The 57,671-nt window shown below is 40.5% G+C and carries 56 protein-coding genes, 1 other RNA gene and 1 riboswitch (2 of these 58 cut by a window edge); of the genes, 9 read left to right on the top strand and 48 right to left on the bottom strand.

The features are described from left to right. From AC1DVK_RS09595 to AC1DVK_RS09515, 17 genes are all read right to left on the bottom strand, one after another. Positions 1-3,021, bottom strand: the 5' portion of a protein-coding gene (locus tag AC1DVK_RS09595; protein WP_477626359.1) for a dynamin family protein. It extends 693 nt beyond the left edge of the window; the window shows 3,021 of its 3,714 coding nt (coding positions 1-3,021); its start codon is at positions 3,019-3,021; the stop codon falls past the left edge of the window. Between the two features lie 331 nt (positions 3,022-3,352). Continuing rightward, positions 3,353-3,511 (bottom strand): hypothetical protein, encoded by a 159-nt coding sequence (locus tag AC1DVK_RS09590; RefSeq protein WP_176431939.1) that lies wholly within the window; start codon positions 3,509-3,511, stop codon positions 3,353-3,355. A 141-nt stretch (positions 3,512-3,652) separates the two neighbouring features. After that, on the bottom strand, positions 3,653-4,183 hold the full coding sequence (locus tag AC1DVK_RS09585; protein ID WP_410860488.1) for an isoprenylcysteine carboxyl methyltransferase family protein: 531 nt from the start codon (positions 4,181-4,183) through the stop codon (positions 3,653-3,655). After that, entirely contained in the window at positions 4,183-5,271 is a 1,089-nt protein-coding gene (locus AC1DVK_RS09580) for a type III polyketide synthase (protein ID WP_410860486.1), read from the bottom strand. The genes AC1DVK_RS09585 and AC1DVK_RS09580 overlap by 1 nt, the downstream gene beginning before the upstream one ends. A gap of 683 nt (positions 5,272-5,954) precedes the next feature. Next, on the bottom strand, positions 5,955-7,268 hold the full coding sequence (locus AC1DVK_RS09575; RefSeq protein WP_477626358.1) for a nucleobase:cation symporter-2 family protein: 1,314 nt from the start codon (positions 7,266-7,268) through the stop codon (positions 5,955-5,957). Further along, positions 7,261-7,860, bottom strand: a complete 600-nt coding sequence (locus tag AC1DVK_RS09570; RefSeq protein ID WP_089363198.1) for a xanthine phosphoribosyltransferase — start codon at positions 7,858-7,860, stop codon at positions 7,261-7,263. The genes AC1DVK_RS09575 and AC1DVK_RS09570 overlap by 8 nt, the downstream gene beginning before the upstream one ends. 161 nt (positions 7,861-8,021) lie before the next feature. Further along, positions 8,022-8,123: riboswitch (purine riboswitch) on the bottom strand. Between the two features lie 328 nt (positions 8,124-8,451). After that, entirely contained in the window at positions 8,452-9,963 is a 1,512-nt protein-coding gene (locus AC1DVK_RS09565) for a carboxypeptidase M32 (RefSeq protein ID WP_477626357.1), read from the bottom strand. A gap of 124 nt (positions 9,964-10,087) precedes the next feature. After that, positions 10,088-12,001, bottom strand: coding sequence for an ATP-dependent DNA helicase (locus AC1DVK_RS09560; RefSeq protein WP_089363196.1), 1,914 nt, complete (start codon positions 11,999-12,001; stop codon positions 10,088-10,090). Between the two features lie 228 nt (positions 12,002-12,229). Next, positions 12,230-12,430, bottom strand: a complete 201-nt coding sequence (locus AC1DVK_RS09555) for a cold-shock protein (RefSeq protein ID WP_034307871.1) — start codon at positions 12,428-12,430, stop codon at positions 12,230-12,232. A gap of 193 nt (positions 12,431-12,623) precedes the next feature. Beyond that, positions 12,624-13,772 (bottom strand): THUMP domain-containing class I SAM-dependent RNA methyltransferase, encoded by a 1,149-nt coding sequence (locus AC1DVK_RS09550; RefSeq protein ID WP_284470353.1) that lies wholly within the window; start codon positions 13,770-13,772, stop codon positions 12,624-12,626. Positions 13,773-14,453: 681 nt separating this feature from the next. Further along, positions 14,454-14,842: RNase P RNA component class B (rnpB, locus tag AC1DVK_RS09545), an RNA gene on the bottom strand. 80 nt (positions 14,843-14,922) lie between these two features. Beyond that, complete coding sequence (gene gpsB, locus AC1DVK_RS09540; RefSeq protein ID WP_061463822.1) at positions 14,923-15,234, bottom strand: cell division regulator GpsB; 312 nt, start codon at positions 15,232-15,234, stop codon at positions 14,923-14,925. Between the two features lie 205 nt (positions 15,235-15,439). Further along, positions 15,440-15,991, bottom strand: coding sequence for an SLOG family protein (locus AC1DVK_RS09535; RefSeq protein ID WP_284470352.1), 552 nt, complete (start codon positions 15,989-15,991; stop codon positions 15,440-15,442). Between the two features lie 68 nt (positions 15,992-16,059). Then, positions 16,060-16,551, bottom strand: a complete 492-nt coding sequence (locus AC1DVK_RS09530) for a CotD family spore coat protein (RefSeq protein WP_377384202.1) — start codon at positions 16,549-16,551, stop codon at positions 16,060-16,062. Positions 16,552-17,007: 456 nt separating this feature from the next. Further along, complete coding sequence (locus AC1DVK_RS09525) at positions 17,008-18,270, bottom strand: ribonuclease H-like domain-containing protein (protein ID WP_089363193.1); 1,263 nt, start codon at positions 18,268-18,270, stop codon at positions 17,008-17,010. Between the two features lie 31 nt (positions 18,271-18,301). Beyond that, complete coding sequence (locus AC1DVK_RS09520; protein WP_089363192.1) at positions 18,302-20,581, bottom strand: DEAD/DEAH box helicase; 2,280 nt, start codon at positions 20,579-20,581, stop codon at positions 18,302-18,304. A gap of 118 nt (positions 20,582-20,699) precedes the next feature. Then, complete coding sequence (locus AC1DVK_RS09515; protein WP_410860481.1) at positions 20,700-21,464, bottom strand: alpha/beta fold hydrolase; 765 nt, start codon at positions 21,462-21,464, stop codon at positions 20,700-20,702. A gap of 141 nt (positions 21,465-21,605) precedes the next feature. Here AC1DVK_RS09515 and AC1DVK_RS09510 point away from each other — a divergent pair, with 141 nt between their 5' ends. Beyond that, positions 21,606-22,058, top strand: coding sequence for an Hsp20/alpha crystallin family protein (locus AC1DVK_RS09510; RefSeq protein ID WP_089363190.1), 453 nt, complete (start codon positions 21,606-21,608; stop codon positions 22,056-22,058). 69 nt (positions 22,059-22,127) lie between these two features. Here AC1DVK_RS09510 and AC1DVK_RS09505 read toward each other — a convergent pair whose 3' ends face one another. Beyond that, positions 22,128-22,616, bottom strand: coding sequence for a YppG family protein (locus AC1DVK_RS09505; protein WP_477626356.1), 489 nt, complete (start codon positions 22,614-22,616; stop codon positions 22,128-22,130). A gap of 26 nt (positions 22,617-22,642) precedes the next feature. On the opposite strand from AC1DVK_RS09505, the gene AC1DVK_RS09500 reads away from it, so the two are divergent. Further along, entirely contained in the window at positions 22,643-22,771 is a 129-nt protein-coding gene (locus AC1DVK_RS09500; protein ID WP_477626355.1) for a hypothetical protein, read from the top strand. A gap of 94 nt (positions 22,772-22,865) precedes the next feature. Here the strand turns inward: AC1DVK_RS09500 and AC1DVK_RS09495 are convergent, their stop codons facing one another. The 3 genes from AC1DVK_RS09495 to AC1DVK_RS09485 all read right to left on the bottom strand — a co-directional run bounded on the left by AC1DVK_RS09495 (position 22,866) and on the right by AC1DVK_RS09485 (position 24,883). Further along, a complete protein-coding gene (locus tag AC1DVK_RS09495) occupies positions 22,866-23,234 on the bottom strand; it encodes a YppE family protein (protein ID WP_176431938.1) in 369 nt (122 codons plus the stop codon). A gap of 70 nt (positions 23,235-23,304) precedes the next feature. Next, entirely contained in the window at positions 23,305-23,580 is a 276-nt protein-coding gene (locus AC1DVK_RS09490; RefSeq protein ID WP_089363188.1) for a hypothetical protein, read from the bottom strand. A 355-nt stretch (positions 23,581-23,935) separates the two neighbouring features. After that, positions 23,936-24,883: a DUF2515 family protein gene (locus AC1DVK_RS09485; protein WP_477626354.1), complete on the bottom strand. Its 948-nt coding sequence runs from the start codon at positions 24,881-24,883 to the stop codon at positions 23,936-23,938. A gap of 143 nt (positions 24,884-25,026) precedes the next feature. Here AC1DVK_RS09485 and recU point away from each other — a divergent pair, with 143 nt between their 5' ends. Continuing rightward, on the top strand, positions 25,027-25,638 hold the full coding sequence (gene recU / locus AC1DVK_RS09480; protein ID WP_061463832.1) for a Holliday junction resolvase RecU: 612 nt from the start codon (positions 25,027-25,029) through the stop codon (positions 25,636-25,638). A 27-nt stretch (positions 25,639-25,665) separates the two neighbouring features. Continuing rightward, a complete protein-coding gene (locus AC1DVK_RS09475) occupies positions 25,666-28,383 on the top strand; it encodes a PBP1A family penicillin-binding protein (protein ID WP_477626353.1) in 2,718 nt (905 codons plus the stop codon). A 513-nt stretch (positions 28,384-28,896) separates the two neighbouring features. Here AC1DVK_RS09475 and AC1DVK_RS09470 read toward each other — a convergent pair. The 4 genes from AC1DVK_RS09470 to asnS form a co-directional block, all read right to left on the bottom strand. Continuing rightward, positions 28,897-29,433 carry a YpoC family protein gene (locus tag AC1DVK_RS09470; protein ID WP_477626352.1) on the bottom strand — a complete coding sequence of 179 codons (537 nt, stop codon included), beginning with the start codon at positions 29,431-29,433 and terminating at the stop codon, positions 28,897-28,899. Then, positions 29,430-30,086, bottom strand: a complete 657-nt coding sequence (gene nth, locus AC1DVK_RS09465; protein WP_089363183.1) for an endonuclease III — start codon at positions 30,084-30,086, stop codon at positions 29,430-29,432. The genes AC1DVK_RS09470 and nth overlap by 4 nt, the downstream gene beginning before the upstream one ends. A 22-nt stretch (positions 30,087-30,108) precedes the next feature. Then, positions 30,109-30,804, bottom strand: a complete 696-nt coding sequence (locus AC1DVK_RS09460; protein ID WP_089363182.1) for a DnaD domain-containing protein — start codon at positions 30,802-30,804, stop codon at positions 30,109-30,111. 116 nt (positions 30,805-30,920) lie between these two features. After that, positions 30,921-32,213 carry an asparagine--tRNA ligase gene (gene asnS, locus AC1DVK_RS09455; protein WP_061463836.1) on the bottom strand — a complete coding sequence of 431 codons (1,293 nt, stop codon included), beginning with the start codon at positions 32,211-32,213 and terminating at the stop codon, positions 30,921-30,923. A 343-nt stretch (positions 32,214-32,556) separates the two neighbouring features. Here asnS and AC1DVK_RS09450 point away from each other — a divergent pair, with 343 nt between their 5' ends. Genes AC1DVK_RS09450 through AC1DVK_RS09440 form a run of 3 tightly spaced genes read left to right on the top strand, consistent with a single transcriptional unit; the run spans position 32,557 to position 34,531 of the window. After that, positions 32,557-33,345 (top strand): fumarylacetoacetate hydrolase family protein, encoded by a 789-nt coding sequence (locus AC1DVK_RS09450; protein WP_410860473.1) that lies wholly within the window; start codon positions 32,557-32,559, stop codon positions 33,343-33,345. Beyond that, positions 33,342-34,130, top strand: coding sequence for a fumarylacetoacetate hydrolase family protein (locus tag AC1DVK_RS09445; RefSeq protein ID WP_477626351.1), 789 nt, complete (start codon positions 33,342-33,344; stop codon positions 34,128-34,130). Before AC1DVK_RS09450 ends, AC1DVK_RS09445 begins: the two co-directional genes overlap by 4 nt. A gap of 17 nt (positions 34,131-34,147) precedes the next feature. After that, positions 34,148-34,531 (top strand): 5-carboxymethyl-2-hydroxymuconate Delta-isomerase, encoded by a 384-nt coding sequence (locus AC1DVK_RS09440; RefSeq protein WP_089363179.1) that lies wholly within the window; start codon positions 34,148-34,150, stop codon positions 34,529-34,531. Positions 34,532-34,599: 68 nt separating this feature from the next. On the opposite strand, the gene hpaB is transcribed toward AC1DVK_RS09440, so the two are convergent. After that, positions 34,600-36,072, bottom strand: coding sequence for a 4-hydroxyphenylacetate 3-monooxygenase, oxygenase component (hpaB, locus tag AC1DVK_RS09435; RefSeq protein ID WP_477626350.1), 1,473 nt, complete (start codon positions 36,070-36,072; stop codon positions 34,600-34,602). A gap of 158 nt (positions 36,073-36,230) precedes the next feature. Between hpaB and AC1DVK_RS09430 the strand changes: the two genes are divergently transcribed. Beyond that, positions 36,231-37,100, top strand: coding sequence for a LysR family transcriptional regulator (locus AC1DVK_RS09430; protein ID WP_477626349.1), 870 nt, complete (start codon positions 36,231-36,233; stop codon positions 37,098-37,100). A 158-nt stretch (positions 37,101-37,258) separates the two neighbouring features. On the opposite strand, the gene AC1DVK_RS09425 is transcribed toward AC1DVK_RS09430, so the two are convergent. The 22 genes from AC1DVK_RS09425 to AC1DVK_RS09320 all read right to left on the bottom strand — a co-directional run bounded on the left by AC1DVK_RS09425 (position 37,259) and on the right by AC1DVK_RS09320 (position 57,411). Continuing rightward, positions 37,259-38,824, bottom strand: a complete 1,566-nt coding sequence (locus AC1DVK_RS09425) for a solute symporter family protein (RefSeq protein ID WP_477626348.1) — start codon at positions 38,822-38,824, stop codon at positions 37,259-37,261. 1 nt (position 38,825) lies between these two features. After that, complete coding sequence (locus AC1DVK_RS09420) at positions 38,826-39,167, bottom strand: DUF485 domain-containing protein (RefSeq protein ID WP_477626347.1); 342 nt, start codon at positions 39,165-39,167, stop codon at positions 38,826-38,828. Positions 39,168-39,379: 212 nt separating this feature from the next. After that, positions 39,380-39,589 carry a hypothetical protein gene (locus AC1DVK_RS09415; protein ID WP_477626346.1) on the bottom strand — a complete coding sequence of 70 codons (210 nt, stop codon included), beginning with the start codon at positions 39,587-39,589 and terminating at the stop codon, positions 39,380-39,382. A gap of 142 nt (positions 39,590-39,731) precedes the next feature. Next, positions 39,732-40,715, bottom strand: a complete 984-nt coding sequence (gene hpaD, locus AC1DVK_RS09410; protein WP_089363227.1) for a 3,4-dihydroxyphenylacetate 2,3-dioxygenase — start codon at positions 40,713-40,715, stop codon at positions 39,732-39,734. Between the two features lie 31 nt (positions 40,716-40,746). After that, on the bottom strand, positions 40,747-42,261 hold the full coding sequence (gene hpaE, locus AC1DVK_RS09405; protein ID WP_318683189.1) for a 5-carboxymethyl-2-hydroxymuconate semialdehyde dehydrogenase: 1,515 nt from the start codon (positions 42,259-42,261) through the stop codon (positions 40,747-40,749). A gap of 78 nt (positions 42,262-42,339) precedes the next feature. Next, positions 42,340-43,257, bottom strand: coding sequence for a 2,4-dihydroxyhept-2-ene-1,7-dioic acid aldolase (gene hpaI / locus AC1DVK_RS09400; protein ID WP_061463846.1), 918 nt, complete (start codon positions 43,255-43,257; stop codon positions 42,340-42,342). 109 nt (positions 43,258-43,366) lie between these two features. Next, positions 43,367-44,044, bottom strand: a complete 678-nt coding sequence (locus AC1DVK_RS09395) for a GntR family transcriptional regulator (protein WP_125162236.1) — start codon at positions 44,042-44,044, stop codon at positions 43,367-43,369. Between the two features lie 313 nt (positions 44,045-44,357). Further along, entirely contained in the window at positions 44,358-45,542 is a 1,185-nt protein-coding gene (locus AC1DVK_RS09390) for a pyridoxal phosphate-dependent aminotransferase (protein ID WP_477626345.1), read from the bottom strand. Positions 45,543-45,562: 20 nt separating this feature from the next. Further along, entirely contained in the window at positions 45,563-46,039 is a 477-nt protein-coding gene (locus AC1DVK_RS09385) for a cell wall elongation regulator TseB-like domain-containing protein (protein ID WP_089363171.1), read from the bottom strand. An 18-nt stretch (positions 46,040-46,057) separates the two neighbouring features. After that, complete coding sequence (locus AC1DVK_RS09380) at positions 46,058-46,228, bottom strand: YpmA family protein (protein ID WP_064505144.1); 171 nt, start codon at positions 46,226-46,228, stop codon at positions 46,058-46,060. Positions 46,229-46,382: 154 nt separating this feature from the next. Further along, positions 46,383-49,163: an ATP-dependent DNA helicase DinG gene (dinG, locus tag AC1DVK_RS09375; RefSeq protein WP_410860461.1), complete on the bottom strand. Its 2,781-nt coding sequence runs from the start codon at positions 49,161-49,163 to the stop codon at positions 46,383-46,385. Positions 49,164-49,175: 12 nt separating this feature from the next. After that, a complete protein-coding gene (locus AC1DVK_RS09370) occupies positions 49,176-49,307 on the bottom strand; it encodes a hypothetical protein (protein WP_477626344.1) in 132 nt (43 codons plus the stop codon). A gap of 61 nt (positions 49,308-49,368) precedes the next feature. Next, complete coding sequence (gene panD / locus AC1DVK_RS09365) at positions 49,369-49,752, bottom strand: aspartate 1-decarboxylase (protein WP_089363169.1); 384 nt, start codon at positions 49,750-49,752, stop codon at positions 49,369-49,371. Positions 49,753-49,775: 23 nt separating this feature from the next. Then, positions 49,776-50,624: a pantoate--beta-alanine ligase gene (panC, locus tag AC1DVK_RS09360; protein WP_089363168.1), complete on the bottom strand. Its 849-nt coding sequence runs from the start codon at positions 50,622-50,624 to the stop codon at positions 49,776-49,778. Further along, on the bottom strand, positions 50,621-51,457 hold the full coding sequence (gene panB, locus AC1DVK_RS09355) for a 3-methyl-2-oxobutanoate hydroxymethyltransferase (RefSeq protein ID WP_089363167.1): 837 nt from the start codon (positions 51,455-51,457) through the stop codon (positions 50,621-50,623). Before panB ends, panC begins: the two co-directional genes overlap by 4 nt. 346 nt (positions 51,458-51,803) lie before the next feature. Then, on the bottom strand, positions 51,804-52,784 hold the full coding sequence (locus AC1DVK_RS09350; protein ID WP_477626343.1) for a biotin--[acetyl-CoA-carboxylase] ligase: 981 nt from the start codon (positions 52,782-52,784) through the stop codon (positions 51,804-51,806). Next, positions 52,769-53,962 (bottom strand): CCA tRNA nucleotidyltransferase, encoded by a 1,194-nt coding sequence (locus tag AC1DVK_RS09345; protein WP_089363164.1) that lies wholly within the window; start codon positions 53,960-53,962, stop codon positions 52,769-52,771. Before AC1DVK_RS09345 ends, AC1DVK_RS09350 begins: the two co-directional genes overlap by 16 nt. Before the next feature lie 13 nt (positions 53,963-53,975). Continuing rightward, on the bottom strand, positions 53,976-55,115 hold the full coding sequence (gene bshA, locus AC1DVK_RS09340) for an N-acetyl-alpha-D-glucosaminyl L-malate synthase BshA (RefSeq protein ID WP_089363163.1): 1,140 nt from the start codon (positions 55,113-55,115) through the stop codon (positions 53,976-53,978). Between the two features lie 4 nt (positions 55,116-55,119). Beyond that, positions 55,120-55,833 (bottom strand): bacillithiol biosynthesis deacetylase BshB1, encoded by a 714-nt coding sequence (gene bshB1 / locus AC1DVK_RS09335; protein WP_061463857.1) that lies wholly within the window; start codon positions 55,831-55,833, stop codon positions 55,120-55,122. Further along, positions 55,817-56,242, bottom strand: a complete 426-nt coding sequence (locus tag AC1DVK_RS09330) for a methylglyoxal synthase (RefSeq protein ID WP_061463858.1) — start codon at positions 56,240-56,242, stop codon at positions 55,817-55,819. The genes bshB1 and AC1DVK_RS09330 overlap by 17 nt, the downstream gene beginning before the upstream one ends. Positions 56,243-56,258: 16 nt before the next feature. Next, positions 56,259-57,059, bottom strand: a complete 801-nt coding sequence (gene dapB, locus AC1DVK_RS09325) for a 4-hydroxy-tetrahydrodipicolinate reductase (RefSeq protein ID WP_477626342.1) — start codon at positions 57,057-57,059, stop codon at positions 56,259-56,261. Next, positions 57,052-57,411, bottom strand: a complete 360-nt coding sequence (locus tag AC1DVK_RS09320) for a nucleotide pyrophosphohydrolase (RefSeq protein ID WP_061466131.1) — start codon at positions 57,409-57,411, stop codon at positions 57,052-57,054. The genes dapB and AC1DVK_RS09320 overlap by 8 nt, the downstream gene beginning before the upstream one ends. A 166-nt stretch (positions 57,412-57,577) precedes the next feature. Here AC1DVK_RS09320 and AC1DVK_RS09315 point away from each other — a divergent pair, with 166 nt between their 5' ends. Further along, a protein-coding gene (locus AC1DVK_RS09315) for a YitT family protein (RefSeq protein ID WP_410860454.1) crosses the window boundary here: on the top strand, positions 57,578-57,671 show its 5' end (the start). 779 nt of this gene lie beyond the right edge of the window; only the first 94 of its 873 coding nucleotides appear in the window; its start codon is at positions 57,578-57,580; the stop codon falls past the right edge of the window.

Here is a 57,671-nt window from a genome sequence, read left to right as displayed (position 1 = left end):
CCCTTTAATGACAGAGAGCAGTTCCGAAATGGACTGTGCCTCATGTGAAAGGGAGTCCAGAGCTTTTCGTTTTGCCTTTTCATCCTGCATGGAAGCTGCAATTACATCACGGAGCAGTTCTTCCGTTCTTTTTACGGCCGCTTTAGCCGATTCGATTGCAAGTCCAGTTAAATCGTTTTCGATGAAAGCATCGAATTGGTCTTGGAATTCCGAAATACCGCTATTTTGAAGGAATGAATGCTTAAATGAACCAGGCGTCTGTTTTTCCATCAATGCTCCCTTACTCGTAAGCGGGAACAGTTTTGGAAAACGGATTCCGAATCCATTCAATTGATCTGTGACATAATCCATCACTTCGTCCAATTCGTCAGTGGTTTGTGCAAGATCGACTGCATTGACAATGAAGAACATCTTATCCATCGCGAAAGAATCTTTTACACGTCCAAGTTGTATCAAGAACTCCCTATCTGCCCGTGAAAATGGGTGATTATAATAGGTCACAAAAAGGATGGCATCCGAATTCTTAATATATTCGAAAGCTGCTCCTGTATGTCTGGCATTTATCGAATCCGCCCCAGGTGTGTCAACAAGCACCATCCCCTGCTTTGTCATTTCACAGTCGTAACGCAATTCAATCAAATCAACAAGGCACGACTTGGACTCTTCTGCAGCAAAACGTTTAAACCCTTCAAGATCTACCGTAATCACATTCCCTAAATCATCTTGGTGCTGGGGCATCCCTTGATGGAAAGCCCTTAAGAAGGATAAATGCGTTTTCCCTTTGTCAACTTCCCCTGCCTTCGCAATGATTTGCCCTGCTATGTGAAGTGCTTCATCCAGTGTCTTTGCCGATTTATCAAAAGCTGCCAAAGCCAGGCTCACATCTTCTAACAGCATCGCTTCCGTCTTTAATTTGACGGTTGCCGTTCCATGTGGATGCTCAGCATCTGAAGACATGATTTTGTTGATTGCCGCAGTTGTCGGATTAGGTGAAACAGGAAGGACACTTTCTCCCATCAGTGCATTGGCAAAGGAAGATTTACCCGCACTGAATGCACCAAAGAGGGCAACCGTGAAAGTCTGCTGTTCCAGGCGATTTGCCTTATCTGTCAATTCTTTATAAAGTGATTGAAATCCTCTCAAAGGCTGTATAAGCTTGGCTGCCTGATGTAAACTCGTTGCAGTCTCCATCAGCTTTTCTTTTCCGCGTAAATCAGCAGCATCAGATGAAGAAACAGCTATAGAAGGAACAGCTTCCTTACTTTCTATATCATGATCCGTTTCAGGTTGTTCGTCGACGTGCATTGAATTACTTCCTTTATCGATTCTCATGATTTTTACTGTAATATTTTTTTCTTCTTCATTCCATTGAGTTAAAAGCGTATCGATATCACGCTCATTAACTGATGTTTCAGTTTGATTGGCAATGGCCTCTAATCGTTCCGTTTGGTACTTGATTTCCGCGTTCATCGCCGCTGTAACTTTAAGGGCTTCCGCAAATTCGGAAAAACCTTCAAGTTCCTTATCTATGGATATAGACTGCTGTTCCACTATTCCTTCCATAACGGCGACCATTCCATTCAAAAATCCTTCAGATATTTCACGTGCTTTCTTCTTGATAGCTGAGGCTAAATCATTCGTATAGTTTAAAACGTATTCACCTGTAATATCGACTTGGGGCTTTAAAGAGTTTTTTATGTAGGCTTCCGTTACCTCGATATGAAGTCCCTGCGCCTTACTTTCAAATGTTGAATCATGGATTTCCGCTTGATTAAGCGTTTTAACCGCCAATTCTTTAAGATGCCATTCAAGCTGGGTTTTCACCTTTTCTTGTAAATCGGCCAAGAATGCTTTAATACGTTCCTCACGCTCGGCCTCAGTTTTTTTCTTGGCAAATAATAGACCCATTTTAAAATCCGGCTGAGCCGATTCCAAGAAAGATTTACCTAGGTCCCGTGTAGCCGCGGGCATGATGTATGCACTTTTCAAAATTGTTTCTAATGCATCAGCATATTGGACCTTGATGTCCTCTATTCGTCCAGTTAATGATTTTTTTTCTTTTAATAGGCTGTCCACTTGATTCGTCAACTGAATTCGCTCTTCATGAGGAAGGTCTGATAATACTTCTAAATCCTCGGCATGTTCCTCTTCATATTGTTCCTTCAGCCAAATAAGGTGCCTTTCGACAAGCGCTTTAGCCGATTGCATGATGGCATCTTTCCCATCATTCTGACCTTTGTCTGCCATTTCATATATAAATTGCCGAACGACTTCAATTTCATTTTCGCTATTGTTCAAATCTCTTACAGATGTATAAAAAATCCCATCAGGATATACATTCCAGTTCGCAAATGCTTCAGTAACGGAAAGCTTGAAGTCTTGGAAGCTAAGCTCATTCTCATCATGCTTATCGATCATATTGATAATTAAGTATGTCGGCTTTTCAGCCTCCAACAATTCTTTGGTGAATAGGAAGTTGACTTCTGATTGGACGTGATTATAATCCATAACATAGAAGACGACATCAGCTAAATGCAAGGCGGATTCCGTAGAAACTCGATGTGCATCATCCGTCGAATCAATTCCTGGCGTATCCATGATTGCACATGATTCCGGCATTGAAAAGTGATTGGAACTTATCGTTATTGCCGATACTGAATCACCATCCTTGGCAAATTTCTTGACCTCTTTAAAATCATAAGGTGCAGGAAATAAGACTGGAGGCTGATGATGGTAAAAGACTTTGGCATAGTCTTCCCCTTTTTGGACCTTTACCGTATTTGCACTCGTTGGAATCGGACTTGAAGGCAATACTTGATCACCAAGGAGAAAGTTGATCATACTTGATTTACCCGCTGAAAAATGCCCGCAAAAAGCAATGATGAACTCCTCATCATTCACTTTCATGATTAATTGTTTCAGTTTATCTGCATTGCCTGTATCGCCTGCCGATTGAAATTTATCATACATGGCAGTCAAAATCCCCAATTTGGACCGTTGTTTTACTGTTTCTTGAATCATGAATCCATACCCCTTAATCTATCGTCATTTTAATACTCTTATTGTAAACGATTTCGTTTGTTATTCATACAGTCAGCTTTAGTTTTACTTTATGATTTATTATAGGCCATGTTCAAAAAAAAACCACCTATTGGCGGATTCATGCAGTTTGATTCATATCTTGTTAATTCATTTGAATAAAACAGGCTCTTTTCGTAAAGATTGTTGTTTTTAAAACGAAACTATTTAAGGTTGATTGGAGCGAGCATCTGGAGGGGAAATCAACCACAACTCACTACCTGGTAAATAGCAACAAAGTATGTGAAAACAGCCATAAAAAAAACCAGGATGATTACCTGGTTGTAGGAGTGGGGTTAAATGCAGCTCGGTTTTCCATTGTTGACCCGGTAAAGGGTTTAACTGCCTTTGCCGGTTTTTGAATATTATTTAATACATGTTTCATCACAAAACCATATGTAGCGATTGTCAATAAAATGAATAACCAGACCATTACCAACACCATCCTCTTATATATTGAGTAGCTTTAGTTTTATTATAAAATTTATCGATATTTGATTGAGAATAATTTTCATCTTCATTTAGAATCTTATCATGAACGATAATCATTTTCAATAAGAAAATAAAGTTTTTATTATTTTCCCTTAAAAACCGTAGAATATTCCGTATGTTCCTTTAATGCCTTTTCTTCGAGGGGGATTCGAACCGCCATCATCCATGCGTTCAAAAAACTAAAGATTATAGCTGTATAATATGCATTGAATAATAAAGAAATAACTATAATCTCCGTTGCCACTATTATATAGTTCGGATGTTTGAAATATTTATAAGGACCTTTAATGACTACTTCGGCATTAGGAACCACTATGATTTTTGTATTCCAATGTTTTCCCAATGAACTGATCACCCAAATCCTTCCCGACTGCGCAATCAGAAAAAGGATCAGCCAAATCGGCCAAAGTCCAGCCACATCCCTTTCATAAGCGAGCACTTCAATAATGAGAACAATAAAAAAACTAAGGTGCATAAGAACCATCCATCTGTAATGGGACTCACCGTATTCTACAGCTCCTGCACCTTTCAACTGCTTTTCATTTTGTTTGGCAATATATAATTCAACCAGGCGCTGAATGGCAATCAAGACGATGAAAATGGCAAAGAGCATCATTCCCACCTCATTAACACAAGTTCAGATGAAAAACCAGGCCCCAATGCTGCAGCCAATCCCACCTCACCTTTATTCCCGCCACGCTGCATGAATCTCTCAAGGACGTACAAAATAGTTGCTGAGGACATATTTCCAAATTCTCTTAATATTCTCATTGATACTGCAGTCATGCTTTCATCGAATCCTAGGGATTCGTGATAAGCATCAATTACTTTTTTCCCTCCAGGATGGGCAATGAAATCTTTTATATCCCCGAGATCCATTCCATTTCCCGCTAAGAACTCTTGGACATTCGGTTTAAGCCAATCCTTGATGATTGTAGGGATATCTTTCGAAAATATCACATATAAGCCTTGGTCTTTAACATCCCACCCCATTACATCCAATGAATTTGGCATTAGCGTGGATTGCGAATCCAAAAATTTCAAATGTAGTCCTTTTCTTGAATACTGTTCATCCGGCACATCATCACCGCAAACCAAAACACAGCTTACTCCATCAGAGAATAAGGAGGTTCCAATTAAATTACTTTTGGAGATATCATTCCTTTGAAAAGTCAGACTGCATAACTCCACACTTAAAACAATGACCTTAGCCGTCGGGTACGCTCGGCAATATTCAAAAGCACGTGATAGGCCGCTCGCTCCCCCTGCACATCCAAGCCCCCATATCGGAATTCTTTTTGCATGCGGGTTAAATGGAAGTTCATTCATTATCCTGGCATCAATGGTCGGGGTAGCAACCCCTGTGCTTGATATAAAAAAGAAAGCATCTAGTTCGAATGCCTGCAGCTCTTCTTGTAAAAATTCTGGGTTGGTTAAACATTTTTCTATAGCCTCTTTCCCAAACTTTACAGCCTGCTTTATGTATAAATCATTCCGATCAGCAAAAGAATGATCCTTTTTAAACCAATCAAGATCATTTGAAAAATATCGATTTTCCACTTGTCCATTCGTAAAGGCCTTTAATAACCGATCTATACTCTTAAATGAGGATCCAAAGATTTCTCTTGAAAATTCCATGATTTTTTCCTGTGAAAGTAAATATGGTAGCTTTATATGTGATGCAGATAATAAATATGGCATGATCCCACCCCTTATTATTCATGATATGGTTAATATACCCACCAAGATATCATTTATGCTCTATAGCTTAATGGTCATCTAAGGTGAAACTCTTGAATTTTTCGCAGCAGAACTAAGACAACATGCTAAGCCGGCAATATCGCCACCTCCTTAGCATTTGCGAGAATACAATCATGGATTTTACACCTCCCGTCATTGAGGGCCAAACAAAAATGTATAGGTTTACATGAAGCAAGCAATTTACCCATTTCATTGGATGGCGTAGGCACCCTACATATCATCTCAATGATCAAAATGTAATTGGAAACAATAAAACCCCCTTACCTAGATAATCGGTAAGGGGGCTGCTTTCATTCTTCCTTCTTTACTGAAGATTGATTTTGTACTTGTATAATGATATTTTGAAACTCCTCTTTACCGCACACACTGCACCTATACTCCTGACTTAAAATGGTCCGACAATGAATACAATATTTTTTCTCCATCTCTATCACTACTTTCCTGAACATATACTATCAATATATTCAAAAAGTGACGAGAGTTTCCTTTTATCTGACAAAACTCCATTTCATTAAAAAACTTCATTTAACAATGATGAGTTTTCGGACTAATAAAAAATGCCCTCTAATCCTCATCATCTGTGGATTAGGGGGCATTTAATAGTTTACAGAATCTATTTTTAATCAGGCAACATTCTGTCTTTCAACACGGGCTTCCTTTACTTTCCCTTTTGTAGGGACGATGTTAAAGACGATATTCAAGAAAATGGCTGTCAAACTTCCAGCCACGATTCCATTATCCGTTAATATTTGAATGCTTTCCGGAATTTGAGCAAATAGCTCAGGAACGACCGTTACCCCAAGTCCCATACCTACGGAACAAGCGATGATCAATAAGTTTTCTTGAGAGGCAAAATCCACCTTACTTAACATCTTAATTCCAGCGGCAATAACCATGCCAAACATGGCAACCATTGCCCCGCCTAACACGGACGAAGGGATAATGGTCGTGAATGCACCAATTTTCGGGACAAAACCAATGAAAATGAGCATCCCTGCCGTTGTATAAATGACATTTCTTGTTTTAATACCCGACAATTGAATTAAACCGACATTTTGTGAAAAAGCTGTATAAGGAAAAGCATTAAACAAACCGCCAAGCATGATGGCAAGCCCTTCAGAACGGTATCCACGTGCCAGATCATCTTCCGAAATCTCTTTGTCCGTGATTTCTCCTAAGGCATAATAGACGCCAGTCGATTCCACTAAGCTGACTATCGCCACCAAAGTCATGGTAATGATCGCCGTGATGTTGAAAGTCGGAGTGCCAAAGTAGAAAAAATGTGGAAGATGCAACCAACTTGCACTTGCAACTGAGCTAAAATCAACTTTCCCAAGGAAGAAAGCTGCAAGAGTTCCGACTAACAGTCCTAATAATATAGAGATGGAGCGCACGAATCCCGTTGAGAATTTATACATGAAAATGATGAAAAGCAAAGTTCCAAAACCAAGGGCTACGTTATCCAAGGCTCCAAAGTCAGCAGCACCTTGTCCGCCCCCAAGATTGTTGATGGCGACAGGAATGAGTGTGATCCCGATGATCATAACGACTGAACCAGTAACGACCGGCGGGAAAAACCTAGCCAGTTTCCCGAAGAACTTACTAATTAAAACGACGATTAATCCCGACACTAAGATGGCCCCATAAATGGTGGTGACTCCATATTGGGTACCTACCGCAATCATTGGGCTGACTGCCGTGAATGTACAGCCTAGAACGACGGGTAGGCCGATTCCGAAGAATTTATTTTTCCAGACTTGCAATAAGGTCGCTATTCCACACATTAAGATGTCAATCGAAACTAAATAGGTTAACTGCGCAGCAGTTAAACCTAACGCTCCCCCAACAATCAATGGAACGACGATCGCACCAGCATACATTGCAAGAACATGTTGTAATCCTAAGGAAGCAACTTTTAATGGTGATTGATTAGACATTGACAGTTGCCCCTTCCATTTCCTCAACGAAAGTGATCTCACCGAATTTCAACTTCGCAATTCGTGCCAGGGATTCCACTTGAAACCCTTGTTCCCGAAGGTCCTTACCACCACTTTGGAATGCTTTTTCAATAACGATTCCGATTCCGGCCACTTCTGCTCCAACCTGCTCACAGATATCCACCAAGCCCCGGGCAGCTTGTCCGACCGCAAGGAAGTCATCGATGATCAGAACCTTATCACCAGCTTCTATATATTTATTGGAAACTGTAATTGTATTGGTTTCTTTTTTTGTAAAGGAATGAACGGACGCCGTCACTAAATCATTTGTCAAAGTAAGTGATTTACGTTTACGGGCAAAAATTAGCGGAACTTCCAATTCCAAGGCAGCCATCAAACCAGGTCCAATGCCTGAAGATTCAATGGTCAGCACTTTCGTTATTTCCTTTTGTTCGAAACGTTTAACGAATTCTTTACCTATTTCTTTCATCAGCATAGGATCCATTTGATGATTCAAGAATGAATCTACTTTTAAAATATCTTCTGATAAAGCTTGACCCTCGGACAAGATTTTTTCCTTTAAAAGTTGCATGAAGGTTCCTCCCAATCTTGGATGTTTATTGACCTATAAACCATGCAAATGTTTCCCAGATATAAAAAAGCCCAAGAAACATTGCAACACTTTTTTTGAGTGAAGCAATATTTCTTGGGCATGAATGAAAAATGAAATAGCAAAATCCTTCCATTATGCAACAAGATCAATTACTCACCCATAGTCGAATTATTTACGGTAATCCGGTAGAAACTTGCAGGCCATATTCCTGCTATTATACGAGTGAAACTTTATATTTTATTAATATATAAATTATAACAATGCTGTCTTATTTTGAAAAGTCATTTTTAACAAAAACCGAACTTTCAATTAAAATTATAAAACATTATTCGTAATTTTAGAAAATTGCGAAATCCCCAAGACTAATTAACCTGGATTTACCATCAACAAAAAGCCATCACTTGAAATTACGGGTATTTTTCAAAGAATTAGAAATATTATAGTCGCCTAAATGATACCTTTTATTGATGTTAACAAAAATGCCCACGGTTCATAAGGATTTAAATTGTGTGAACCATTGAAAAAAGAAGAAGACCTTGATAATTATTCCAAGGCCTTCTCTAATTAAATTCATTTGATTTTATAAACTTCTTTATATTTATTTTCAAGATACTTTATTAAATACTGAACATTCAGGCCTTCCCCTGTCGTTTCTTTCAAAATCTCTAGGGGCTCTTTTGTTTTTCCATATTTATGTATCTTTTCATTAAGCCATTTCCTGATTGGAGCAATATCGCCCGCTTCCAAAAGCCCATCAAAATCAGGCAAATCTTTAAGCATCGACTGCTTGATTTGGGCTGCATACATATATCCCAATGCATACGATGGGAAATAACCAAAACTGCCATCTGCCCAGTGTACATCCTGTAACACGCCCATTGCATCATTTTCAGGAACAATTCCCAAATAATCCTTGTATTTTTCATTCCAGACTTCCGGTAAATCCTTCACTTCAAGTTCTCCATTAAAGAGAGCCTTTTCCAGTTCATACCGAATCATTATATGTAGGGGATAAGTTAGTTCATCTGCTTCAATACGGATGAACGATGGTTTTGATTCGTTAATCCCCCGGTAGAATTCATCCAGCGTCACATCATTGAATTGTTCAGGAGCATATTCTTTCAATAGGGAGAATTTATTTTTCCAGAAGCTATAGTTCCGTCCAATGAAGTTTTCAAAAAACAGTGATTGGGATTCATGGATTCCCATTGATGTCCCATTATCGAGCAGTGTCCCGGTTAACTCTTCGGCGATATTCTGCTCATAAATGGCATGTCCACATTCATGAATGGTACCAAAGATCGCCCCCCTAAAATCACATTCATCGTAACGGGTCGTCACCCGGACATCGCCCCTATTTATTCCAGTAGCAAAAGGGTGAACTGTTTCATCCAGCCTGCCAGCCTTGAAATCGTATCCTAGATGTTTTAAAACTTCCAGGTTGAGGCGATGCTGTTTTTCTTTTGGAAATTCTTTATAAAGGAACGCTGTTTCAGGTCTATTTTCGCTTTTTGCAATCTGTTTTACCAGAGGTACTATACTCGACCGAAGCTCACTGAATACGCTGTCAAGTAGATCTACAGTCATGCCGGGTTCATACATGTCTAAAAGGGTATTATATTTCTGTCCTTCGTATCCCCAGTACTCTATGAATTTACGGGTATATGCAACAACTTGCTCCAGATAAGGTTGGAATAACGAAAAATCCGCTTTTTCCCTTGCCTCTTCCCAAGCACTTTCAGAGCGGGATTGTAAAATGACGAATTCCTTATATTCGTTTGCAGGAATCTTCTTATTCCTTTCAAACTCTTTTTTACACTCTTGTACCATCTTATTCGTCGTTTCACTAAGAGGCCCCTTCGAAAGTTCCGTAATGAAGGATTCCATCTTTTTACTTGTGGTCATATTAAAAACCTCAGAGGAAAGCACCCCGATCACTTCAGAACGCTGCTCAACTCCCTTTTTCGGTGCACCTGTCCGTAAGTCCCAAAAAATTAACGCGAGCGCTTCATTATAGGCCGAGATTTTCTTGACATATTCTTTAAATTCTTTTTCTATCAAATCTATACCTTCTTTTTCCATATTCACAACTCCTTCCAACTACACTTTACCATATTATACAAAAATCTTTCTTATCAGAACTACCCGTTAAAAAAAAAAATAAGAGCCAAGGGCACCTCTCCCATGACTCTTAGATTAAATTGACTTAAAGCGTTACAGGAAGAACGGATACAATCTTCTCTTTCACCTGTTCCGAGAGATCCTTTTCCATCAAAATCTGTACGGTTCCCGAATCATTGCTAGTCCTGATCAAACGCCCTATTCCCTGACGTAATCGAAGGAGCATGTATGGGAGATCCACTTCTTCGAATGCATCGGTAACCGAATTACGTTTGGCCTCGAACACTGGATCGCGTGGCGGGAATGGAAGTGAGTGTATCACTACATTTTGTAATGAAGGCCCTGGAACATCAAGTCCTTCCCATAAATGATAGGAGAAAAGAACAGATTGCTCATTCTCTTGAAACTTCTTAACAAGCTCGCTGATTTCCGCTTCCCCTTCAAAATAAAAAGGATAGGATGATGTTGGGCAGTTTTCCTTGAACCAATGCAATTCTTCTTTTGATTGGAATAACACAAGCGTTCGGCCCTCATTTTCCTCAATTGACTTCATGGTGTATTGAAGTTTAGCCAATTGGTCTCCGTTTTCGAAGGCAGGCATGTTCATTTTCATGACTTCATCGTAATCAAATGGTGATTCAACAGAGAAGCTGTCATACTTCTCTATCCCTAAGCTATCTGCAATGTATTGGAAAGATTTATTATCCGATAATGTCGCCGATGAAAAAATGTAAGGGATTTTTTTAGAGAATACCTGTTCAGACAAAATATCCTGTACAAGCCTTGGCATAATGACCAATGTTTTGGTCATTTCATTTTCTTCAAACCAGGAAACGGCCTGTTCATCCTTCACAAATAGAGAAATGGAGTAGCCCAGCTGTTCTAAATATTCTTCTGTCACTTTTAAATCATAATCATTGATCGTATACATTTCCGCCTCGAAAACAAGGTTCTCCTCTAACTCTTCAACCTTTTTATGCAGCTTTTGCGCAAAGCTTGTTATTTCCTTGGACATTGGGATTTCATAACGATTAGATCCGGTGACATGTATGGATTTTTCATCCAACAAATCAAAAAACTCTTCATTAATATCAATTAAGTCCTCAATGATGTATAAGGTTTCTTCACGAACCTGATTGGCAGTAAGCAATTCTAAAACCGAAGCAAGGGTTTGTTCCCCAACTTTATAAGTTAAAGCCTTTTGAGCAGCAAATTCCAGTAGATGACCTTCATCAAAGACAACACAGCTATGTTCAGGCAACAGTGGTAACTGTCCTTCACGCTTACGTTTTTCCTTAGTCCAAACATGTTCCATGAAGAAGTCATGTGAACAAATGATCAAATCGCTTGATTTTCGGTAGTGGTCCCGCGATAGGGTCTGTCCACAACGATGGCGCTTATCACAAGTAAAACAGTTTTGAAGCTGATCCCAGCCAACTTTAGACCAGTCTTCATCATTTAAATATGGATACTGTTTACGGTCCCCATATGCTGAATAAGCGTTCATCGATGAGTTATCATGGACAAACTTGGGAAGTTCATCATAGAGTTGATCTATTCCCTCTGAATCTTCATGATTCACTGCGTAATCCAATTTCTTAAGACATACATATTGATCGTGATATTTGGCAAGCCGAACATCCACTTCAATACCTAAAGCATTCTTAATTTTTTGGATGTCGCCTTCTTCTTTGACAAGCTGTTCAATCAACGTTTCGTCTGCACACGAAATAATTGCCGGTTTATTCGTATATCTCGCATAACAAATCGCATATAGTAAATAGACCAAGGTCTTACCGGTCCCTACCCCTGCTTCAGCAAAGCTTACATTCTTTTCTTTAAAGGCTTTTTCTAACTGAAAAGCCATGAAGATTTGTTCATCACGCAGCTCAAATCCTTTTTCGGGAAGAATATCGTAAAAAACATCACCGATCCATTCTGAAAGCTTATCGTAAAAAGAATCTTCCTTTGTTACCGAAAAAGGCAGTGTTTTAAGCATCTTGGTCTCCCCTTTTATCTATCATCAGTGTATCGATCCGCATCATAATATTTCTAGGCAAAAGGATATTATCCTTTATTTCACATTAATAGTCAAGATATTTACCCTACCATAAGAAATGAAATGTAAAATATGTTTTTCTTCTATGTATGCTGCCATGTTTCCAGACTTGTAAAATAAAAGACAGGCTCCAAAAGAGAGCCTGTCTGTAAATAATATAGGGTTGAATTAAGCTTTGTTTACGTTTGATGCTTGTGGTCCACGTTGACCTTGTTCTACATCAAATGTAACGTCTTGGCCTTCTTCAAGTGTTTTGAAACCTTCGCCTTGGATAGCTGAGAAATGTACGAATACATCGTCTCCACCTTCACGTTCGATGAATCCAAAACCTTTTTCTGCGTTAAACCATTTTACTTTACCTTGTTCCATTTTTGTTGCCTCCTAGTGTGTTCTCCACACATTATATTACTATCCTTGCTCAAAAGAATATTAAGGTATTCCTTAAATCTGAACAAAAATAATTCATTATTAGAATAACAGAAAAGGAAATGATAAGCAAGACTGGAACCTATTATGAATAAATCGTCCTGACTATTGAAATCCTCCGTTATATTTTACCTACTCATTCACCTTGAGGCTGTCTCGGCGGCCTTTTTCCCCAATATTGATAAAGGTCTGCACGGATGAAACCATTGAACAGTTTCCTTTTTTTCGTTGCAGGCTTACCGTAATGCTGTTCGAAGTCAGGATTGGAGGTAATCATGTATACTGACCAGGTGTCAAGCTTCTTGAAAGCTTGACCCATTTCTCTATACATCTGCTCAACCGCTTTTTGCTCACCAAGACGTTCTCCGTAAGGCGGGTTCCCGACAATGACACCATACTCTTTCCTAGTCGAGATATCCCTCACCTGCATTTGTTTAAATTCAATCAGATCACCAAGGCCGGCTTCAAAACTATTCGCTTTAGATATATCGACCATTCGATGGTCAATATCACAGCCGGTTATGTCCAAGTACTGATCATAATCGGCTAAATCTTCAGCCTCAACCCGCGCTTCATCCCAAACCTTGCTGTCCATCCATGACCAGGTCTCAGAAACGAATTCCCTGTTAAACCCAGGTGCTATGTTCTGCCCAATTAAGGCAGCCTCGATAGGAATCGTTCCAGATCCACAAAATGGATCAATGAAAGGTTTATCCGGTTTCCAATTGGTCAGCATGATTAACGCAGCCGCCAATGTTTCTTTAAGGGGCGCCTCCCCCTGCCCTGTGCGATATCCCCGCTTATGCAAACCAGCACCTGAAGTGTCCATGGTAAGTGTCACTACATCTTTTAAAATAGACACTTCAATTTTAAACAAAGGACCAGTCTCTGCAAACCAAGATACTTGCTTATATTTGCTTTTCAATCTATCAACAATCGCCTTTTTGACGATAGCCTGACAATCAGGAACACTGTAAAGCTGTGACTTAACCGATTTTCCACTCACAGGGAACTCAACATCGGCTGATAAGTAATCTTCCCAATTCAAGGCCTTTGTTTTTTCAAACAACTCATCAAATGAATATGCTTTAAATTCTGCAACTTTAATTTTAACCCTGTCGGCACTCCGCAGCCATAAATTAGAGCGGGCAATGGCAGATTGGTCCCCTTTGTACGTGATCTTACCATTCTCGACTTGACAATCGTAACCAAGATCCCGAACCTCCTTAGCGACAATTGATTCCAATCCCATTGCTGATGTTGCGATAATATCGAATTGTTTCATTTATCCTGCACCTTCTTTCCATTAATCCAACTCTATTGCATATCTACCTAAATTCCCCTAATTAAGAATAAGGTATCGATTTTAGACATGTAAACCTTATTTAAAAGTTCCACTGGTCAATTTATATTTTGCTTATAGTCCGTCATTGATTGCCTAGATTAAATGTCATTGTCATGTAGTAGAGCATTTTTTTAATAACCGGGATCAACGCGATAAAATAAAGTTTAACTCAATTATCTATGTATCAATAAGGTAGGCTGCAAATATTCATGAATGAAATCCTCCAAGGCAACGAAGGGCCATTTATTCACAACCAATTATGTATACTCATAACAAAATGCTTAAGGCATGTCTTAATACCTTCAAATAAGGGCAATCAGTAAAGGTAAAAAACCTTTTATAAATAGGGTACCCATAATCCAGGAAATGCTTAACACTTCAACGCTATTTTTTAAATCGTTACGGTCAGATGTCAATTAGCCATTGTCCTTCTGCTGAACACTTTCAATTAGAAATCTTTCGATGGAATTAAAAAGTTGCCAAGACCTTAGTTTAACACAGCATGGTTTCAGAAAACGAAAAATAATTTGGAATGCCCGGCTTTTTATAAATGGGCAATTCCCAAAAACAAAAACTCTCCTTTTAAAAGGAGAGTTGTGCTTTTGGTGTCATATGATAACGTTCTGTAAGCCATGTTTTGTTCCTCAGTACTGCAAGCGACTCGCGTCTCGTACTTCGGCGGTAATCATCTATCTACAGAAGCATGGCTTCTGTCCTTCTCCTCGTTCAATTCCAAGGAAGAAAGCGCCCCTACCATTAATTTGGGTTTCTCGCTCGTGGGGTTTACCTCGTTCCACCCTTTACATTTCTGTAAAGGCTCCGTCACTGTGGCACTTTTATAGGTATTCATGCCATATCCAAAAGGACTTAGGCATTTTCCCAGCCGTCAGCAATCCAAGATTGCTGCCCAAGCTTATTTTTTCGCCAGGCACGAACACTACGGACATCGCAGTCCGTGCGAGCATGGACTTTCCTCTACTGCAAAAATGCAGCAGCAATTACCCAAACGTTAACATAACATAATTGATTATACTCCATTATTCATTAAAACACAATACCTAAATCAATTTCACTTTTAACATGCAAAACCTCAATCAAAAAGCTTGTTTCCAAAAACGTGCTTTTCCAAGTTGGATAACCGTTTAAGGATGTCAAAGTTAGTGGTTCCCGGAGTAGCACTGGGAGCAGGTTGATTTGGACGTTTTGTACTCTCTTCGGCTTGTTTTTTCAATTTAAGATTTTCTTGTTTAAGATCTTCAATTTCCTGATGGAACACTTCATAATCTTTAATGATCAGATCCAGGAATTGATCCACGTCTTCTGGTTTATAACCGCGCATTGCTGTTTTAAAATCTTTTTCAAGAATATCTTTAGCCGTTAATTTTATCTTATCGGATAGCATAAGACTTCACCTCAATACTTTCGCCAATACAATCGACTTTTTATTATTTTTTCAAATCTGCTTGGGTTTGTCAACGAAACACCTTTTTATCTGCATAATGATGTTTCAGTGAACGATATGTACCCCCATGAATCTGTATCTAAATTTCATCATAATATGAATATGCTTTAGAAACAACTTTTAATCCATAATTATTTTCACTCCGTCATTCTTCGGACCAGCTGCCTTCTTCCGCAGCCAGTTGCAGATCATCAAAGTTTATCTGATAGATAGGGTATGGCTGTGTTTCAGCCTTTTTCATCGCTTCGAAATATGGATATCGTGCTGACCCTTCTTTTTCGGCTTCGAAAATGATGAGCATGGCGTCACTTTTATGAACCATATACCTATTTTTGATTTTCAGCTGTTGCGGCCCTTCATATGGTTTGTTGAAAATGGACTCAACAAAATCGGCACGGGCCAATATGGAACGGTAATAGTCTTGATTCGTCTCGTTCCATGACTCTTCCTGTTTCAGGAAAGGAGTTAGCACCCCTAATTTAAGCTGACTGTATTCTTCCTGTATATCGAACACCACTTCGGCACCCCATAGCTCCGTACCCAACTGACCTGATATGATCACCCATTCCAGCCCATCTTCCACCAATGGAAGAAGACGTTGCTTCATCGCTTTCTTAATATATTTTACGGCTTCATGGTCATTTTTGAATATCCCGAATTCAAAAGCCTTATAGCCAGTCATATACAAAACCTTCATTGCTTGGTTAATCTCCCTTTTAACATGTTTATGTAAGAAAATAAGGGCTAATTAAGCCCTTACTTTTTTTAGTATCCGAAAGGCATAGGCGGACAGCATGGGGGGGGCGGACAGCATGGGTTAATCGGTGGCCTTCCGCAAATCAAGTTTTGCGTAAAGCATTGGTTCACCACGGATTGAGTATGTGGGAAGTAATGCTTATACGTGTTCAAATGTTTATTGACAGTTGTAGTGTGTGATGGATGAACGACAGGAATCACTGTGTTCGATACATTCGTATTAACAAATTGCTGTGTTGGAGAGACTTGCGCTGGGGCAAGTTGAGTAGGAAGTGCTTGCGTTGGGCCAAGTTGCGCTGGAGATACAGCCGATGGACCATATTGCGCTGGAGATACAGCCGATGGACCATATTGCGCTGGAGATACAGCCGTTGGACCAGTAAAGGCTCCCATTACGTTAGAGTGTTTATGTTTCCCGGTTGATGCGCCCATTACTCCAGGAGCGTTCCCGTATGCTCCCATTACATTGGATTTATTTCCTCCACAATTACGAAAATACATATATAATTCGTCCCCTTTCATTATGATAAGTTTAGTCTTACCATTACAGACTATGAAAAAAAGGGGAGACGTGTACTGATGAAATGACCTATTTATACAGAATAAGTATAAAACTATGTATGGCCGTCAATAAGTACACTATTATAATATATGGCTACCCTTCAAATGCACTGTGGGTAATTTTCTATAAAAAGGAATAGAGACTGTCTTTTAATGATGTAAAAATAACAATCGTTAAACAAAGGACAACAAAAAATAGAAATAAAGTCGTTTTATACATTTCTCCGCTCCGCTTTCAACTTAAATTTATTTGATGTAAAGGTATGAAATGAATGCTTCGGAAATTCACCCTCAACTCTTTCCATTTTACACATTATAGTTGAAGGCTACAATATTTGTATCCATATTTTTTATTTTCGGCATTTCGCACTTAAAAACAATTCTGATTCGCTTATCTTATACAGACATACCCTTGGAATCCTCTTTCATTTCGAGACGTTTAATCCTCTTTTCCAATTCCGACTTTTGTTTCACCACAATGGTACCTTCCCTCAACATCTCTTGATGCGCGTTTAATGCACATTTTAGAGCATTGCCGACTTCCTTAAATTGATGTTCATATAATTTTGCACATTCAATCTGTGCCTGTATCCTTATTTGAACATTCCCTTTTAAGGCGACCTCCTTCCAAATTTCCAACGCTTCGTTGAATTGTTTTTGCTTCTTTTTCTGAAAGGCTATGGCATGGCCAGCTATTATCCGATCTTCCTCATTTCCCGCTTCCACTATTTTTTCATAAGTCTCGACCGATTCCTCTTTTTTTCCTAGATAAGCGAGCCAGCGTGCAATTTCCATGGAATCTTCCGTATATCCATCAATTTGGAGGATTTTCCGGGACAAATGAATATACAATGTGATCAGTGATAAAATATCCAATTCATTATGCTTCATGATCCCAAATAAAATTTCCGGATTTTTCCTCTCGACAAAATCAAAATAAATCATCGGTGCCAAATATCCAGGAATATCATCTTCTCTATGTACACCTAGAATATCCGTTTCGACTGCTGATAATTTAACTCGTTCCAATTTGTTTCTCCAAAGGCGTCTTGAAGCATGATACAAATCGAAATGTCCGAATTCCGGTAGTTTTGGAACATGTTCTTTAATCAAGGTATGTCGGGTTTTCAGCTGGGGCCAATCAAAAGATTTACCATTATATGTGACAAGCGTTTCGTAATTGATGTTTTCCAGAAAGCTTTGGTAAAGCGGTATTTCACTTCCGGGCTGCGGCAGGATATGTTGTTTCACCACAACTTCATCACCTTCTAAATAGGCATATCCAAGTAAAAAAATGGTGTTTCCCGCTCCGCCTCCAAGTCCTGTTGTTTCCGTATCGAAGAAAAACAGGTCTTCACTTTTAACTCCCCTAGCGGATAAGGGATGCTCCAATGGAGTTTGATTCCACTCTTTTACGATCTTTTTCAGCTCAGAAAATGCATATAACCCATGTTTGTGATTTATAGGGTAGCGGACCTCCCTAATGAAACAATAATCATCATCGAAATGAAAGGAAACGGTATCGTTCTTCAGCCACTTTTCAAGATAAGGAATTTCTTCCTTCACTGCTTGGCTATTTTCTTGTTCAGGAGAAGGATGTTTCACTGGTTCTATGTTCATATGCGTTTTCAAACGGTTCAATTTATTTTTCAAAGACAAAAAATACACCTCTTTTCACTTATCCCCGTATCTATGATTGTTTTTCCTTACAAAATTGACCTAATAACTGTTTTGCATCATTTTTGGCTGTTTTCGCAGCGGATTCCGTTCCGATACAGGAAGGGCAGCCGCTTTCACAAGAACAATTTCCGATCATGGATATGGTTTCCAGTAGGATGACTTCAGAGTTTTCATATACTTTATCACTTAGCCCTATGCCCCCCGGATAACTATCATAGATAAAAATGGTTGGTTTTTCATTATGTGCTGCCTTAACCTGTGGATAAACATGGATATCATGCGGATCACACATAACATATAACGGAATCATGTAATTAAGAGCATGGGATGCACCTATCATTCCTTGCTCTATTCGATTTTCGTCCCACTCGAATATATCAGGCTCCATGGAAAGCATGGCCGAACTCGTGTGCAGTTCCATCTCAGGCAGGCTGATTGGCCCTGAACCAATATTTTCATGAGTTTCAAATTTGATTTTTTTGAAGATCGTAGGCATCGCCCGGATGGCGACGTCACCAAAGGCAGCTGTGGTGGAAGCGAAAGTTCGCTGTTTATCCACTTCCAATACAGACAAATGCACAGCAAGGTTAGCATCCGTATAATAGTCCACATTGACTTCACGTACATAAGCTTTCTTTTCATCCCAATCAAGTTCTTCCACCTGAAATTGCATTCCCTGGTGCAAATAAATGGCTTCATCGTGGAGAAGGGTCATTGCACTGAACGTATCCATTTCTCCTATGACCCGGTTAACCGGTGCATTCGTTTGGTCGATGATTACGACATTTTCCTGTGCAGCAGAACGCAGGCTTATATTGCTTGCTGGAAAAGCATCGTTCATCCAATGCCATTTGTCCCCATTTTGGTGTAAGACCCTTTCTTCGGTAAGGAATTCCAGTACGTCCAGAATCTCTGTTTTTCCAAAGGCATCACCTTTTTTAAATGGCAGCTCATATGCTGCACATTTGACATGATCAACCAGGATCAAAAGATTATCGGGATTGATTCTTGCAGTTTCTGGATTTCTGGTAAAGAAATAATCGGGATGCTGGACGATATATTGATCAAGGGCACTTGAACTGCCGACCATGATGATCAGCGCTTCACCATGCCTTCTTCCTGCTCGTCCCGCCTGTTGCCAGGCACTCGATATCGATCCAGGGTAACCAGTCATTATGCAAACCTGGAGCTGCCCGATATCGACACCTAACTCAAGAGCATTCGTGGATACCACCCCATAAATGGAACCATCCCTGAGGCCCTGTTCAATTTCTCTACGCTGTGTTGGCAGATACCCGCCACGATAGCCCCTGATTGATTTGGGCCCCAATTGCTTTGACACGAGTCCCTGTAAATAGGTCAATAGAATTTCCACACGAACCCTGCTTCGCGCAAAAACGATTGTTTGAATTTTATTTTTCAAAAATTCATTTGCGAGCTTCCTGACTTCCAAAACCGCACTTCTTCGAATGTTTAGCGGTTTATTGACTATTGGGGGATTATAGAAAACAAAATGTTTTTTCCCACTAGGGGCCCCGTTATTATCGATAAGCACCATTTGTTTTTCCGTAAGCTCTTCTGCCAACTCTTTTGGATTATTGATCGTTGCAGAAGTACAGACGAATACAGGATCACTGCCATAAAACTTGCAGATCCTTTTTAACCTTCTTATGACGTTAGCCGTATGACTTCCGAAAACGCCGCGGTAAATATGGAGTTCATCGATGATCACATACTTCAAGTTTTCAAACAATGAGACCCATTTCGTGTGATGCGGCAAGATTCCGGAATGGAGCATATCGGGATTGGTGATGACGATATGCCCTGCCTGACGGATTTTTTGCCTGATATTTGAAGGTGTGTCCCCATCGTACGTATAACTATTTATCTCGGCATCCATTTCATGTATCATTTCGTTCAATTCGCTTTTTTGATCATAACTCAGCGCTTTTGTCGGAAATATATATAGCGCTCTAGTTTTTTCATCTTCAAGAATTTTTTGAAGGACCGGCAAATTATAGCATAATGTTTTACCAGAAGCCGTTGGGGTGACCGCTACAAGACTTTCGCCACTGACAGCCGTATCAAATGCGGTCGCCTGATGGGTATACAACCCATTTATCCCCCGTTTTTCAAGAGCATGCTTGATCTTATCATTCATTCGATCGGGAAAAGGAACATGTTTTGCCTCTTTCGCTTCAATTACTTGCCAGTGTACAATATTATCTTTATAATCCTCATTGGTTTTTAATTCCGTGATGACTTCTTGTAAATTTTTTCGCAGTTTCATATAACCACCTCATACTCCTATTCTACCGAATGAACGTTCTATGCAAAAGGGAAACTATTTCCTATTCAAAAAAAAATCAGGAAACGGCTACTCCCGCTTCCTGATCATTCTTTTTCAGTTAATTCTTCTCGACATATCGAATGATTTCTTCGGCTAGTCTGCTCGGAGCTTCCAACATTCCCATATGACCGCTTCCCTCAAGTATAACTTCATTAATATGGCTCCCTTTAACTGAAAAGGTTTTTTCAGCGGGAATTACTTTATCCTTTTCACCTGCAACCAAAAGGACTGGGAGCTTCGTCTCTTTGAGTACATGATTTCTGTCTGTTCTGTTCCTCATGGCATGCAAAGACCCAATCGCACCGCTTTCACTTGTTTTATAACCGATTTCCTTTGTATGTTCAATATTCGGATCATCGGAATTAGCGAAAAGCTTTGGTACAAGTCCATCAATGAAAGGAATGATTCCATCCATTTCTATTTTCCCGACAGATTTTAAACGCCCCTCCTTACCAGCTTCATCGTCAGGCAAAGCGGTAGAATGAATCAGTGAAAAACCAGACAATTTCCCAGGAAACCTTTCTGCGAATGCCAAGGTGATATATCCTCCAAGAGAATGACCAAACATATAAGCCTTTCCGATTCCCTGTTCTTCCATAAATGAAGCAATATCAGCAGCCATATCATCAATCGAGAAAGATGCCCCTATTTCTTCACTTGCACCATGCCCTCGTAAATCAATGGCAACAACTCGGTATTCATCTTTTAATTCAGCAATGATGTTCTTCCAATATTCATGACTTCCACAAAACCCATGGATGAACAACAATGTTTTATTTCCTTTCCCGGTATCTATGTAGGAAAGCTTGCTATTTTCTGTCATATCAATCCCTCATTTCCTTTACTAATCAATCAGTAACGTTATTCCCTCTATATCCGTATCTAAAACCCATTGGTTCATTCACAATTCTTCAGTCCTAACATAGCCTATAGGCAAAGGAATTTTTTAGGAAGGAGAACCGTGATGACCTCTTCTGAAAAAAATAATAATCGAAATCGAAATGAACCCTTTACCCATTTTATTAACAAAATGGATCGATTGTTTTCCGAAAGGCCTCCTAAAGGCATGCTGCAATCTCTTGACGATTTCTTCGGTTCTACTAAAGAACGCAGCTTTCCGGTTGATGTCCATGAGACAAATTCAGAGTATACCCTTACCGCTACCTTGCCCGGTATTGCACGCAGCCAAATATCCATTGATGTGCTGCCCCATGCCGTGACCATTTCTGCAAAACATGTTGATAGGCAGCATAAAACGCAAGGAATGTTTCAAAAAGAAGTTTCAGCCGGTACATTTTCAAGAACTATTTCCTTTCCAAAACCGATTGATGAAGCAAAAGTCACCGCACGACATCGCGATGGCATCCTCACGCTTCACCTGCCCAAAATTAGAGGGAATCGGATTGAAATCAATTAGGCAAATTTAAAAGCAGACTTAAATAAGTGGCTGGGTCACTTGTAAGTCTGCTTTTCCTTTATTCACCATCTAAGCTTTGAAGAAGCCCCCTACTCCTTTGACCATTGACGATACTTGAGAAACTGTATTCATCATTTGTCCAGCTGTATTCATCATTTTCGTTATATCCATGGAACCATCTTGTGTTTTGAATTGATTCATGACCGATTTGATACCAGATGGCTGGGGTTTTTGCATGAACTGTTGCTTTGGATAGGGATTATGAGCCTGCTGCTGACCTTGCGGGGGTCGTTTAGCTGGCTGCAACGGATTATCGAACGGACTAAAAGCCTGCGGCTGCAGCTGCTGATTGGACTGAATCGGCTGCATTTGTGGCATTTGTGGCATTTGCATTTGCGGCATTTGCGGCATTTGCGGCATTTGCGGCATTTGCGGCATTTGCGGCATTTGCTGCATTACACTGTTACTCGGATAAGCTCCAACAGGCATCGCCTGCTGCTGAATTTGTTGGAATGGATGATAGGCCGCCTGCTGATAAGGATCATGATATGGCGTCATATAGCCCCCTGTATCCTGGGTATGATATGGATACATTAATGGCCGTTCAAGATTATGATTATTTTGCAGAGGATACTGTATTGGCTGCTGGTACCCTCCCCAATATTCCGGCATTGATTGAGGATACTGTCTTTGATTTGGGGAGACTTGGTTAAAACCGGATCTCATCATGTTCAATGAGCCCTCCTCTTTTTTCATTACATGGTTCTGATAATATATGAAAAAAGAGGAAATAAAGTGTAGGTGTTTTTATGATAAAATCCGATCGATCTCCGCTTTTACATTATGAAGGATAAATTCGACTGATTGGACATGACTTTTAAATCGCTTGTAACTGGTTTTAGGAAAGAATGCCTGAACGGCCACATCAGAAAGGTTATGAGCGGTTTGTTCGATTTGCTCGGGGAAAAGATGCTTAAACTCGGTTTCTTTCATCCACTCCTTCATTCCGTTTTCCCAATCGATGCATGAGGCCCTGACCTGATCAGCAAACGGCTTGACTTCCGAAAAGAAATCCTTTTCCTTTTCTTCTTTGCGTACATCCTCATAGATATCATCCGCTTGGACCGTATATTTTATTAATTGTTCGGTTAATAGCTGCAGTTTCTCTTTTTGCACAATATATTCCTCCGCACATTTGTTTCCTCTTAGTATAATCCAGTTCTTTATAAAAGGAAATTCTATCGGCTTATACGTGCAATTCGGTGAAAACCTTGTGCTTTATAATTGGTTTTTCCAGAACAATGGAAAAGGAATGGTTTACACCTTCAGCATTCACCCAATAATCCTCGGCTTTCTCAATGGCTTCCTGGACATTGTTAACCAATGTATATTGCTCTGCCCAAAGTTTGCACCTCACTGTATTTACAGTTTCCCCATATGAAATTTCCAAACGATCCAGGCTGGTACTGATCTCAGCTATCATCCTTAATATTTCCTCTGTTGAGACACTTTTATTGACCATGCTGATCCCTCCATTCTATACGTGTACTATTCTTTTTTTTAGTAGAAAGCCCTTCAAGGTTGACAAAACTAGAAGGGAATCGGCAAAGAAAGTGCTATTCACTTAATTTATTATGCCCTTCGACAACAATGGCAGAATGAAGAATGGAGTTTTAAACAAAAATACAGACAGGAGGTGATTTTATGCAGTCGAATGAAAGCAGACAGCAAGAAAACGAAAAACGACAAAAGCCGCCTACTAAAAAGGCAGGAACGGGAAACCCGAAACTTAGTGGGGAAAACCGCCCCTCAACGTAAGGCATCAATACTTGTACAATTAACAGGGAAGGCATAATCGACGCCTTCCCTGTTTCCTTTTAAAAAAACCACTTTTTGATCATTGCAGCGGTGTGCAGCTGCTTTTGTTTATGGTCATACCAATCGGTCAATTCCGGGTCTTCCTCCCATTGGGGTTCAATAAACCAATCTTTTTTAATCCTTTTATTCACATCCCATTGCTCTGTCCCCCCTGCTTGATGATGAATCAATGGATAAACTCCCCTCAGCATCGGTGTTTCATGGTACCTAGGCTTTTTTCGATATTGTTCGTAATCAAATCTAGCCCCGGTTGGTTCAGTCCTGCAGGAAAATTCATAAAATAACGGAAATAAATCTTCAGAAAATAAAAGGCCGGCCAACCTTTTCCCCAATTCAATCCTTTTATCGATATTTCTAAAATTCGAAACGGACGAACCATACAGCCTACCATTGCAGGTAGGAAATAATACAGTGCTAAAATGCATCCAGTCCTGCAGGAAAAATAATATAGAATGAAAAACGAAAGTTTGCTTTTTAATAACAGGCTTTTCAATGACGTTTTGTTCATTTATTATAAGCGCAGTGACTAACTTTTCACGATTTCCATGTTTCCAAAAGGAATACCATTCGTTCGTCATGAATTCAGTAATAAAAAAATAAGGACATAAATGAAACATTGGACGCCCATACTTCGTCGAATAATGATAGAGAAGCAATTGAGGATACGCATCCTGGAATATTCTCCAATTGGCTTCTTCATAAGTTAGGAATAGGTGATGCCTGTATTTAAGGCTAAGCAAATGGGAATACCATATTCCTTCAAGGTCACACATATTCCAGCCTGCATTTCTAGAAACCATCCCGGCTAAAAAAGACCATTGTATTTCTGGGTGGTTTTTGAAAAATTGTTCATATGCCTTTGTTCTTGATATATTATCCCTATTCCCTTTCGCGGTTTGGACTTTTATGGAATGGAGCATTTGCTTTTCCGTATTCAACACTTGCATCTATGTGTCCATCCTTTCCATAGCGATTAATTGTGACATTTAGTTGTACATAAATCCTATCGTTCAAAGAAACAATTCTTTTTATTCACATATTGGATTCTTTTTTTGCTAATATAGATAAGTGAAAAAAAGGAGGGGTAAAAGTGGCATTTCATTATCCCAATGGACGAAGATTTGTACCGCAGGCTTTGGAAGAAAAGAAAAGCCCACTAAAAAAAATCAGTTATAGCAACCGGGGAAAAACATTGGAAGACGATTTGAACGAAACCAATCAGTTTTATTTAGCACACGGTATTGCCGTCATTCATAAAAAACCGACACCCATTCAAATTGTTGATGTCCATTATCCGAAGAGAAGTGCTGCAGTCATTAAAGAAGCCTACTTCAAACAAGCATCGACCACCGATTACAATGGTGTTTATAAAGGAAAGTACATTGATTTTGAGGCAAAGGAAACGAAAAACAGCAGTTCGTTCCCTCTGAAAAATTTTCATGACCATCAAATTGAACATATGAAACACATCGTTCAGCATGACGGAATTGCATTTGTCATCATCCGGTTTTCCGCAATGGATGATATATATTTAATGGGTTCTGAACAACTTAGTTTTTATTGGAAGAGAATGAAAGACGGCGGACGCAAATCTATAACTCTTCAAGAAGTTGAAAGCTGTTCACGAAAGATTACTCTTGGCTTTCAACCGAGAATTGACTATATTAAAGTAGTAGATTCGCTCATCTCAGAAAATTTTTAGTTTTTTTAGAAAGGCAGGTTAGCTGTAATGGCTGAAAAATATAATACTAGAGAAGAACGCCGAAAGCAGGGGCAGACACAAAAAAAGGAACCGAACAAAGGTCCTAAGAAGCCAACCAATATGCTTAAGCGCATTTTCCTTATACTTGTTACAATCGGAATTATAGGCTTGGTTGGCGGAGGAGCTGCAATGGCTTACTTTATAAGCGATGCTCCAAAACTTGATGAAAAGCTTTTAAAAGATCCAGTCACATCCAAAATTCTTGATGAAAATGGTAAATTGCTAGCCGAAGTTGGAACAGAAAACCGGGATTATGTAAATTATGAAGACATTCCCAAACGTGTCGAAGATGCTTTCCTGGCTACGGAAGATTCACGCTTTTATAAACACCACGGGGTGGATTTCTTGCGTCTGGGCAGTGCCGTCATAGCCAACTTCAAACACGGATTCGGCTCAGAGGGTGCAAGTACATTGACGCAGCAGGTTATCAAACGTTCTTATTTAACACCTGATAAGACCATTAAAAGGAAAGTCCAGGAAATGTGGCTAGCCATACAGCTGGAAAGAAAATATACAAAACAAGAAATTTTCGAAATGTATGTGAATAAGATTTTCTTTGCAAACCGTGCAAACGGGATATTAACTGCTTCCCATACTTATTATGGAAAAGAACTAAGCGAATTGAAATTGAATGAAGTGGCCATGCTTGTAGGTTTACCGCAAAGCCCAAGCCGTTATAACCCTTATTTACACCCAGAACGCGCGAAAGAACGCCGTGATATTGTCCTTCACTTAATGAATAAACATGGATATATCACTGAACAGGAAATGAAAAATGCACAAAGCATCGATATAACAGAAGGACTTCAAGAAATCGATAAAAGCAAAAAAGACACGACTGCTTATGATGCATTCATCGATTTGGTCATTGAGGAAGTCGGACAAATGGGTGACTATAACGTCTTTACCGATGGTTTGGAAATCCATACGACCATTGATAAAGATGCCCAAGAATATGTCTATAAAATGTTGAACAGTAATGAGATCGTCAATTATCCAAGTAAAGATCTCCAAGCTGGAGTCACCTTACTAGATACTGAAACTGGTGAAATTAAAGCAGTTGGCGGCGGCAGGAACACGACGGTTAAACGCGGCTGGAATTATGCAACGGACGCCAAGCGTTCACCTGGTTCGACCATTAAGCCAATTCTGGATTATGGTCCTGCCGTAGAATATTTAAATTGGTCCACCTACCATCCAATCAAAGATGAGGAATATACCTACAGTGATGGAACACCGCTTAAAAATGCTTCCGGGAGACATTATGGTACTGTAACAGCTCGCGAAGCACTAGCACGGTCATTAAATATCCCTGCCTTAAAGACGCTTCAAGCAGTCGGCTTGGACCGGGCGCGTGATTTTGCCGTTGACCTTGGCATGCCTTTCAAGAATGAAATAAGTGAATCTGCTGCAATTGGAGGCGGTCAAGACGTTTCTACGCTTGAACTTGCCGGTGCATACAGTTCATTTGGAAACAACGGTATTTATAATAAACCGCATAGTGTGACAAAGATTGTTTTACGTGACAAAACCACCATCAAAAACAAGACGGAATCGAAACCGGTCATGAAAGATTCCACGGCTTTCATCGTGACGGACATGTTGAAGAGCGTCATTAAAGAACCTTATGGAACAGGAAGGCTAGCCAATATACCTAATCTTCCAGTAGCCGGTAAAACGGGTTCAACCAATTTCACGCCTGACCAGCGTGCACGGAACAACATCCCAACATCCGGTGTAAAAGATAGCTGGATGGCGGGTTATACAACCAATTATACAGTCGCAGTATGGGCTGGATATGATAATGCACCAGGCAATAAAATGGAATATCTTGGCGATTCATCTCAAAGGATCCCTAAATCAATTTTCAAGAACTTGATGGAACATATGGCTCAGTCAAAAGAAACGAAAGACTTTAATCAACCTGACAGTGTTGTGAAGGTTGGAATCATAAAAGGTTCCAATCCAGCTGTTAAAGCCAATCAATATACACCAAGCGATAAAATCACTTATGAATATTATGTTAAAGGTCACGAGCCAACACAAGTGACGACAGAATATGAGAAAGTCGATTCACCTGGCATTAACGCTTCTTACGATAAGGAAAGTAATGAAATCAATCTATCATGGTCATATCCTAAAGGTAATGCCAAATTCGAGGTTATGATGTCCGTTGATGGCGGAGCACAGAGCGTGTTAAAAAAATCGAAGGATACTAGTTTAACGATCCCTAATCCAACCCCTGGAAGTAAATATACTTTCTCAGTGGTAGCCATAGTGGATAACCAACAAAGTGATCCTGCCAGTACATCGGTCGAAATCCCTGCAGAAGCGGAAGATCCTAAGGGTACTGACGAGGAGATCAAAGATCCGGCAGAGGGTGAAAATCCAGAACAAGAAACTCCTGCTGAGGGCGAAGAAGATAAGCAAGACGAAGATAAAAATAACAACGGCAACAACGGCAACAACGGAAATGGAATTGATAATGGAAACACTGATAATAATGGAAATGGAAACAATACTGATGATGGAACAGGCAATAAGGATGATGAAGTCGTTGGAGGTGGGGATATTATCACCGACCCTGGGACTGTAGAAGAAGAAAAACCAGGCGAAACCCCTGACCCTAACCCGGCTCCTGAACCAGAAAAAGAGAAAGACAAGGATAAAGAAAACAAAGATTGACTATTAAACGTCTAAGCTAAATGCTAGAGCAGCTTGTAGACAAAAAGGTTTCGGAATGAGTACATTCCGAAACCTTTTTCATTTTTTATTGGATTTGAAGCAGTTATAGAGAAAGACCTTTTCTGGCCCTCGGCAAGCCCAGTTGGCCAACGCGAATACCAAGGTATATTTAATGAATGTCAGTTTGTACAAATAACTGGATCTATACTTAGGCGTCCTACCTTGGAATACTTTCACCTCAAGTTCTTCTTTTAAAACAAAAAAGACTGTTGGCAAACGGGGTTCTGTCTAAATGTTAAAAAAAAGTTGATTGGAACAGGTGTGCGTGACACCTGCGGGAAAAGCGTGTCCAATGGAGACCCCGCAGGTGCAAAGGGCGCCGAGGGCGGACCTCCCGCGGAAAGCGGGTTCCCTACGTTCCAATCAATGTTTAAATTACAAACCCTCAAAAAAACTGTAGACAAACTCAATTTTTTATCGAGTTTGTCTACAGTCTGCGTCTAAGCTAAAAGCTTAGACGTTTCTTTTATTCTTATTAATGATCATGAGCTTCACATATAGTTTCTCAAATTCTCGGAATAACTCACTAAGTTGTCTATAAGAATGGAAAGAAGCGGGTCTTGCAAGGATGAAAGAAATCCTTTCAGCCGCGTTCACCGGAATATTATGAAAGGACTCTATTTGCACTCGGCAGTCACTCAATACCACTGGCTTTCCATGCATCCAGAAGACTGCATTTAAAAATAAACCGATACCCTGCTTCATGAGTCCCAAGGTCCTTCCCGCTTTTCGCTCTGAAAATAGTATGCTGCATTCAGTATCTATTCCCTTCCATTTTTCCAGTAGTTCCTTTATATGCTTTGCCCCCTTGGTCCAAGGAGCATACGACACTACATTATTATAATAAAGTATCTCATACGGGAAAGCCTCGAATGGGATTGATCCATTCCATCCTGTATAGCATTCTTTTTCCAAAATGGTTTCCTTTTCAGGGAAAAAGAACGGATGGTCCAATTCGGCCGGGACTTTTAATGATATGGACTGCGTCAATTGGCTTCTTTCCTTTTCATTCTTTTTTTTCCTTCACGGCATACTTCTAGGAGTGGGCAGGTTTCACATCTTGGTGACTGGGCCTTGCAATGATAGCGTCCAAAGAATATCAGACGGTGATGCGTAACGGACCATTCATCCTTCGGTATCTTAGCCATCAACGTTTTCTCAACATCGAGGACACTATCCTTCCATCGGCATAATCCCAGGCGCTTGGAAACCCTCTCTACATGGGTATCTACAGCTATCGCTGGCACATCATACGCAACTGAAACGACTACATTCGCCGTCTTTCTGCCCACGCCAGGCAATTTAACAAGCTCATCACGATCCCTGGGAACTTCCTTACCGTATTCTTCGATCAGCATTCGCGACAACTTTTGAATGTTCTTAGCCTTGTTACGAAACAAACCGATTGAGCGAATGTCATTTTCCAACTCTTCTACCGGAACGCTTATGTAATCCTCAGGCCTTTTATATTTTTGAAATAAATCCTTCGTAACTTTATTCACTAATACATCCGTACATTGAGCTGACAGAGCAACAGCAATCACCAATTCAAATGGATTGGAGTGATTCAGCTCACAATGGGCATCTGGAAACATTTCCCCCATTGTATCCAGACAATATCGAACTTGAGCTTTATTCAACATATTGGTTCTCCTTCAATTTACATTACTGCTCGAGCCAGTTATAAAAGGGCACATCTTTCAATGGTTGTGTAGTTTCCGTTTTTCGGTCTCTTTTTTGATGCACTCTAAATTTTTTTCCTTGCTCCCTTGCCTGTTCCAAGGTTTTAATTCCATTCTTTTTCCACTCGAACAAAATTCGATCAATGTATCGGAAATTCAATTTACCGGAAATGACTGACTCCCTAAGAGCTGTCTTAATGATTTCAGGTTGATGGTCGTCCTCCATCCACATTGCCAATGTTTCACATTCAAATGGAGATAAAGGGCGGCCGAACTCCTGTTCAAAAATCGTATAAAGGCTCTCTCCCGCTTTTTGGACCTCAGCTGACTCTGACTGTTTCAAAGTTTTTAAGAAGCAGTCCATCATTTTTTCATAAAGTGGAGCCAACGAATATTTTTCCTGTCCGATTTCTTGACTTCCTTCAACCACCATTTCAACAAATCCCCTTTGAACCAAACGCTGGATTAAGAATAGACATTCCGTTTCCTGTAATGTCATTCGGTCAGATAGTTGGGATGGTGCAGGGAAATGGTTACCTTTATCGATAAAGCTTTGCAATTGTAATAATAGGACCATTTCTTGTTCATTCAGTCCCATTGTCTTATAGTTAGTCAACAAAAAGGATGGAATCGTTATCGTTCCTTCCTTAAACCACGCATATAAATGTTCTTTATTCATGTTATTGGACACCTCTGATTAAGTATAACATGAATATGGCTCCCCTAATAAGCTTATAATTTTAACAAAAAACGGTTATCTGCCCAATTTGGCAAGATAACCGCTTCATTACGAGATCAAGGATATAAACGATTTAATAGACGTGGGAACGGAATGGTTTCACGGACATGTTCAACACCACTGATCCAAGCAACGGTACGTTCTAACCCCAAACCGAAGCCTGAATGCGGTACAGATCCGTATTTTCTTAATTCCATATACCATTTGTAAGCATCTTCGCTCAAGCCATGCTCATTGATTCTCTGTTCAAGCAATTCCTGATCATGAATCCGCTCCGAGCCGCCAATTATTTCTCCGTACCCTTCCGGAGCAATCAAATCGGCACAAAGAACGACTTCTTCCCTGTCAGGAGCAGGCTGCATATAAAAAGGTTTGATTTTGGTTGGATAATGAGTTATGAAGACTGGCTTATCATAACTTTCTGCTATCGCAGTTTCGTGCGGTGCTCCAAAATCATCACCCCATTGGATATCATCAAATCCTTGTTCATGAAGGAACTTTATGGCTTCATCATATGTAATACGAGGGAATGGAGCTTTAATTTGTTCAAGCTTCGCTGTGTCACGGCCCAGCGTATTCAACTCAAGCTGACAGTTTTTCAAAACAGATTGGATGATGGAAGATACGAATTGTTCCTGAACCTCCAGATTTTCTTTGAATTCGATGAAAGCCATTTCTGGTTCAATCATCCAGAACTCGATTAAATGCCGTCTTGTTTTGGATTTTTCCGCCCTGAAAGTAGGTCCAAAGGAAAATACCTTCCCTAGTGCCATTGCTGCCGCTTCCATATAAAGCTGACCACTTTGTGAAAGGTATGCATCCTCATCAAAGTATTTAGTGGCGAACAATTCACTAGTTCCCTCTGGTGCGCTTCCTGTTAAAATTGGGGGATCGACTTTAACGAAACCTTCTTCATTAAAGAATTCATATGTAGCACGGATTATTTCATTCCGGATTTTCATGACTGCATGCTGTCGTTTTGAACGCAGCCACAAATGGCGGTTATCCATTAAGAATTCAGGACCATGTGCTTTAGGTGTAATGGGATAATCCAATGATTCATGAATGATTTCAATATCTTTCACTTGTAACTCAAAACCGAACGGCGAGCGTTCATCCTTTTGAATGACACCTGTTACATACAAGGATGTCTCTTGCGAAACCGATTTCGCACGTGCAAAAATTTCTTCACCCACATCAGCTTTCACGACGACACCTTGAATGAAACCTGAGCCATCACGGATTTGAAGGAATGCAATTTTACCACTGGAACGTTTGCTGGCAAGCCAGCCTCCAATGGTAACTTCTTGATCGACGAATTTGCTAGCATCTTTTATTGTAATTTTCACGGGATTTCCCTCCAAAAATAGCTTAACTCACTAGGAATTTACTCTACTTATTATACCCATTGCCCTGCTTACAAGCAAATAAATCAGGTTGCATGCCTTTTATATCACTTTATCAATTTATCGAGGTGTATCCGCCATATTGCACACTTTTTCACTAACGAATTTGTTGATATGGTATTTGCTCCATCCTAACTAAATGTTCAAGGCATTTTTCTGTTGAAACCAACCTTTCCCTTAACAATTTTTACCTGATTATACTGAATAATCTAAAAATGTTGAACTTAAACAAAAAATCATATACGATATCATATATGATTAATAAAAAATCAAGGGGGGATTGTCCATGGCAAAAGCAAGAGTGAAACTTAAGAAGTCAGATTATTCGGAAGAAATGGATATATTGTCGAACGGTTATATATTAATGAACGGTGATAAATACGATGTATCCCAAATAAAGTTGGATATCCCTATTTCAGGGACTGTATATGGGACATTATTAAACTATAAAGGATCATTGGAGGCATTGAAGGAAAAGATCGGCCACCCTCCTTATAATGAGCCTCCTAAAGGGCCGATCCTTTATATTAAACCTAGAAACACGTTTTCTTCTTTTTCAACTCCAGTTCCCCTTCCAAATGGTATACCTGAATTGGAAATCGGGGCGGCCCTTGGAATAGTGATCAATAAAACGGCCACTAGGGTCAAGAAAGAACATGCATCGGATTATATAGAAGGTTTTACGATCGTCAATGATATTAGCATTCCGCATGAAAGCGTTTACCGTCCTGCGATCCGTTATAAAGCCCGAGATGGATTTTGCCCGATCGGTCCCTGGGTCGTATCCAAGGAATCCATATCCAACCCCGATTCATTAGGAATCCGTGTATTTATAAATGGGGAGCTCAGGCAAGAAAATTCAACCGTAAATCTAATTCGCTCCATTTCCCACCTCATTGAGGATGTAACAGACTTCATGACTCTGAATTCGGGTGACGTCCTTCTAGTTGGGGTTCCTGAGAATGCACCACTGGCAAAAGCCGATGATCATATTAGAATTGAAATTGACGAAATCGGATATTTGGAAAATACAATCATTTCGGAAGTAAAGCTATCAAAGGAGGGGGTTTTATGAAGAGAGCCCGTGTAGCCTATGCAGGTGCCATACATCTAGCAAGTGAATATAATGGCCGGCTCCAATTGACGGATGGCCGGATTGTCGATGAGCAAGATGTTGTCTGGCTTCCCCCGGTGGAACCCCGTACTGTATTCGCGCTTGGCTTGAATTATGCCGACCATGCGAAGGAGCTGGCTTTTAAAGCCCCGGAAGAACCCCTTGCGTTCTTAAAAGGGCCAAATACCTTTATCGGGCACCGTGGACAGACAAGACGGCCTTCTGATGCATCTTATATGCATTATGAATGTGAACTGGCAGTCGTCATCGGTAAAAAGGCGAAGAACATAAAAAAAGTAGACGCCTTTAAGTATGTAAGTGGATATACCATTGCAAATGATTATGCAATACGGGATTATCTGGAGAATTACTACCGGCCAAACTTAAAGGTCAAAAGTCGCGATACCTGCACCCCAATTGGACCGTGGCTAGTGGATGCCGAAGATATTCCAGATCCTTCGAATCTTTCCATCAAGACATACGTCAACGAAAAATTGACTCAGGAAGGCAACACGAAAGACATGATATTCAGCATTGCTGATTTAATTGAATATTTCAGCGGCTTCATGACATTGAGTCCAGGCGATATCATATTGACAGGCACACCCGAAGGATTGGCGGATACTGCTGTAGGTGATGAAATCACCACTGAAATTGAAGGTATCGGAAAACTCGTTAGCACAATAGTCGGGGACGATATATTTAGAGAAGACGGGGATCGGTCGCATTTAAAAATTCATAATTAACGGAAGGGAAGGATCACATGCCTCATATAATTATAGAATATACCGATAATATCAAAGATGAACTCCAGATTGACGGTTTGTTAAAGAAAGTGAATGATGTATTAATCTCCTATCCTTCCATCTTTCCAATTGGCGGCATTCGATCTCGAGCCATTGAATTAAAGCATTATCGTGTTGCCGATGGTTCAGAGGATGATGCCTTTGTTCATGCCATACTAAAAATAGGCGCTGGACGCCATGACAAGGATAAAACCAAAGTATGTGACCACCTTTTTGAAACGCTGGAGTCCCATTTGGCAGCCCTCTTCTCAAAGAGATATCTTGCCCTTTCCATGGAGCTTACGGAATTCAGTGATTTTGGCACATATAAAAAGAATAATATCCATAACCGATTTAAATAAAAGATTTCATATTTAAAGGCCTTCCTGAGCATCGGGAAGGCCTTTATGGTTACATACTGCTACAGGGCTCAGTTGATTTCTGCAAGATTTTCAGCACGGTTTAAGAACTCCTTGACACGGTCCACATATTCCTGTTTATCATAGCCAGAATATAAAGCGCTGGCCATGCGAACCGGATCCCCAAAAAAGAAGCGCTCATATAGTGTTTGCCTAGTTCCAAATGAACTCATGCATACATCCCATGCGAGACGATACAGTTTAACCCTGTCATACGCCCCGCCAGTAGCGGATTGAAGGTATTTATCCAAATCCGGTCGAAGCTCCGAATTGAAATCTGCTTCATTTGGTATCGCCATTAAGCCACTAGCCCCAAGAAGCTGCATGATTTCACTGAATCTAGGGTAAATCTTTGGATAATAATTACGGGCAATGTTTAACGGTGTGAAATCTGGTGTCATTATTCCCCACTTATCCACTTTTGCGTTTGCCTCCGAAGCTGTAATGAAAGCTTTTACCGTTTCAAGTGCTATGATGACTTCCGAAATTTTCTCCTGAACATGCTGGTATTGCCCAATATTGATCGTTTCCACCATTAGTTGCAAAATACCCAGAATGAACTCGGTTTTGACAATATTCTTCGATACCACCTGATGGGTCATATGAACAACCGCATTGCTTTCATTATAAGCCTGGTTGCAAATGYCGACATCCCCATATGCGAATACCCGGTTCCAAGGAACGACTACATCATCAAAAACGATTATAGTATCCATTTCCTCAAATCGTGAGCCAAGTGGATGGTCAAAATTTGATTTGCCATAGTCGAATGATTCACGACAGATGAATTTTACCCCCGGTGTATTATTCGGTATGGAGAATGCGAATGCATAAGGGTTTTCTTCTTCTGATTGTTTAAGCAACGTTGAAGGAAAAACCATGATTTCATCCGTAATTCCGCCTTGTGTAGCTAATAATCTGGCTCCCTTTATAATTAGCCCTTCTGAATCCTTGCCAGCAATCCGTGCAGCGATGTAAGGGTCCGGAAGCTTTGCCGCACTAACTCCCCTATTAACCTGGGGTTGAATCAGCGTATGTGTCAACGATAAATCCATTTCCCGGCAGAGCTCATAGTAATCTTTCATATTTTTAGCAAATGCCGAATCCTGAGTGCCGAACATATCCGCCGCAGAACCATACGCCATCATCCCACTGTTGATGTAATCAGGGGAACGTCCCATCATTCCATTATTATGTCTTGCCCATTCTTGAATCATTTTCCTCCTTTTTTCAAGATCTTCCTTAGTCCGGGGCTGCATGAATGAGGCCCCTACACTTTCATTGGTGGTTGGTGAAATATAAGTCATGATATCTTTTTTCCCGGGATCATGCTGGAGGTCATATAATTCGGCCTGTGTTTTCATGACCCCTTTAAAAGCTGGGTGTTCACTGATTTTATCTTTTACTTGCTCCCCATTTATCCATACGTTCGCCTTTGCGTTGTCTACCCTATTAATATATTCTTCACCTGTTTTTGCCGGCATGATTGCATCCCCCTTTAAAATAAATGAAGCGCTTACAATTAAAAAATCCCAAATATTTAATTAATTCCTATAACAAAATATACCATGTGTTATGATATATATATAATACTTAAAAAATTCAATATGTATATGTAAATCATATGTATGAGGTGTATATAATGGACATCCGGCAGTTAAAGTATTTTGTGACCATCGTTCAGGAAAAACAAATAACAAAAGCCGCAAAAAAATTACATATGGCCCAACCGCCTCTTAGCCAGCAGCTTAAATTAATGGAAATGGAAATCGGTGAAAAGCTTTTCGATCGGAATGGAAAGAAACTTGAACTCACTGAAACTGGCAAGGTCCTATATAAAAAAGCTGAGGCTCTATTAAACCAGTTTGAAGAATCCCTGCTGGAAGTGAAGGAAGTCAGTAAAGGGGTAAAGGGCACTCTTTCCATAGGATCTGTAAAAACTTGCTTTTCTTACATTCCGCAAAGGATGAGAACCTTTAGAGCAGAATACCCTGACATACGCTTCAAGTTAATGGAAGGAGATACGTTCCGTTTGACGGAAGGCTTAATAAACAGGGAAATCGAGTTGGCCATTGTACGGCTTCCTATTAATGGTAAGCAATTCTCAGCGATTAACCTTCAGCCGGAAGATTTTGTGCTTGTCACCCCAAAAGATTGGGATATCCCAGACTCCATTGAATTTAAACATATTAAAGAATTTCCCCTTTTATTGCTGCATAGGGTTAGCGGTCAAGGTACTTATGAACTTATCGTGGATGAATGCTTCAGACATGGATTTGAACCTGCCATTGTATGTGAATGTCCTGATGCAGCAATGATATTATCTTTAGTGAAAGAAGGAATAGGTGCTACTATCATGCCGCGCACCACCTCTAAATCTTTTTCAACTCAGGGTATAAAAATAGTCGAATTCAAAGATTGTGCAGTAAAATCGGAAGCCGCCCTTATATGGCTCGAAGACCGCTATCTTTCCAAAGGCGCCGTCAAATTTCTAGAAACTTTTTCTGAATGAGTTGCCATTATCCATGGATCTTCATTTCATTTATACTCATTCATCAATCAATTTTGTGTGGATTTGAATTTTATCCAATAAAAGGGGGGAAACCACCTTTAGATAGATGGCTGATTTTTCCCAGTTCATTCACAAGGGCAGGTATGCTTTTACATCCTTCAATGTCGCACAACACCCTTAACGTCATGTCCAGTATTGGACTTTACAAGGATTTCATTAAAATTATCTTTTGTTACCGTTTTTAAATTTGCCCGGCGGTTACCGAACAGAGCACCTAAATAACATGCGAGGAACCCAAGCGGAATGGACACAATCCCTGGTGAATTCAAAGGAAAAATCGGGTTACCTGTAATTATGGTGGCACCCGGAACAGGGTTCCAGACATTTGGACTTAAGGCTACGAGCAAAAGTGTACCTAAAAGACCAGTCATCATACCGACTATTGCACCGGTTTTATTGAATTTTTTCCAATAGATCGTAAGAAGGATGACTGGCAAATTCGAACTTGCGGCCAATGTAAAGGCAATCGATGCTAGAAACGCTACATTGAATTCCTGCAGACCTAATGATAAAACGATCGCAAGCGCCGTCACACCTACGGAAGCCCATCTTGCCATCGTCATTTGCTGTTTTTCCGTCGCTTTTCCATCTTTTAATATTTCATTATAAAAGTCATGTGAAAAAGCCGTAGCACCTGTTAACACGATTCCCGCAACTACTGCGAGTATCGTTGCAAAGGAAACCGCTGCAATAAAGGCGAATAAAATGTCCCCGCCCACAAGTTGGGCCAATAATGGTGCAGCCATGTTCCCTGCTGGGTTTGCAGCAATGATATTCGATGTTCCAACCAACTTCGCTGCACCGAACCCGAGAAAAATGACCATGATGTGAAAAGCCCCCATAATCCACATCACCCAAACAACCGACTTTCTTGCCACTTGTGCATTCGGGACAGTCAAAAAACGTATTAAAATGTGAGGCAGACCTGCTGTTCCTAGAATAAGGCCTAGTGACAAGGAAGCTGCATCCCAACCACTGGCATATTTAATACCTGCCTTCAAATAATCTGCACCCATAGGTGTCGCTGTTTTCATATCCGAGAAAATTCCGACGAAATTAAAATTCAACTTCCACATGACAATCATGAATAATATAAACACCCCGCCAATTAACAGGATGGCTTTAATGATTTGCACCCAACTCGTTGCAGTCATCCCTCCAAATAGAACAAATACCAACATTGCAATACCTACGATGATAACAGATGCATTATACGGGATGTCTAAAAGCAATTTAAATAAAGCACCTGCCGCAACAAGTTGACCCAGCATGTATATGACTGATATCACCAGAGTATTAAAGGCGGTCACTCCCCGGACCTGTTTATACTTAAACCTCGTAGTCACCATATCGGCCAATGTGTATTTTCCTAAGTTCCGTAAAGGTTCAGCCACTAGGAATAAAACGACCAGGAATGAAACAAGTGCCCCATACATCAGGAAAAAACCATCATACCCCGTTAGGGAAAATGCCCCAATCAATCCTAAAAAAGTTGAAGCAGACATAAAATCCCCGGCCAATGCGAGTCCATTTTGCCTAGCTGTCAACCCGCCCCCTGCCGTATAAAAAGAACCTGCCGTTTTAGTTTTTTTGGATGCGAAATACGTGATGAAAAGGGTGCCTATCGACATTAGCGCAAATAGAATAATAACTGTCCAATTCATGTTAAAGCCCTTCTTTCTCGATGATTTTTTTAATTTGTTCATCGATTCTTTCTGATTTCCTTACATATATGCTGCAAACCCGTACAGACATAACCGTAATGGAGACACCGTACACCCACGCCCATGTTATGTCTCCGATGAAAGGGTGATCCAGGATATCTGTGTAAAAAACTAGGAAGGGCAGCAGAAGGGAATACCCCATAAAAAAAATCGTAAAAGGAATGACAAATTTCTTTTTATCGGAAATCATCTGCTGAAACTCTTTGGAAACAACAATCTTTTCATAATCCAATAGCTTGGTTTGTTCCGATTCTTCAGGGTTTTGTTTTTCAAACTGTACCATCACTTCACACCTCTTCTGGCATTTATATTTCCAAGGACGGTAACCTAGCAAAAGTCTTGATCTTCACCATTGTAAGCAGCTCTCCTCAATGGGATATAGGCTCCCCTCCTCATCCAAATGCAAGGCCATTGTAAAGATTTCAAATGAACTGCAAGTCAGGGGATAAAAAAAATCTACTGTAAGAGGTTCTAAGGTCAGGCTCCTTTTGCTCCTTAATTCACAACCCGAATTCCTTCCGTGACGCTTACAGATAGGGCAGCAGTAAGTACCCACTGCTGCCCTGCCCCAGACCACATATCTTTTAGTAGGCGTGCACTTTCTTTATAGACTTGGCCCTTAACGACTATAAAGGTTCCTACACCTATTTCCTGCATTACTTTTTGCTCTAATGGAGTCATGTTGGGGTGTTGATCGCCATCCATGATTTGTCTTGCGTGTGGAAAAAATGTCATGACCGCCAATTTCAAATCTTGCTGTAATGCAATGCTTTTTGGCTTATAAATGCTTGAGTGTCAAGTCAGTTTTAATGGGACGCTCGCCCCTTCACCCTAATCTCCGCTTCATTCAGATGATGAATTCAGGCTTGCTTTTTTCCAGTATCGGTTCTTCAAGAGAAACTTCTTGACCTGATATTATATCAAGGACAGCAGAAGCCTCATCAAACCATGAATCCGGAGCTTTTGCCCCCCAGAATGTCTGACGCCTTGGATCATCCAGATTCCAATGAATCGGTTCGGTATCTGGGTCAGACGTTAAGTAATCCCCATTGTATAATTCGATCCTGTGACCGTCAGGATCTCTTAAATATAGGAAGAATGCATTGGATAGGCCATGTCTTCCGGGCCCGCGTTCGATCGACCCTGCATATCCGAGTGATGCCAGCACATCACACGCATGGATAAGCGCAAGGGGATCTGGCAGAAAGAAGCCTACATGATGAAGTCTTGGGCCGATTCCGTTCATGAATGCCTGGTCATGGACCGTTTGTTTTCTATGTAGCCACGTGGCCCATAATTGACCCGATTCATCGACAGTATCTTCCGAGCAGGCAAAGCCTAATTCTTTCACATAAAAATCATGGGCTTTTTGCACATTTGGAACACTACAATTCACATGATCGATCCTTTGGACCCTTGAACCTCTATGCAAATCGAATTTTTGCAGCAATCTCTCGGCTTTATCCATTTTGCTGAAAAATTCCACTGGCAAGCCTGAAATGTCCTGAACTCGGAGTGATTTGCCCAGTGCATGCTGTGTTCCTTCATTCATCCACTTCATTTTCATTCCCTTGGAAAGGAAAATAGTTTCCAATTCTTTAAGATCTTCCTCTTTTTCAACCTTGTATCCTATCACTTCCACGCTTGGCTTTTCTGCCTTTTGCAAGATAAGCGAGTGATGATGCGCTTCCTCTAAACCACGTAAATATATGTGATCATTTGTTCGTTCCGTTTCAACAAAACCTAAAGCATCCACATAAAAGGCTCTTGATTTGTCTAAATCTGTTACATTAAGTATCGTTCTCGCAACACGAATAATAGAAAAATTCATAGTAGTCTCCCTTTCATTAATGAAAACCGGATTATTTTTCAGCAGAAGAAACGGCATTTTGTTTGAAATCCCCAAACTTTGGAATATGATGTTCTCCAATCGCGACGTGGATAACCTGTGTTTCTGTATAGAATTCAAAGCTATAATGGCCACCCTCACGTCCTACCCCACTATATTTCGATCCTCCAAAAGGTATCCGCAAATCCCTCACATTTTGTGAATTCACCCAGACCATACCACTATCTACAGCTTGAGCAAATCTATGCCCACGCTTCATATCATTGGTCCATACATAAGCAGCAAGCCCATACTTTACATCGTTGGCCATACCCAATACTTCCTCTTCCGACTTAAAAGGAATGACTGCCATGACTGGTCCAAAAATCTCTTCCTGTGCCACCGTCATATCGTTTGTACAGTTCAAGAGAAGCGTCGGGGCGATATAATTCCCTTCCTTGAATTCACTAGGTATGACACCGCTTACAATATCTGCCCCTTCATCTTTTGCTATATCCAGATAACGGGAGACATTATCAAAATGGTTTCGATGGATCAGCGGTCCGATTTCCGTTCCTGGTTCCATTGGATTTCCAATTTTGATATTATGAACACGTTCCTTCAATTCTTCAACGAACTGGTCTATTATCGATTCATGGACAAATAACCTGGAATTAGCTGTGCAGCGCTCCCCATTGAATGAATAGATTCCCCAAACCACTGAATCCAGGGCCTTTTCTAGATCGGCATCTTCAAAAATGATCGCTGGTGATTTACCACCGAGTTCCATGGAAAAACGTTTCATTGTATCCGCACCATTTTTAATGATTTCAGTGCCGGTCGCCGTTTCCCCGGTAAAGGATATCAATTGGACTTCAGGATGGGCAACCAAGGACGCCCCTGCTGTCTCCCCAAAACCGTGAACGATATTGAATACGCCTTTTGGTAAACCGGATTGATCAATGATTTGAGCCAATTTATTGGCTGTCAAGGGAGACCATTCCGCCGGTTTTAGGACACAAGTATTACCTGTTGCAAGGGCCGGGGCGATTTTCCAGGTTTCTAACATGAAAGGCGCATTCCAAGGAGTGATTAATCCCGCCACTCCAATCGGTTTATGAATCGTATAATTGATGAAAGTGTCATCCATTTGATACGATTCTCCTATAAGCCTGCTTTTCACCATTTCAGAATAGAAACGGAAATTCTCCGCTCCCCTTGCTGCCTGTTTTTTTGTCTGGCTAATCGGCAACCCAGTGTCAAGTGATTCCAAATAGGAAATTTCTTCGGCATTTTCTTCAATTAATTCAGCGATCCTATTAATGTACTTCAATCTTTCTGCCACTTTCATCGTTCTCCATGGACCGTTATCGAATGCATCTCTTGCAGCAGCCACCGCTTGATCAATGTCCTGTTTAACCCCTTCTGCCACATTATTGATTGCTTGATTATTAAAAGGGCTTAGATTTTCAAATGTTTTTCCTGAAGCACCATCAACAAATTGACCATTGATGTAATGCTGGACATCTTGCACTGGAAAAGTTGGCATGATAAATCCTCCTTAAAAAAATATACTATGGAAGAAGACAATAATCGTTCGGATCCTGCAATCTTCCCAATCTAGCAATTATGATTCAATCACTTGGTCAATCAATCCGTATGATTGAAGGGTTTCACGCAGTTCCCTTTCTAATGGTTCAGAAGGCGGGCCCATAGGCGGCCTTAATGCAGGATTGATTTTTCCCATCATCCCCATCGCAGCTTTTAATGGTCCTGGATTGGTTTCTTTGAACAAAACATCATTCAATGGCATTAATTTATAATGTAGGTCCAGAGCCTTATCCACATCACCTTCCACCCAATGGTTATAAATTTCCGCCACCTCCTTAGGAGTTATATTGGCTGTAGCACTAATATGTCCTGCTCCTCCGATAGCCAGCATTGGATAGCATAATAATTCGATACCCGAATATAAGAGGAAGTCTCTTCCACAATTCAATAAGACACGGTTTACATGTTCGAAATCCTTATTAGATTCCTTTACACCAATAATATTCTTACAATCTTCAGCAAGACGTGCCAATGTCTTCACTTCTAAATTCGTCGCCGTTCTTCCTGGAATGTTATAGACGATAAGCGGGATGTCAACAGAATCAGCAACCGTTTTAAAATGATTGTAAAGTGCCTGTTGATTTGGCTTATTGTAATAGGGAACGATCACTAAAGCAGCTTCCGCCCCCATTTCTTGTGCCCTTTTTGTCAAATGCAACGTTTCTTTCTGATTGGCAGAGCCAGTACCTGGTGCGACCGGAACACGGGCATTTGCTGTTTTAATTGCCGTTTCCATCACTAATTCCCGCTCTTCAATCGATAGTGAACTGGGCTCCCCGGTAGTGCCGCATACCGAGATTCCATGGGAACCGCTTTCAATATGCCAGTTTACTAGATTTTCAATTGCTTTTACATCCACTTCCATCTTGTCATCGAACGGAGTGATTACTGGAGCGATGGATCCTCTTAAACGACTTTTGATATCCTCATACATTTTTTCTGCCACCCTCTCGTTATTTGAATATTCGGAATAATATAAGTAAAAAAATCGGCTTTGTTTTTATAAATAATCGATCGACTATCATAAAACAAAGCCTAGGTCATCATAGTGCCTGATCGTGATTAGATTCCGCCCTTTGCTTGAATGTACTGATGGCATTCAATTTATGCTTTCTTACCAAKGATTCAATTTCTTCAAAAGAAGCTTTTTCCTGTAGAAGCTTTATGATGATTTCATGTTCACGAATGGATTGGACTGCTCTTTGCGGCACCATGGTGAACATGGATTTTCTGACTCTATTCATTCTTTGTTGTGCCTGTTTAATTTCCTCCATTAAAAAGGAATTTCCGCACTTTTCATAAATTTCAGCATGAAAACACTCGTTTAACTTACCAAACAGCTCTAATTCAAAGTGATGGAGCGCTTTTTCCATTTCTTTGTTTAATTTAATTAGATTATCAAAATCATGATCAGTCATCGTTAAAGAACTGAGGGCAGCTGCATAGCCTTCAAGCAAAGATAAAACAGAAAGGGTTTCAATGTATTCGCTCTCATTAATGCTTGTAACCACTGCTCCACTATAAGGCTTATATTGAATTAGCCCGTCAGACTCCAGTTGTCTGATCGCTTCCCTGACAGGAATAGGGCTTAAACCAAGTTCTTTTGCCATTTGATCGATTATGATTCGCTGTCCGGAACCGTATGTTCCATCCAAAATTAATTTACGAAGGTGCTCATAGGCAATTTGCTTTTTGCTGGGGTTTTTGTTTTTATCTTCCATATTTTTATCATATATGAAATCATATATGATTGCAATCGGTTTTTAACAAATATCATATATGATTTTCATTTTTTCATTTACAAATCCTGATTCGCATTATGATCGGTTTCATATGCATATAGAAAAACTCCCTTGGCGAAGGGAGGAGTTTATTAATTCCAGGAAATCCTTGAGGATGCCTCTTTTTCCTCGAATTTTTTAATAACCTGGAATGGATTATCATGCCTTATTCCCAAATGTACTATTTCAATATTTTTAAACAAAAAAAACCTGCAGACCCCGTTGTAGCCAGGTAGTCTGCAGGTTAAAGTTTTTATGACATTTTTGATTTAACGAATGAATGGATTCTTTCAATGGCTGCCTCCAGCAATTCCAATGAAGTTGCATAAGAGAGCCTGATATTATCAGGTGCACCAAATCCTGAACCTGGTATAACAGCCACTTGAGCTTCCTCCAGCAACGCAGTCGAAAAATCATCAACATTGCTGTAGCCAGTTAATTCAACTGCATTTTTAACGTTCGGGAATAAGTAAAATGCTCCCTGTGGTTTAATACAGCTTATACCTGGAATCTCAACCAATTTATCATATGCCTTATTCAAGCGGCTTTCGAATGCCTGACGCATTTCTTCCACGGGCTCCTGCGTACCTTCATAGGCGGCAATCGCCCCATATTGAGCAGTTGTCGTAGGGTTTGACGTGCTATGGCTAGCAAGGTTCGTCATTGCTTTAATGATGGACTCTTCACCAACGGCATAACCAATTCTCCAGCCTGTCATCGAATGCGATTTAGAAACACCATTGATGATGATCGTTTGCTTTTTCAATTCAGGTGAAATCTCTGCAATGGATGTATGTTTAGCATTTCCATAAACCAATTTTTCGTAAATTTCGTCGGAAACGATCAATATATCATGAGCTAGGCAAACTTCCCCGATAGCCGCTAGTTCTTCCCTGGAATAAAGCATGCCAGTTGGATTGCTTGGCGAGTTGATGATAACCGCTTTCGTTTTTTCGGTAATCGCTTGTTCTAATTGTTCCTTAGTGATTTTATATTGATTTTCTTCCGTACCGACAATATAAACTGGCTTTCCGTCAGCAAGCTTGATTTGTTCTGGATAACTTACCCAATAAGGTATCGGAACGATGACTTCGTCTTCTTCATCCAGAATCGCTTGAAACAATGTGTAAAGTGCATGCTTTGCACCTGAGCCTACTACAATTTCAGAAGGTTTGTAATCCAAGCCTTGATCACGCTTCAATTTAGCTGCAATTGCTTCTTTTAGCTTCGGCAGACCAGCTGATGGCGTGTATTTAGTTTGACCTTCATTCATGGATTGAAAGGCTGCATCTATGATATGTTGGGGCGTATTATAGTCTGGTTCCCCTGCCCCCAAACCAATAATATCAAGACCTTGGTCCTTAAGTTCCTTTGCTTTTGCCGTGATGGCCAATGTTGTTGATGGCGTTAATGACTGAACTCGGTTAGCTAATTTCATTTAAAATTAATCCTCCATTTCTAAATGCTTCGATAATACTTAAGCCATTTCCCAGTTTTAAAATCATAATAATCATAGTTAAAACGCTCGGATTTATCAAGATAAGTTACTTCCCAAAGAGGAACATTCTTTTCCATGCCCAGCTTAACTGAAATGATTTTTTGGGGATTGAGTTTATCTTTGACAATGCTTAAGATTTCTTTTTTTGATTTACCATCTTTATAATTTTCCACTACTATTTCTTTCTTCTTGTCCTCAGGAAGCCAGACTACTTTTTTAGTCCCTTTTTCTCCCTTACCAATGATGACGGAGTATGAATCCTTCCCATTATAAAGGTAGAATTCATCCATGGTCACAAGGCCGGCCTTTTCCTTCGCCTGTTTAAAAGCCTCATTACCAGCTTCTTTTTTAGGCTGCATCGCTTTAATATATGCACCGCTGACAAATCCGATAAAACAAAGGACTAGGATAGAAGCAATAATCAACCATTTTTTCAAAGCTGCTTTTCCCTCTTTCTATGTACGATAAATTGTAAATATCGCTTTTTCTTGATCTTCGGAATCCAATGCCAGACCGAACATTAAGTCATCTTTTTTCAATGTTCGGTTCAAAGAATCCACAATTTTATACAGATCAGGAGAATGTTGCAACCTGACTGTCGAAATTACTTCTATTTTACTCTCCATGAAAACGCCCCTCCATTTTAAAATTTGTCAACAACCACTGGTATGAATAGGATTTGAAGGCTTTACCACCTTTCACATTATACCAGTTCAAAAGTTATTTTTCTTTATAAATTCATAAAAATTCTATTAGATTAATGAATAATCTAAAGCTTCATTAAATCCACTCTTCTATCATATCAGCCATTTCTATTATTGAGGTTTGGTGCCAGTCGACTTGCGGAATGGCCTTTTGAAATTCAGGACCATATTTGGCAGTGACGATGCGGCGATCGAGAATAACCAAAATCCCTTTATCTTCTGGAGTGCGTATAAGCCTGCCGAATCCTTGTCGGAACCTTAACAGCGCTTCTGGTAAAGAATACGCAGAGAAAGGATTGCGCCCTTGCTTCTCGAGAAGTTGGCACTTTGCTGCTGTCACTGGTTCATCCGGTGGAGAAAAAGGCAGCCTGACGATGATTAAACAAGATAAATCCTCGCCTGGAATATCGACTCCTTCCCAAAGGCTTGTTGTCCCAAAAAGGACGGCTTTCTCGAAGTTTTGGAAATTCCTGAGCAGCCTCATACGGCTTCCACCAGAAATCCCTTGTGCAAAGAGGGTGAACTCATCCAGAACCCCAGTGTCTTTGATGGAATAATAGGTTGCCCGCAGCATCTCATGCGAGGTGAATAATACCATCATCCTGCCTTTGGCTGCCTGAGCTGCAGCAATAATGTGGTTTGCCGCGGTTTCGGAAAATTCCTCCATTGATAAGCAATTGATATCCGGTATATCATTTGGAACTAGAACCTTTACGAGTTCCTTATATGGAAAAGGCGAAGGAAACCTTGCTGTCTGCATTGGCTCATTCTCTAAACCGAGTTGCTCTTTAAAATAATTGAAAGAATCCTTCACGACAAGGGTCGCTGATGTCATTACCACACTTTTTTGGTGCCCGAAATAGGAATCCCACAACCATTTACTTCCTGCAATCGGCTGAACCGTCAGTGTCACCCCATGCTGAGGTGCCGCATTCGTATAATCAAGCCAATATATATTCTCTTCATGCGGCTTAATGAAAAATTCATGTAAGGAGTCCCTTGTGTCCTGCAATTGTCCAAGCAGGACTTCGATATCATTTAAGTAAAACAATGAATTTTTCCCTAAGGGGGACTCATTATTTAATAAAAGAGCCAATCTTTTCTCTAACTCCGTAATGATATACCCTAACAAGTCCACCAATCGCTCAGCCACCAGGATCGCTTTCCCCCATCTGCCATCATCAATTTTAAATGAAAGCCGTTTCGGACTCATGGAACGTGAAAGTTTTTCCGCCTGATTGGAGATGTAATAAAATAGCTGTTCGAATTCATAGGAGAAATCATTCAGCTTTTGGTCTAATTCATACGTAGGCTTCCCATCTGTCAGTCCCTTATTTAAGAGTAATCTGTCCAATTTGTACAATAATTGCTTTTGATCTGATGTCCCTATTCTGTTCAAAACCGTCTTCACCGAAATATAGTTAAGCCTGCTTCCTAGTTGTTTAGATGCAGCCTGTTCCAAATGGTGTGCTTCATCGAGTATCAGATACCCTTTCTTGGGAATCAAGGCGTCTTCTGTCAGTAGATCCGTCATTAAAAATGAATGATTAGTAATGATGATATCCGCCTTGGCCGCCGTTCTTTTGGCCCTTTCAAAAAAGTCCAATTCAAGCCAGGGCTGTTTTAAACCGGCGTATGTAAGACCATCACTTTGCAGTCTATTCCAAAACAGCTGACCACCGCTTGTAAGATTCAATTCATCTTTATCTCCTGTTACGGTTTCAGTAAGCCAAACCAATATCTGCATTTTCGTTAATGCCGTTTCATAATTATCTTCCTTTTCACGCAATGCCCTTTCAAACTTTGCCAAACTCAAATAGTTACTTCTCCCCTTTAACAAAACAGCTTGAAAGGTGAAGGGAAGGATTGCCTTCAGCTTAGGAACCTCGTTTTGGAGAAGTTGATCCTGTAGCTGAAGCGTATATGTCGAAACGACGACCGGTTTTTGATGTTTTCTTGCAAAATAAACGGCTGGAAGCAGATAACCTAAGGATTTTCCAATACCTGTCCCAGCTTCAATGATTGCATCATGGCTGGATTCGAAGGAATGGTGGATCATGTTCATCATATCAAGCTGTCCGCTTCTTGCTTCAAAAGCCGGAAATGCACGTTGAAGCAAGGCTATTTTTTCCTCATTATCGAGCGGGAATACTGACTCCGTGTCTTTATGATCACTTTCAACGACTGCCTTTTTAAATGCAAGGCCCCGATAAGTTATAAGTTCAGGTGAATGGACTTCTGCTTTAGCAAGTTTGCTTGCAATGCAAGCATCTATCAATTCGGAAATCTCACTTTGTAAGGAATAAGATAATCGATATAACTGTTTAAGCGTCATCACTGGAAGTTTCATCAGCTTTTTTTTCAATTCCAACAATAATAAAGCGGTGGCATATGCATCACTATCCGCTTGATGGGGCCTGGAATGATCCAGGTTTTCTTCTTTAGCCAGTTGGTGCAGCTTGTATCCATCGGATGTTGGTTTTAATATTTTTGCTAACTCCACTGTATCAAGGGTGGAACCATAAAACGGCTCAAATCCACAGCGTACTAGTTCCTCCTGTAAAAAAGATAAGTCAAATAAAACATTATGGGCAACAAAACAAGCCCCTTCTATCAGCCGGGCAATATTTTCTGCGACATCTTCAAAGTCAGGTGCATTTTTTACCGTCTCGTTGCTTATTCCGGTCAATTCTTCAATAAACAAGGAAATTTCCTGACCAGGGTGGATGAATGTCGAGTATTCATCGACAATTTGGTCATTTTCGATGACCACGCCAGCAAATTGAATAATCCTATCCCCTTTTTTCGGGGAATTCCCTGTTGTTTCCAAATCGACCACTACATATCGTTGCGTCATGAATTGTACACCTCAAACTTCGCTTTCTCCACTTCCTGATGGAATTCTCTTATCTTTTTTATACCATAATAATCGTAATAAAGGAAACAAGCCGTTCATCATGCCCATTCTAAAAAACAGGTTCCCCACTATTCCACCATTCATCATTAGACGAAAAGGGCCGGCACCCGTATGCATGATTCATGCACATGTGCCGGCCTTCCGCTTACATGATTGTAGCTGCAGGTTCGTTTGAAATCAGCTCAATGATTTTGTTGTTTTCATCCATAATCGCAACTTTTGGTTTGTGATCTCCCAGTTCATTCTCGGATACCATCACGTAAGAAATGATAATCACGATATCATCCGGCTGCACCAGTCTTGCTGCCGCTCCGTTCAAACACACAACACCGCTCCCCCGTTCACCCGCAATTACATACGTTTCAAGTCGCGCACCATTATTATTATTCACGATGGCGACTTTCTCGTTGGGCAGAATACCCACCGCATCAATTATGTCTTCATCAATTGTAATACTGCCAACATAGTTCAAATTAGCTTCAGTTACCCTTGCACGGTGGATTTTTCCATTCATCATCGTTCGAAACATTTAATTTCCCCCACTATCATTATTTATTCTATATTTATAGTGATATTATCAATTAGCCTTGCATGCTTGAACTTAATTGCCATTGCAATGATGACGTGTCCGGATAGCGTTTCAATTGGTTTAAGTTCCGGGTATTGATAGACTTCAATATAGTCGATCACTCCACTTGTATGGGCACCAATATGTTCACTTACTAGAGCAGTGACGGCTGCAGCATTTCTTTCACCTGATTCAACCGCCTCTTTTGCCTTTAATAAACTTTGGTAGAGCTCTTTAGCTTCCATGCGTTCCTGAACTGATAGGTTTACATTTCGCGAGCTCTTCGCTAACCCATCTTCTTCGCGAACGGTATCTACAGCAACAAGCTGGATCGGGAAATTAAAGTCTTGGATCAATCCATCTATCACGGCAACTTGCTGGGCATCCTTCTTACCGAAGTAGGCCCTATCAGGGAGGATGATATTGAAGAACTTCGTTAAGACTGTCGCTACACCATCAAAGTGTCCAGGCCTTTGTCTTCCGCATAAACAATCCGTCCTGCTTTGGACAACAACTTTGACCGATGGTTCTTCACCATACATTTCGTGGACTGTTGGGTAGAAGAGATAATCCACTCCGGCCTTTGCTGCGACATTCTCATCCCGCTCCAAATCACGTGGATATGTTTCAAAATCCTCATTTGGTCCAAATTGCAACGGATTAACAAAAATACTCAATACCACAATATCATTTTCATTGCGCGCCTTTTCCAGAAGGGTAGCATGCCCCTGGTGTAAAAAGCCCATTGTCGGCACATAGCCAATGCTATTATGATGGCTTTTTTCCTCTCGGAGCGCCTGCTGCAACTCAGCTGCTGATGTAAAAGTTTTCATCTTTTCCCTCCGTAAAGTTCTGTAAGCTGCTCTTCCTTCATCGTAAATGAATGTTCTTTCGACGGAAAATCTTTGGATTTCACTTCATTCACATACCTGTTTATCGATTGGCCAATCAGTTCATTGGCATCTCCATAAACTTTTACGAATTTTGCAACGCGATTTACACCATACCTGATGACATCATGATAAACGAGGACTTGACCATCCGTATCTGCACCTGCCCCAATTCCAATGGTCGGGATTCCCAAATTGCGTGTGGCGAGTTCTCCCACTTGATATGGTACACATTCAAATACTACTGCCATCGCCCCCGCCGCTTCACACTTTTTCGCATCTTCCACGAGCTGTGCTGCAGCATCGGCGTCTTTTCCTTGCACTTTATATCCGCCAAGAACTCCGACTGATTGAGGAGTCAAGCCAAGATGGGCTACAACCGGAATGCCTGCCTTCGTCAATGCTGATATTTTTTCAACAACATCATCTGCTCCCTCAAGCTTCACGGCATCAGCATGACCTTCCTGCATGATACGGGCTGCATTCTTGAGTGTTTCATCCATAGAAAGGTGATAGCTCATAAAGGGCATATCGGTCACGACAAATGTATTTGGGGCCCCGCGTTTTACTGCCTTTGTATGATGGATCATGTCATTCACCGTAACAGGGATGGTTGATTCATAACCCAAAACGACCATTCCTAAAGAATCGCCGACTAAAATCATGTCTACACCTGATTGTTCCGCTAACTTTGCTGACGGAAAATCATAAGCCGTAAGCATGACAATTTTCTCTTGATTTTGTTTCATTTTCAAAAAATCCCCGGACAATTTCATTACGTTTCCTCCTTTTTGATGGAGGAGATGAAAACATCAGCGTTATAAAAACTGGTGTCTATACATTCATACGCAAAAAAAAGACTGACTAAAAAAGTAACTGTTTCCAACGAAAAATGGTTTAAAAACCATATATCGTTCAATAAACAGCACTTGTCTTTTTAGCCAATCCCTTTGTTCCATCAGAAGTTTCATCCCTCCGTCCCAGTCCAATTCTCTGGATCAAGGCAGATTTTCAAATAATTTGGTATTTATGGGGGTGCAGTTCACATGAGATACTGCCCACTTGAATTATATCAAGCCAAATTCAAAAATTCTATTTATTTTTCACGAATTTGACAAAAATCTACTGAATTTCAATATCTGCTGAATAAATCGAATGTATGGTTCCTTTTCCGTCTTCAAGGAGTAAAACGCCTGAATCCGTTATGCCCAATGCCTTTCCAACAATCGTGTCATTGACAGTACTGGCTTTGATAACCTGTCCAAGGCTGATCGCATAACTCTCCCATAATTCCTTTATTGGCATGAAGCCTTCATTTAAATAGAGGTCGTACAAGTTTTCCAGACGGAACAATGCTCTTTGAATGACCTTGGACCTTGAAACCGTTTCTCCACTTTCTATGAAAAGGGACGACGCTTTTCCGTGCAGATCTTCCGGAAAATCCACCATTTTCTGATTGATATTCATTCCAATCCCGATAATGACAGAATGGATCCTATCCGATTCCGCCTGCATCTCCGTCAGGATGCCTACCACTTTCTTACGATTCACCAAAATATCATTCGGCCATTTTATTTGTGGTTTTAAATCAGTTGTATCCTCTATCGCCTGTGTCACAGCGACCGCGGCCAATAATGTCAGTTGAGGAGCCTCATGAATCGGAATTTTCGGTCTTAGGATTAGACTCATCCAAATGCCGCTGAATTTTGGGGAATGCCAAGATCTCATCAATCTTCCTTTTCCGGATAACTGCTCCTCGGCAACGACGAGCGTCCCCTCCTGAACTCCTTCATTCGCTAATTGATGCGCAATTTTTTGAGTGGATTCCACTGTTTCCTGATAGTGGATCATCTTGCCGATTGTTTTTGTTTCCAGACCAAGTTGTATTTCGCTTTCGGACACTTTTTCCGGTGCTGATATGATCCGATAGCCTTTTTTCCTAACGGCTTCAACATTATAACCTTCACTGCGCAAGTCTTCTATATGCTTCCAGACCGCTGTACGCGAACAGCCAATATATTCAGCAATTTCCTGACCGGATTTAAATGCACCATCTGCTTTTGAGAGGGCTTCCATCAGCTTTGTTCTTAACTCAGATTGCATTTTTCCAGCCACCTCTTTATTTCTTCTTTATCATTTCTTAATTCTTCATTCAAGACAGCTTTCAATATTATTTCCAAGTATTCTTTCACCCATGGACCTGGTTTTTCTTGATGCCAAATTAATAAATCCGTCCCTTTAACGGCAAGATCCGACATATCCTTTATAATGAGTTCATTATATCGGTGATGGGCGTTCTCCTCTGCATCCGTTACATTTCCCCCTGTCAGGGCTGCCTTGACTTTAGCAGCTTGTACAGTTATGCCTTGACCTGCCTGAAATACATCGATGGCTGAATTTTCAAAGGATGGTTCTTTCTTCACCAGCTGTATGATACGTTGAACATTCCTTATTGTTTTCAATGGCAGCTTCCATGCCCTTAATGCCTCTTCCATATCCTGATCACTTGTATGAACCATGATTATAGACCATATTTCTGTGGCTTTTAGCTGATGAAGCGGAAGATTTAGTAATTTCCCTAAATGATCCTTCTTGCTGGAGAATTGAGGAAGGTATTGATATAATCCGCTTTCTAGCAAGAGTGAGAAAGCCCTTTTTTTATTGATGCCGGTCAATAGCTTCTCAAATTCAACCAGGATTCTTTCGACAGCTATTTCACTGATGATCTGGGCGTTCTCTTTAAGGGAATCAAAAGATTCTTGATCCAGTTCAAAATCAAGTTGACTGACGAACCTTAATGCACGCATCATTCTCAAAGCATCCTCATGAAACCTTTCGTGCGGGTTGCCAACCGTGATAATCCTTTTTTCTGCTAAATCATGTCTACCATTAAATGGATCGATAATATTACCGGACTTATCCATTGCCATTGCGTTCATTGTAAAATCCCTTCTCTGTAAATCCTCAGTCAATGAACGGACAAATTGCACAGAATCAGGTCTCCGGAAGTCCGAATAATCGCTTTCTGTTCTAAAAGTCGTAATTTCGTATGTACCCGAATCCGCAATTACAAGCACTGTTCCATGGTCAATCCCGATATCAGCCGTTTTTGGAAAAATCCTTTTGATTTCCTGGGGTGTTGCGGAAGTAGCGATGTCCACATCGTTGATGGGACTGCCGAGGATATAATCCCTCACAGAGCCACCAACGAAATAGGCCTCGAATCCTGCTTTTTCAATTAATTCAAGAATGGGTACTGATTTTAAGAATAACTGATCCATCAGCCTCCCCTCCTTATTTCATAGATTTTCCTTCAAGTGCTTTAATGTAGATGGCTTCATACTCTGACATGATTGTATCCGAGTGAAAATCGGTGTTGGCCCTTTTCAGCGCAGCCTCTGAAAAACGTTTATGTAAAACCGGGTCGCTTAAAAGCCCAATCGCTTTTTCAGCAACCGTTTTAACATCTCCCAATTCACAAATATAACCAGTCTCACCATCAACGATGACCTCCGGAATCCCTCCGATATTCGTTCCGATACAAGGAACTCCACATGCCATCGCCTCGAGCAGCACAAGTCCGAAACTCTCTTTTTCCGATAACAGGAATATCACATCACTGATTGAATATAATTCGGCAAGGTTATCCTGCTTACCAAGAAACAAAACCGATTCATCGATTCCAAAATCTTTAGCCAATTTCAATACGGTTGTAACTTCCGGACCGTCCCCTACGAGCAGAAGCTTAGCGGGCATATCCTTTTGAGTTAAATAAAACGCCTGGATGACGTCTTTCACACGCTTGACCGAACGGAAATTCGATACATGTATGACCACTTTTTCATTTTCCCTTATACCGTATTCATCCCTTAGATATTCGGAGTTCGTTTTATGGTAATCCCTTTCATCAATAAAATTATAAACGGTTTTTATTTCCTTATCCGGAGCGATTAAATCATGCGTTTCCTGCACAAGAGAATTAGATACCCCTGTAACTACATCGGATTGCTCAATCCCAAATTTTATCAAATTGGTCAATGAGGGATCATGCCCTAATACCGTTATGTCCGTACCATGCAGTGTGGTCACGATCTTTACTTCATTACCTGACATCTGCTTTGCAAGGATTGCACAGACAGCATGCGGAATCGCATAATGAACGTGAAGGATATCTAATTTCTCCCGTTTTACGACATCCGCAATCTTGCTCGCAAGTGCCAGGTCATATGGTGGATATTGAAAGACTGAGTACGAGTTCACTTCAACTTGGTGATAAAAAATATTGCAGTACATCTTATTCAAGCGAAAAGGAAGGCTTGAAGAAATGAAATGTATCTCATGTCCTTTTTCTGCAAGCATCTTGCCTAATTCAGTTGCTACGACACCAGAACCCCCAACTGTAGGGTAACAGGTAATTCCAATTTTTAATTTCATAAGATTATTTTTCTCCTAACAAGTCGGCATCGATCAGTAGCGGTTTTTTTGTCATGAATCCTTCCGCATAGGCGACACCCACTTCTTTTCCGAACATCCGCTCCCGTGCCTCCACAGTCTCGATATAGCCATTCACTAGCGGGGTTTCAACAGTTACATCACTTTTTTCGAATTGGCTGCCATATGCTCTAAGGCTATCCAGCTTTTTCGTTATTGAAGAAGTGATGTCCACTACGAAGTCCGGTTTGTGAAAACCATTTATCATATAATAGTACATATTTTGGACACGATGAGAACCAAGTCCATTTTCTTCCATATATTTTTTGACTCCTGCCGAAAAAACTGCTTCTTCCACTAATTTGGCACAGTTTCCATGATCGGGATGGCGATCTTCCAAAAAAGGTGCAAAAACAAGTGCAGGTTTATATTTACGGATCACCTTAATGATTTGATCTATGTACTCCGCTTTCATATATAAACCCCGGTCAGGTAAATCAAGGGAAATCCTCTTCGCCCCAAGGATTTCTGCAGCATTTCGTGCTTCCTCTTGCCGTAATGGAACGGTTCCATTGGATGACATTTCAGCTTTTGTCAAATCACAAATGACAATTTCCCTGCCTTGTTGCACATATTTAGCAATCGTGCCTCCCATACCAATTTCAACATCATCCGCATGTGCGCCGAAAGCCAGGATATCTATATTACTTTTGTTTATCATTTATCTCACCTTGTTTTTTCCGTAGTTTAAGCCAATCCATATACCCATGTTTCAAACCTTGTATCAGTACTTCTGCCGTGCCCATATTGGTCGCTAAGGGAATTTCATAGACATCGGAAAGGCGTATAAGCGCTGATACATCAGGTTCATGTGGCTGTGATGTCAATGGGTCGCGGAAAAATAGGATCATATCCATTTCTCCGCGTGCAATCATTGCACCTATTTCCTGATCTCCACCAAGAGGTCCCGAATGAAAGCGATGGACAGGCAGTGATACTTCTTCCATAATTCGTTTTCCGGTCGTACCTGTTGCAAATAATTCATGCTGCTCGAATACAGCTTTATAAGCTGTTACAAATTGAATGATATCTTCCTTTTTCTTATCATGGGCAATTAAGGCAATCCTCATCGTATATCTCCCATCCCTATTCGATAATATTTTCCAGGCCGTATACAAGAATATCCAATTTCATGACGGTATCGACGGCGAGTTTGACCCCTGACATGAAGGATGCCCGATTAAAGGAATCATGCCGAATCGTCAATAGCTCTCCATCACTACCGAAAAGCACCTGTTGATGAGCAACCAGTCCCGGAAGCCGTACACTATGGATATGCATGCCATCTACATTTGCCCCTCTTGCCCCCTGAATGGTTTCTTTTTCATCAGGGTGCCCCTGTTGTTTCATTTCACGTACAGCAGCAATCATATCTGCCGTTTTGGAAGCAGTCCCCGAAGGTGCATCCAGTTTTTGATCATGATGCATTTCTATGATTTCCACATCCGGGAAATACTTTGCAGCCATTTGTGAAAACTTCATCATCAAAATGGCTCCAATTGCAAAGTTTGGCGCGATGATGCAACCGATGCCCTTTTCTTTTGTTAAAGAATCCAGCTTCGCTAAATCTTCCTTTGTAAAACCTGTCGTTCCCACTACAGGCCGGATGCCATGGTTAAGTGCCATTTCGGTATGAAACATCCCCACTTCAGGTGTGGTTAAATCAATCAATACGTCAGCTTTTACAGAAGAAAAACATTCATTTATATCCGAATAAACAGGTGCTTCAATACCTTGAAAACCTTCTATTGTGGAGAGGCTTACCCTGTTATGCTTACGATCTATGACAGCTGCCAATTCAAATCCTTCTGTCCTATGTACAAGCTTCACCGCTTCATTTCCCATTCTGCCACGAGGACCAGCCACGATCACTTTTACTTTACTCATCTTTACCTTCACCCTCCATTTTCTCTTCTTTTTTTGTCCATCTATCTTTATCACGGGTTGTAAACTTATGCATGACCTTATCATGTGAGCTTTGAAGGTCAATCCCTAAAGAATTGGCAAAACAAATTAAAACAAAAAGCATGTCCCCCAATTCCGCTTCTACGGTATTCTCTTCCTCAGTTGCTTTCTTTGGTTTTTCGCCATGATAATGATTGACTTCCCTGGCCAATTCCCCAAGTTCTTCAGACATCCGTGCGAGCATGGCCAGCGGGCTGAAATATCCTTCTTTGAACTGTCCTATGTATTGGTCGACTTCCGCTTGCATTTGTTGGATCGTCTTGTGATTTTCCATATAGTCACCCATTCTTGATTTTCGTTTTCACACATTATACCTTCTCCATGTTAGCTAAAAGTGAAACATATGACAACAGATACGTTCGAGAATCAAAATTGCTCATAGTTGGTTAATTAGTTATAATTAGTAAATTGATGATATGCAAACCTTTGGAGGTATGGACATGCTTTTGGGCTTAAAATTGAAAAATACTATATTCATCCTTTTTGGGGCTGGAATCTTCGCCTTTGGACTTGTGCACTTTAACATGCAGAACC

It is taken from the genome of Peribacillus sp. P4_B1 (assembly GCF_056402395.1).
This window is presented reverse-complemented; position numbering and strand designations above follow the sequence as displayed.

Coding starts and splice junctions, on each gene's coding strand:
- AC1DVK_RS09485 (WP_477626354.1), bottom strand. CDS start 24,883: ATGCAAGTGTTGAATACGGAAAAGCAAATGCTCCATTCCATAAAAGTC.
- panB (WP_089363167.1), bottom strand. CDS start 51,457: ATGAAATTGTCCGGGGATTTTTTGAAAATGAAACAAAATCAAGAGAAA.
- AC1DVK_RS09565 (WP_477626357.1), bottom strand. CDS start 9,963: ATGGAAAAAGAAGGTATAGATTTGATAGAAAAAGAATTTAAAGAATAT.
- hpaI (WP_061463846.1), bottom strand. CDS start 43,257: ATGTATGAGGATATCAAAAGTCGTTTAAGAGGATCCATCGCTCCAGTA.
- bshB1 (WP_061463857.1), bottom strand. CDS start 55,833: ATGATAAACAAAAGTAATATAGATATCCTGGCTTTCGGCGCACATGCG.
- nth (WP_089363183.1), bottom strand. CDS start 30,086: ATGTTGAATAAAGCTCAAGTTCGATATTGTCTGGATACAATGGGGGAA.
- hpaD (WP_089363227.1), bottom strand. CDS start 40,715: ATGAATTTTTCTATTATTCGTGTTGCGAGAACGATACTTAATGTAACA.
- AC1DVK_RS09430 (WP_477626349.1), top strand. CDS start 36,231: ATGGACATCCGGCAGTTAAAGTATTTTGTGACCATCGTTCAGGAAAAA.
- AC1DVK_RS09425 (WP_477626348.1), bottom strand. CDS start 38,824: ATGAATTGGACAGTTATTATTCTATTTGCGCTAATGTCGATAGGCACC.
- AC1DVK_RS09460 (WP_089363182.1), bottom strand. CDS start 30,804: ATGAATAAAGAACATTTATATGCGTGGTTTAAGGAAGGAACGATAACG.
- AC1DVK_RS09440 (WP_089363179.1), top strand. CDS start 34,148: ATGCCTCATATAATTATAGAATATACCGATAATATCAAAGATGAACTC.
- panD (WP_089363169.1), bottom strand. CDS start 49,752: ATGTTTCGAACGATGATGAATGGAAAAATCCACCGTGCAAGGGTAACT.
- AC1DVK_RS09475 (WP_477626353.1), top strand. CDS start 25,666: ATGGCTGAAAAATATAATACTAGAGAAGAACGCCGAAAGCAGGGGCAG.
- panC (WP_089363168.1), bottom strand. CDS start 50,624: ATGAAAACTTTTACATCAGCAGCTGAGTTGCAGCAGGCGCTCCGAGAG.
- AC1DVK_RS09570 (WP_089363198.1), bottom strand. CDS start 7,860: ATGCAACTTTTAAAGGAAAAAATCTTGTCCGAGGGTCAAGCTTTATCA.
- dinG (WP_410860461.1), bottom strand. CDS start 49,163: ATGACGCAACGATATGTAGTGGTCGATTTGGAAACAACAGGGAATTCC.
- AC1DVK_RS09530 (WP_377384202.1), bottom strand. CDS start 16,551: ATGTATTTTCGTAATTGTGGAGGAAATAAATCCAATGTAATGGGAGCA.
- AC1DVK_RS09575 (WP_477626358.1), bottom strand. CDS start 7,268: ATGTCTAATCAATCACCATTAAAAGTTGCTTCCTTAGGATTACAACAT.
- AC1DVK_RS09320 (WP_061466131.1), bottom strand. CDS start 57,411: ATGGAAAATCACAAGACGATCCAACAAATGCAAGCGGAAGTCGACCAA.
- AC1DVK_RS09505 (WP_477626356.1), bottom strand. CDS start 22,616: ATGACGCCATATCATGATCCTTATCAGCAGGCGGCCTATCATCCATTC.
- AC1DVK_RS09390 (WP_477626345.1), bottom strand. CDS start 45,542: ATGAAATTAGCTAACCGAGTTCAGTCATTAACGCCATCAACAACATTG.
- AC1DVK_RS09490 (WP_089363188.1), bottom strand. CDS start 23,580: ATGGTCAATAAAAGTGTCTCAACAGAGGAAATATTAAGGATGATAGCT.
- AC1DVK_RS09345 (WP_089363164.1), bottom strand. CDS start 53,962: ATGGATCAGTTATTCTTAAAATCAGTACCCATTCTTGAATTAATTGAA.
- AC1DVK_RS09415 (WP_477626346.1), bottom strand. CDS start 39,589: ATGGATGGCGATCAACACCCCAACATGACTCCATTAGAGCAAAAAGTA.
- dapB (WP_477626342.1), bottom strand. CDS start 57,059: ATGAGTAAAGTAAAAGTGATCGTGGCTGGTCCTCGTGGCAGAATGGGA.
- AC1DVK_RS09500 (WP_477626355.1), top strand. CDS start 22,643: ATGGATACATTAATGGCCGTTCAAGATTATGATTATTTTGCAGAGGAT.
- AC1DVK_RS09555 (WP_034307871.1), bottom strand. CDS start 12,430: ATGGAACAAGGTAAAGTAAAATGGTTTAACGCAGAAAAAGGTTTTGGA.
- AC1DVK_RS09380 (WP_064505144.1), bottom strand. CDS start 46,228: ATGGAGAGTAAAATAGAAGTAATTTCGACAGTCAGGTTGCAACATTCT.
- AC1DVK_RS09450 (WP_410860473.1), top strand. CDS start 32,557: ATGGCAAAAGCAAGAGTGAAACTTAAGAAGTCAGATTATTCGGAAGAA.
- bshA (WP_089363163.1), bottom strand. CDS start 55,115: ATGAAATTAAAAATTGGAATTACCTGTTACCCTACAGTTGGGGGTTCT.
- AC1DVK_RS09445 (WP_477626351.1), top strand. CDS start 33,342: ATGAAGAGAGCCCGTGTAGCCTATGCAGGTGCCATACATCTAGCAAGT.
- AC1DVK_RS09550 (WP_284470353.1), bottom strand. CDS start 13,772: ATGAAACAATTCGATATTATCGCAACATCAGCAATGGGATTGGAATCA.
- AC1DVK_RS09420 (WP_477626347.1), bottom strand. CDS start 39,167: ATGGTACAGTTTGAAAAACAAAACCCTGAAGAATCGGAACAAACCAAG.
- AC1DVK_RS09370 (WP_477626344.1), bottom strand. CDS start 49,307: ATGAATGGTGGAATAGTGGGGAACCTGTTTTTTAGAATGGGCATGATG.
- AC1DVK_RS09585 (WP_410860488.1), bottom strand. CDS start 4,183: ATGCTCTTTGCCATTTTCATCGTCTTGATTGCCATTCAGCGCCTGGTT.
- gpsB (WP_061463822.1), bottom strand. CDS start 15,234: ATGCTATCCGATAAGATAAAATTAACGGCTAAAGATATTCTTGAAAAA.
- hpaE (WP_318683189.1), bottom strand. CDS start 42,261: ATGCCAACTTTTCCAGTGCAAGATGTCCAGCATTACATCAATGGTCAA.
- AC1DVK_RS09520 (WP_089363192.1), bottom strand. CDS start 20,581: ATGAAACTGCGAAAAAATTTACAAGAAGTCATCACGGAATTAAAAACC.
- AC1DVK_RS09350 (WP_477626343.1), bottom strand. CDS start 52,784: ATGCAATCTGAGTTAAGAACAAAGCTGATGGAAGCCCTCTCAAAAGCA.
- AC1DVK_RS09535 (WP_284470352.1), bottom strand. CDS start 15,991: ATGAAGGTTTTGTATATGACTGGCTATAAGGCTTTTGAATTCGGGATA.
- AC1DVK_RS09580 (WP_410860486.1), bottom strand. CDS start 5,271: ATGCCATATTTATTATCTGCATCACATATAAAGCTACCATATTTACTT.
- AC1DVK_RS09560 (WP_089363196.1), bottom strand. CDS start 12,001: ATGCTTAAAACACTGCCTTTTTCGGTAACAAAGGAAGATTCTTTTTAC.
- AC1DVK_RS09515 (WP_410860481.1), bottom strand. CDS start 21,464: ATGACAGAAAATAGCAAGCTTTCCTACATAGATACCGGGAAAGGAAAT.
- AC1DVK_RS09510 (WP_089363190.1), top strand. CDS start 21,606: ATGACCTCTTCTGAAAAAAATAATAATCGAAATCGAAATGAACCCTTT.
- AC1DVK_RS09330 (WP_061463858.1), bottom strand. CDS start 56,242: ATGAGGATTGCCTTAATTGCCCATGATAAGAAAAAGGAAGATATCATT.
- AC1DVK_RS09590 (WP_176431939.1), bottom strand. CDS start 3,511: ATGGTCTGGTTATTCATTTTATTGACAATCGCTACATATGGTTTTGTG.